Raw genomic sequence first — 57,671 nt, 5'->3', positions numbered from 1 at the left:
GTGCTGCACTACTTCATCGACTCTGGCAATTCTACAGGCTTCCTTGACTTGCTCCAAAGTCGCATTCGTTCTACCATAGGTGAGGTTGTCCAATATAGTACCGTTGAAAACGTCTACTTCTTGGTGAACGATCGCTAGCCTTCGTCTATATTTACCCACATTCAAAGTGCGAATATCTTGACCATCAATCAGAATTTGACCTGCTTGAGGTTCAAAATATCGCAATAGCAATTTCACTAAAGTAGACTTACCAGAACCGGAACGCCCCACTAATGCCACTGTTTGGTATGGCTCAATCAACAAGTTGATATCTTGTAAAACTTGACGGTTGGCATCATATCCAAAACTAACGTGCGATAACTCAACTTTTCCAGTAAATTTATAAGGTGATTCTGTCTGGTTGCTCTCTTCTAAAAGACTAGCTGAATCAGGTGCAGTTGGCTCTTGGAGAAATTCGTGAAACCGCAACATTGAAGAATAACGACGGGCAAAAAGTTCTGCCAAATTGCTAATAGGTTCTAATTCGGCATAAGCCATGCTAGAAAGCGTTAAGGTCATGACAAAATGACCGAGAGAAATTCTACCGTTTACTGTTGCTGCTAGAGTCAAACCCAGGATGGTAAATACGCAGAACTGAATGACAGTTCTTTGCCAAGTAGCCAGTTTCGTATAACCTTTGTGGACACGATACTCAACCACCATTAGTTCACGATCCAAACGTTGCTTTTGCCGTTTTAGTTCATTAGCTTCTGTAGCAAATGCCTTCACCGTTTTGATGTTGGTAATCAGTTCTGAATTGCGGCTTTCTGTATCCTCTCCATATTTATCCAGAATAGTTTCGTGCCAAATTAGCTGCTTTAAATCCTTCAAGGTAAAGCTAAGAATAACCGTAAAGGAAATCAGATATAAAATCGCAATTCGCCACTCAATCACTAAGATAAATACGAAAATTCCCAGCACACGAACTAGTTTAGGAATCAATTGTCCTGCGATCTCAGGGTATGTAAAAGTGTGGTTAGAAATACCTCTAGCTATTCTTCCCGCAATACGTCCAGGGTTATTTTCATCATAAAATTCTAGTGGGAGAGTGAGAATTTTTTCGATGGCTGTTTGGGCTTTCTGCCGACGCAACCTTAAGGTTATATCCCAATGAAACCAATGGGTTAGCCAAGGTTGTGTTGGCGCTCTCAGTACAGTGACAACGAAAACTAAACCCAGTAATATACTTAAAGATAGAGTTTTAGTGACTGGGTAATTGGTGATATCAGAAAAAGTTGCGATCGCACTTTGAAGTGGTTTATCCAATGGTTGAGCAGACAAAATGTTTAAAATCTGCCCGATTGCATAAGGGACAACCAAATCAATAATTTCGTAAACGCCGGATGCTGCAATACTAAAAACACTTAGTTTCCAGTCAGAGCGAAAGTAATTGACAATATCTTGAAATTTGGCCATGATGCACACCGTCCAAGAGCGCGATCGTAAACTTGGAATTTATATACTACAGACGTATTACAAAGTAGTCAAGAGCTAGATGACAAATCACCCTTTAGGAGTAGTTGGCAGTTCTTGAGGGAAAAATTCAAGGCGATAGCGGTAGAGGGCAACTGGTCGAGAACCCGCTTTAAAGTAATCTGGATCTTGGGGTGAAAGATAAACAGCAGTAACTTGATCTGCTTCAATCACTGGATTAGATGTTGAAAGTTTATGATAAGCCGTAGTGGATTCTACAGAGTTTAAATAGGGGCGTGAACCGCCTTTAAATAGTTGTTGAAACACTTCTGTGGTGATGAATTTGCCATCAAGGGTAGTTTCTGTGGCTCGTGCAGTCACAATGGAAACTAGTTGTCGACTGCTACGCAAGAATGTAATTTGACGATTAGGTGAATCTGGATCTACTTTGACTAATAACACTGCTTTATCCCCTAAATAAGCCCTTGCCAAATTCAAGCTATTAAACGCTCTATCTGCTACTAAAATTGGGGATTTGTAATCTATCTGGGGAAATATTTTTAGTCCAGGAATAGATGGTTGTTCTTTTACAAATCTTACTACAAAACTCACAGGCTGATTTAATTGTCGCCGATTACCTTCAAACCCTGGTGTTACAATCTCTGGTGCTAAAGGCGCAGCTAAATCTACTAAAGTACTTGTAACTTTCCAAGTACCAGCCATCCATTCAGGGTAAACTAAATCTCCCGAAGCCGGTTGCACTGAAGTTAATTTTTCCCACTGGGGAAAGTTGGTTAACCGTTCAGATAACTCTCCGGCAAGAGCTTCACCACCCCACAGAAAGAATAAAAGCAGCAGGAAAAAACTCCAAATTCCCTTCATTACAAGCATTAGTAGTTTTGTATTTAACGTTTATTATTTTTCGATTAAAAATTAATTATTTTTGTGTTAAAAATTAAAATTTTATAGTAGATTAATTAACCTTACAATCCCAAATTTATCGTGACAGCATGACATTAGCATTAGGCATGATTGAAGTTTATGGCGTTCCGACAGCAGTGGAAGTGGGAGATGCGATGTGTAAAGCTGCCCGTGTAACCCTTGTTGGTTATGAAAATACTGATTTGGGACGAATTACCGTGTTAATTCGAGGGGCTATTGGCGAGGTAAATGTGGCGGTGACAGCAGGACTAAAGGCGGTGCTGCGAGTTAACGGTGGCGAGGTGCTTTCTGAGCATATTATTCCCCGCCCACACGAAAATTTAGAATATGTTTTACCAATTCATCGCAGTGTTAATGTAGAGGATTTCAGTGCAGATATCAGATTTCCTCCACCCCTATCAGTTTAGCTGTATTAAATTTCTGCTGGTAATGGTTCCCAAATTTCCCCATACTTCTCTTTTAGAGTTTCCCAAGCTTCCACCTGTCCTGGTTCATATTCTCCCGGTTTACCCCATTGCAAAAAGAGGCTTAAAGCAGATTCTTGTTTCTCATCTAAAAAGCGAATTGCATAAGTAGTAAAGTTACCTCTTTTTGCCTCACCAGTTTCAAATTTCACTCGAATAATTTTATCCATATTCAAGTGAAACTCAAAGCCTTCGGTGTGCATATTTGCATATTTACCTTTGGGCAATTCTGCATAAAATAGCTTTTCAATTTTGCCCCGTGCTTCTAATACAGCAGCGCTGCTAGTAACAATTAAACGCAAAGTTCCCAAAGTCTCACAAGCTGCTAAAAATTCTTTCAAAGTAGTACTCATAAATTATTATACTTTCTGAGTTTTTTACTAATGACCAATGACCCATGCCCAATCCCTACTTTTCATATTGTTCATAAGCAGCCACAATACGCTGAACTAAAGGGTGGCGCACGACATCTTTTTGAGAAAATTCACAAAAGGCAATGCCTTCAACGTGTTTTAAAATTTGTAAAGCCACCCCTAAACCCGATTGTTGATGAAGTGGTAAATCAGTTTGTGTCATATCGCCTGTAATCACCATCCGCGAACGGAAACCCAGACGAGTCAAAACCATTTTCATCTGAGCGGGTGTAGTATTTTGGGCTTCATCGACAATTATAAAGGCGTTATTAAGGGTACGTCCGCGCATATAGGCGAGTGGTGCAACCTCAATCACACCGCGTTCCATTAAACTGGGTACTTTTTCTGGGTCGATGAATTCATAAATAGCATCGTAAAGTGGGCGAAGATAGGGATTAACTTTCTGCTGTAAGTCTCCAGGCAAAAAACCGAGTTTTTCACCAGCTTCGACGGCAGGGCGAGTTAAAATTAGCTTTTCAACTTGGTTAGCAAGGAGTGCTTGCACCGCGACAACAACAGCAAGATAAGTCTTGCCGGTACCAGCAGGGCCAACGCCGAAGGTGAGATCGCGTTTACGGAGTGCGTCGATATATTGACGCTGGCGAAAGGTTTTAGCACGGACTTCTTCACCCCGACGACTTTTGGCGAGGACATCTCGCTGTAAATCTTGCAGTTCTCCTTGGCGATCGCTATCTATGGCTTGACGGGCTGTTAAAATATCGGCACTGGAAATAGTATTGCCTTTAATCCAGAGGTTTTCAAGCGATCGCACTAATCGAGAAGCCAGATCAATTTGCCCTTCAGTACCAGAAATCACTAATTCCTGTCCGCGTAACACTAAAGTGGCTCCTGTTTGCCGAGATAGGATTTTGAGATTTTCTTCTCTATCTCCGGCTAGAGCGATCGCACTGGGAATATTCGGCAGCTGAATTGTTAAAGCACCTGCCATAGGATTTTTTAATTGGTGAGGATCTGTTTTTGACAAAGGTTAATATTTTCTCGCTAACGGCAAAATTATGCTTTTATTACTTAACATTTTGTTTGAAAAATTTTTTCACCAAATTAATCGGTTGTACGACCCTACAATCTAGCAGTATGCTACTGGTGAATCAATTTGGATTTTGGATTTTGAATTAATCCAAAATCCAAAATTTAAAATCTAAAATTCAGTGAAGAGTTCAAAAAAAGATCCAAAAATCTTTTTGCTACTTTCCATCTTTGCAAAAATTCTGAGCGGTTGTTGTTAACTCCGCTCAGATTTACTATCTAGTTTCAACCTAGCGGAGGCGCGGTTTAACAATGGGTTTAGGCCCATCATTTGCACGCGGTTCTCTCTTAGTCGGCGGTGGCGATCGCTCTTCTGTGTCTTCATCAAAAGACATACCCTCGCGGCCCGGAGTGGTGCTGCCATAGATATCCAGGTATGTTGATTGCCCAGCTGCGGCTGCGGCTGCGGCAATTACTGTACGAATCGCCTGAATATTGCGTCCCCCTCGACCAAACACTTTCCCTTTATCTGTGCTTTCAAAGGCGATGCGAACCCAAACCCGTTTGAGGGCCTGAGAAATTTCGCAATCGACGCTTAAAGTCTCTGGAGATTCCAAAAACGGCTGCACCAAAAAGCGAACCAGCTCAACATAGTTTGGGCTAGCTGTTGGGAGTTTTGTTCCGAAATTATGATGCGGCTGTTGCACTGACCTGTTCAAAAACATTAGCTTTTACTAGAATGCGACGTACCGTGTCAGTGGGTTGAGCGCCTTGTTGTAGTCGCTTGACGATACCGGGAACGTCTAGTCGCACTTCATCAGTTCTGGGGTTATAAAAACCCAATTCTTCTAAGGGACGGCCATCGCGGCGAGCGAGGTTGTTAATGGCGACAATGCGGTAACTTGCTTCCCGCTTTTTACCGAATCGCTTCAGGCGCAGTTTGATCATGGTTGAAGAATCATTCTCCTATTGTTTTAGATAAAGGAAGTAACCTAAATCTGGCTGTTGCCGAGAAATAGAGGGTCAGTTTCCTCTGCTGATAAATTCTGAGGTCGAAATGCTAATTTTAGCACTGCCTAGCATTTGCTGCTATTAGTCCTTTGTCCTTTGTTATTGGTTAATGACCAATGACTAATGACTCTTGACTAAAGATTGCCGAAGCCTTTTTTCTTTTTATCTTTGGGTTTTTTCTTTTTCGTGGCTGAGGCACCATCATAACCCCGCCATCCGGGGGCAGGAGGACGATTCCCAGCGCCCGCAAAGGCGTTACCCATACCGCCACCACCGAACATTCCCGGCATTCCAGGAAAGCCACCTTGACCCATTTGCTGCATGAGCGATCGCATTTTTTGGAAATCACCCACCAGTTTAGTCACATCTGACTCTCTATAGCCTGAGCCAGCAGCAATCCGCCGCCGCCGACTGGGAGAACTGGCTAATAAATCGGGGTCATGGCGTTCTTGGCGAGTCATGGAGTTAATCATCGCCTCACAGCGCTTTAACTGGGTTTCTCCTTGCTTGAGTTGATCGTCTGAAAGCTTGTTCATCCCTGGGATCATCTTGATCAAGCCTCCCAGAGAACCCATGTTCTTTAGCATTCGCAACTGCTTGAGAAAGTCAGTAAAGTCAAACTTTGCTGACAAAATTTTCTCCTGCATTTTCTCAGCGTCGGCTAAGTCAAACTCTTCTTGGGCTTTTTCTACCAGGGTTAGCACATCGCCCATACCCAAAATCCGCGATGCCATGCGATCGGGATAAAACGGTTGCAGTGCCTCGACTTTTTCACCCACGCCCACAAATTTAATCGGCGCTCCCGAAATCTTCCGCACAGAAAGCGCTGCACCGCCACGGCTATCACCATCTAATTTGGTGAGAATCGCCCCAGTAATGCCAATCTGATCGTGGAAGGTGCGGGTAAGATTAGCGGCTTCTTGACCAGTCATCGCATCCACCACCAACAGAGTTTCATGGGGTTGGACGGTTGCTTTGATGCGGGCTAATTCCGCCATCATATCTTCGTCAATTTGCAGACGACCAGCAGTATCAATAATTACTGTGTTTACACCTTCTGCCCTGGCGCGTTCTACACCTTGCCTTGCGATTTCTACGGGATCGGCATCGCTTCCTAGTTCAAATACTGGTACGTCAATTTGCTTACCCAAGGTTAGCAATTGATCGATCGCTGCTGGGCGATATACGTCTGTCGCCACCAACAAACAGCTACGATCTAATTTTCTCAGATGTAAGGCTAATTTAGCGGTAGCTGTGGTTTTACCAGTACCTTGCAACCCAGCCATCAGAATAATAGTAGGCTGTTCCTGGGCTTCTACGATGGGAACATTTTCTTCTCCCATTACCTGCACCAGTTCATCGTGAACAATTTTGATAAACTGTTGGTCAGGTCGCACGCCAGTAATTACCTCGGCTCCCTGGGCCTTGGCTTCGACTTCGCTAATAAAATCTTTGACTACCTGGAGGTTAACATCTGCTTCCAACAAGGCGCGGCGCACTTCGCGCAATGCATCTTGAATGTTGGATTGAGAAATTTTGTCCTGTCCCCGCAGTTTTTTCCAGGCGGATTCTAAACGGTCAGATAATGCATCAAACATAATGTAATTACAGGTAGTTCGCCAATGGAGAATTCTAAACCGCCGATGAATGCGATCGCGAATTTCCGCTAAAGTTTTAACGTGCTATCTACCAGCTTAGTATTTTTCACCCCGACTGTAGCAACTAGATACGAATTGGCGACTTTGATTTGAATCGTTGCTATTGCTGCGATCGCCATTTTCTGCCATTGATGAGATTTACCTACCTCGACTCTAGACAGTTTAGATATGTACAAGTTTGCCCCAGCTTGGGAGAAAGAGCAAATAGTCTTTGGTGCTGCGCGACCTGGATACACTGACAAGAACGTTCAAGATTGGGTAGAATTCATGAAGCGCCAAGATATTAAGCGTGTTTGCTGCCTTCTTGCTGAACAACAGCTAGCTTCTTACTCCGATCTTTTGGGCATATACAAACAAGAATTTGGTAATCAGCTAGTTTGCTCTGCACCAATTGCAGATTTTCATTTATCTGATTTAGAAAACCTCACCCAGAAAATACTTCCTTTCTTAATAGAAGCCGATAAACAAAATGAGAAAGTTGTTGTACATTGCGCTGGTGGAATTGGACGTACTGGACATGTGTTAGCGGCTTGGTTAGTTAGTGTCCGAGGATTATCAAATCAAGCTGCAATAGATGCTGTCAAAAGAACAGGTAGAAATCCTTATGAAGCTGCGATCGCTGCTGTATTTAGAGCTAGAAATCCCTTCAAGGTTGTCAAAGAACTTGATGTGCTTCTGAATGATTGCCGTCTAGCAGTACATCAAAGATTTTGAGTTTGCTATCTAAGATAAAAACAATAAATAGCTTTGATGTAGTCTTGAAGTATGCCAACAATTTTAAGAATTGGTGCCTACCGCTTCTACTTTTACAGCCATGAACCGAATGAGCCACCCCACATTCATATTGATCGGGATGACTCAACAGCTAAGTTTTGGCTTGAGCAGGTCAGTTTATCAAGTAGCATTGGCTTTAGCCCCAAAGAACTGCGAAAATTAGAAGAGTTGGTACAAGAAAATCAAGCAAAATTTTTGGAGGCTTGGGATGGGTATTTTGGCAGTTCGGGCGGATGAGAGAGTTAAAGATGTACGTTTTACTGAAGAGACTATCAGTGTTGACTTGATGGATGGGCGAACAATCACAGTTCCATTAGTTTGGTATCCCAGGCTGCTCAATACTACCCTTGAACAACGATTAAAATGGGAAACCTGCGGGGGTGGCTACGGCATTCATTGGGAAGAAATTGATGAAGACCTTAGCACAGAAGGAATGCTGCGTGGCGCACCTGCACCAAGAACCAAAGTGGTAAGTTAAACGATCGCTCTCAAAATTACCAGATGCGATCGCTTTGCTGGTATCGCTTAGGCTGTCACCATTTCCGGGACTGAATCAGGGGATGCTGGCTCAAAATGTAACACCATAATTTGCTCTGGGCGTAAACCGACAGATTCATAAGTGCGGCCATTGCGATCGCTAAATTCAACTTCAAATGCAGCGCCACCAGCTAATAATCCTACTACTGTGCCAACTTGACCACGGTACAGGTTGTATTCAGGCAGATCAACTGTCAGTGCTAATACATCCAGCAACTTTATTGTACTTTTAGTCATCTTGTATAACTTCCAGATATTACAGAGGATAGCAGGTTGTTAATCTTGGGGTATTAGAACCATTTTCGATAATCCAAGCGCGGCGAATCGTTACACTTTTTACTTAATCACTTTTTGGGTCATAAATTCCAAGTGTAATGCGAATTTTTTTAGCTCTCTCTAAATTAGTATTTACCAAATCAATTGGCGACTTGAAAACACCATTTGAAAGACCAATTAGTTCACTGGTAGCTTCTACCAGATTAGTTTTTGAAGGTAATTTAAATAGTTTTGAAATAGTTCTGTAACCTGGTATCAAATAGATTTGAGCATTTAGACGTGATGAGAGTTTCCTCAACTCTTGTGAGGCTTTATTTTCAAGCTCATTGCCAGCATATCCTGGATTTGAATAAATATTTGCATATTCGATTAAAGCAAAAGCAATATCGGCTACAGTTTTTCTAAATTCTTGAATAGGCTCGATAATAAACTTGAGTACTAATTGTCCTAAAATGAATACAAATACCCCTGAAATAATAGTCATAAATATCTCCATCACTAAAATAAATTTATTCATGAAAAATCTTTCATTTTAAACAAAATAGGGTTTTGATGAGAATAATCGCTGTAGACAATCTGCCAACTATTACTCGCTAACTCCTGCTGAGAAACTGATAAATCGATAGTTACACCAATCTTATTGGCACAAAATCGATATGCGTCTATAAAACATCTATCAAACTCGTTATAGTTGACTTTTGCTAAGACTCTGATTCGATTCTTTTCTTGTGCCTCAAGAATACTATTGATAAATCCTCCAAAGAACCTTGCACACAAAAATGCTACTAAGCCTTGCCATCCTACTGAGTACCATCCAAACACAGTAAGTCCTATCGAAATTATTCCAAATGTCCCAATAGAGTTGAATATCACACCTAAATTCACGACATAATCAATATATTTACTCCTAATATGCATTACCCGCATAATTGCTGGGAAAATGAGAACATTTATAAAAATTATAATGGGTGAAATTTGCACTGCAAATAATATAAATCCCAAAAGATATGCAATAGCTTCAGGCGCTTTATCCATACCTTCAGCTATCTTTAAAACCTTATGTGGACGATACTTCGGATAAAGTCTTGCGAGTAAGCTAAAAGCATAGCTCATCGGGAAGCTGATTGGCATTCCTCCAGGTGTGTAAATTGTCATACTTAATTATTAATACTGCTATATTAAAGGTTTAAGTTATTACATATCGCGCTTCTTGGAATTTCCCAGTAAAAAAATTATCATTCATCCTCATCACCTAGAAAAATAAAGCATAGTTAACCTTTACAGCCATCAGCCACAGTACAATCACTATGAATACACAACCAATAAACCAACCTATCCGCGTCGGAGTCCTGAGTTTTGGCGGACTCGGCTTGCAGGTATGAATCGCATAGCATTTCAGCATCTACTCGCAAGTCGGCAAATTTCAGTGCATTACGGGGTTGAGGATTTTGAACAAGATATCAATAACTTGCGGGCAATGGATAGACTGCGATCGCTGTCAGTGAGACTTCACCCATTAATAACCTCGCTGCCATTAACCATCTTCATTTACTACAACAGCTTTACGGAACAGTCCTAATTCTTGAAGCTGTCTACCAAGAACTGCCTGATCCCAACTTTCCAGTTGCAGGTACAACTGAAGTCCAAACTTTAGACGCAAATAAATCTCACAGACTAATCTTGGTCTTGCGGCTCCAATGCTGTGTTAGATGGCTGGTTGCTAACATTTCTTGCAGCTTCTAACTTTTGACGAATAGCTACCTGAACCTTTTCATCAAAATCAGGGTCGTTGAGAGATGCAATAATTCTGAGTGGACGTTGGTTAATTCTGTTTAAGTACGCCTGAAATGCAGCTTCATCTTTACGATGTTTGAGAAAATACTCTCTCAACTCGGCATTAGACATTGCATCGTAGTTAACGCGGCTCATCAGCAAACTCCCCGTTGGGTAGAATTTGAAACTCCAGTTCTTCGCTATAACCAGCTAATAAATACAGATTCCGAGTGCGATTATCAACACAAACAAGATGTATCGGCTGAAGCATAACATAAGTCAGTTGATAGGCGATGCGGTATAGACTCTCTAGCTGGGCAGCAGTAGGCATTCTGAACATTTCTTCACCTATTGGCTATCTTAGCAAGTGTTTGGGGTTAATTTGTCAGTAATACTTCGCCCATCAATAACCTCGCCGCCACTCTACTGAGTTCCTTTTTACTCTGATTCAGATTTTTGTAACAAGTCTATTGACTTCAGACAGATATATTGAGAAGCTAATAGTTAGTTTAACTAATTAATGGAAGTGCATCAAACTTGTGACAATACTGACGGGAAAAATAAATCGGTCAGAACCTCCTAGCGAACCAAAACCACTGATTTTGGAAACTCAGGGACTCACGCGCCGTTTTGGTAAGTTAACAGCTGTTAATAACCTCAGCATATCTGTGGAACAGGGCGAAGTATTTGGCCTGCTTGGCCCCAATGGAGCCGGGAAAAGTACAGTTATTAAGATGTTGACAACATTACTGCCTCCCAGCGCAGGAACAGCAACTCTAGCTGGCTATGATGTGACTCGTCAATCTAATCCTGTAAGAAGGGCTATCGGCTATGTACCCCAGGCGCTCTCTGCTGATGGTAGCCTCACGGGTTACGAAAATCTGTTAATCTTTGCCAAGCTGTATGGCATACCTGCCAAAGGACGCGATCGCCGCATCTATGAAATTCTAGAATACATGGGTTTGCAAGATGCAGCAAAACGCTTGGTAAGAAACTACTCTGGTGGGATGATCCGCAAGCTGGAAATCGCCGTCTCAGTTTTACATCAACCTCAAATTCTGTTTCTTGATGAGCCGACTGTCGGCTTAGATCCCATCGCTAGAACTCAAGTATGGCAACTTGTGCAGCAACTCTGTGTTGATTACGGCACAACTATATTTTTAACAACCCACTTTTTAGAAGAAGCAGATAGCCTGTGTAACCGAGTGGCGATTATGCAGCAAGGTGAAGTCGTTATCACAGGTACACCAAGCGACTTAAAAGCTTCTTTAGATAAACCAAACGCAACTTTGGATGATGTCTTTATTTACTATACAGGCGACCAGTTAACATCAGGAGTGAACTACCGTGACACAGCAAGAACCAGACGTACTGCTCAACGGTTGGGTTAAATCACCACCCACTCACCGAGCCAATGTGATCTCTGCAATTAAAGAGCTAGTTACAAAAACCCTGGCGATCGCGGAATTGGAAGTGCGTAAACTCCGCCACGATCCCACTGATTTAATAGTCAGATCGGTACAACCGTCATTATGGTTGCTGATTTTTGGGCAAGTTTTCTCCAAGATTCGGGAAATTCCCACAGGAAACTTACCATATTTAGACTTCATGGCTGCTGGCATTCTCGCTCAAAGCGTGTTGTATGTGGCCATTTTTACCGGAGGAATGACACTAATTTGGGAACGAGATTTAGGGATTGTACATAAATTTCTTGCTAGTCCTACCCCCCGTGTAGCAATGGTCTTGGGTAAAGCTCTAGCGTGTGGAGTCCGGTGCTTATCACAGGTAGCAGTAATTTATGTGTTGTCTTTTATCTTAGGTGTAAAATTAAATTTCCATCCTCTAGCTTTTCTGCAAGTGCTAGTAATCGTGATGCTGGGGGCAGCTTGCTTTTGTCTTTTTTCCTTAATTATTGGCTGTTTGGCAAAAACCAGAGAGCGGATGACTGGAATTGGACAAATGTTAACTATGCCGTTATTTTTTGCCAGCAATGCTATTTATCCGATTTCAATGATGCCTGACTGGTTAAAGTTTATTTCCCACTTGAATCCTTTAACTTATCAGGTTGATGCCTTACGTAGCGCCATGCTAGTGGATGGAGTCAGCGTTTATGGTTTTGGTTGGGATTTGGCAATTCTCTTACTAACATTAGTCATCTTAGCTACTATCGGTGGACGACTTTATCCACGGGTAGCAATGTAATCCCCAATGGAAATAGCGGCTATCGCTTTGGTCTGGATTGTACAATTCTCTTATTAACGCTAATAATTTTAGCCATCATTGGTAGACGACTCAATCCAGTGATGGCGATGTAATCAGGAGAACAACAAGCCCATGACCTTGGATAAACCTACTCAAGGTGCAACTTCCGAAGAATGTGCCGCTAGAGTAATGGAAACAGTTCCATTAATGATGCGGTTTATCCGAGCGGATATGCGTGCCCACAGCGCTGCTTTTTTATCTATACCTCAGTTGCGATCGCTAGCATTTATCAACCGCAATCCTGGCGCTTCCTTATCTGACCTGGCAGAGCATTTAGGTGTCACCTCTGCTACCGCATCAGCAACCATAGAACGCTTGGTACAACGCGACTTTGTAAAACGCTGCGATCATCCTCAAGAGCGGCGGCGGGTGCTGCTCAGTTTAACTGAAGATGGAAAACATCATTTGAAGCAATCCCAAGACCAAACGCGCGCTCATATTACCGATTTGCTAAAAGGTCTGACAGAAGAGCAAATTTCCAATATTGAAGAAGGCTTAACTCTACTAAAAAATGTCTTCGAGAAAACAGAACTCAAAGCCCCATAACTCTGAGGTTGCACAGCACGATCCCTTTGCAGCCTTTAAGTTTCGAGACTATCGGCTATTTACCATTGGACGGCTGGTGCTGTTCGTGGGGTCGCAAATGCAAACTGTAGCCATCGGCTGGGAACTCTATGAGCGGACTAACTCAGCGATCGCTTTAGGTGGTGTCGGGCTGGCGCAAGTCTTGCCGATGATTGCTCTCACCTTAATTGTCGGCCATGTGGCCGATCGCCGCGATCGCAAACTCATTATGTTACTGTCGGTAATGTTGCTAGCTCTCTGCTCGCTAGCTTTGGCAGTACTTTCCTATACAAAAGGTGCAATTTTTCTAACTTACGCCTGTTTGCTATTAACAGGTGTCGCTAGGGCATTTCTCAAACCGGCTAGTGATGCTTTGATGTGGCAATTAATACCTGTCAGTGCCTTTACCAATGCAGCGACTTGGAACAGTAGTAGCTTTCAGTTAGCTGCTGTTATTGGCCCAGCCTTCGGGGGATTCGGGATTGCGCTGTTGGGAAGTGCTACAGGAGTGTATGTATTAGCAGCGATCGCTGCGTTGCTGTGTTTTATTTTAACACTGGGGATCAAAGAGCAAAAAGGTACTCGCTCAACGGAGCCAATCTCATTCAAAGCGCTTGCGGCTGGTGCTAAATTTGTTTGGCAGAATCAGCTAATTTTAGCAGCGATTACATTGGATATGTTTGCTGTCTTGTTGGGTGGTGCGATCGCCTTGCTACCCATCTTTGCTAAAGATATTTTACATGTGGGGCCAATGGAGTTGGGATATCTACAGGCAGCCCATTCCATTGGTGCTTTGACTATGGCTATTACTCTGGCGTATTTACCACCATTACGCAAAGCAGGGCCAGCCTTATTGTGGTCAGTGGTTGGCTTTGGAGTTGTCACAATTATCTTTGGACTTTCTCATTCCTTTTGGTTGTCTATGTTGATGCTAATCCTTGGTGGCGCACTAGATAGTATTAGCGTTGTAATTCGCCATACATTAGTTCAAATCAGAACACCAGATTATTTACGTGGTCGGGTTGCTGCGATTAATAGCGTATTTATTAGTGCCTCCAATGAATTGGGAGGCTTTGAGTCAGGCTTAACTGCGGCTTTATTTGGCCCGGTGATTTCCGTTGTAGGTGGTGGAATTGGGACAATCTTGGTAGTAATTGCGACAGCTGCGATTTGGCCGGGAATTCGCAGATTAGGGGCTTTGCAGGAGTACAAGTAGAAGTACGTATCAATTATTTTAATTCGTTCAAATCACAAGACTCAGATCCCCGACTTCTCTAAGAAGTCGGGGATCTCGTTGTTAACTGTTGCAGTCCTTGATCGGAAAATTTATTCTTTTAGGATGTTAGAGATTTTTTAACTTGCACTTATATACAAAGGTTCTCAATTAAGTTATTATTCTCATGATGAATTGATAGTAATTATAGTTAATAAGGTTATCCATGCTTTTTCCCTTCTTGATCATGTTCAGAGAGGGCGTTGAAGCTGCACTTGTCGTGGGGATAATTGCCAGTTATCTAAAGCAAACTGGACGTACCCATTTGATGAAGTCAGTCTGGATTGGCATTGCACTAGCGACTTTCTTCTGTCTAGTTGCTGCAATTATCTTGCAAATAACCAGCCAGGATTTCCCCCAACAAGAACAGGAATTATTTGCAGCATTAATTTCTATTGTTGCAGTTGGGGTTCTCACCTGGATGGTTTTCTGGATGCGCCGCGCAGCTCGTTCTCTTAAAGGTGAATTACAATCTCAAATTGAAACTGCCATTCAATCGGGCGATAAATGGGGACTAGCACTGGTGGGGATGGCATTTTTTGCTGTGCTGCGGGAAGGTTTGGAAACAGTAGTGTTTCTACTGGCAACATTCCAGCAAAATTTGGGAATTAAAGCTCCCGTGGGGGCATTGTTTGGATATGCAGCCGCAGTAGCCGTTGGTGTAGGCATCTATCAGGGTGGTATCCGCATCAACTTAAAGCGATTTTTTAAATGGACAGGAGCGTTTATTATCCTGGTTGCTGCGGGACTCTTAGCAAGTGGGGTGAGAGCTTTCCATGAAGCGGGAGTGTGGAATTTACTGCAAACAGTGGTATTTGATGCTAGCGGGGTACTTCCCAATAATGGATTTTTAGGTTCACTTTTGGCGGGATTTTTTGGATATAACGATGCCCCTACTGTCAGCGAGGCGATCGCCTATTTTGGCTATCTAATTCCTACCATGTTGCTGTTCTTCTTGGGAGAGAAGGCTGGACAGAAGAATACAACAAGGCATTCCTAGCTACTTCCATAATTTTTAGGAAAATATAACAATGAAAAAATTTTTAAAGCAGTCAACAATTATCTGTCTAATTGCCTTGACAGTAGCGGCTTGTGAATCTAACAAATCAAGCGATACTTTAGGGAGTAATTCTCCAGAAGCTAAAGTAGCCAGTGATACTTCCAGCAGCAATTCTGCCGAAACGGCTTTGACTGTCACAGATAAAGGTTGCGAACCCAATCAGCTGACACTGACATCTGGACAAAACAGCTTTGTAATTACCAATAAAAGCAGCCAACCTTTGGAATGGGAAATTTTGTCTGGGGTAAAAGTTATCGAAGAACGGGAAAATATTGCTCCTGAATTCGTTCAGAAACTTAAAACTAATCTAGAACCAGGTGAATATGACATGGCTTGCGGTTTACGCAGCAATCCCAAAGGGAAACTCACAGTAAAAGCGAGAGTGGGAGATTCTCAAGCCAAAGGGACTGTAGATCAGGGTAAATTAGTCGGGGCGATCGCAGAATACAAAGTCTACGTCATCAAAGAAACTGACCAACTAGTGGCAGATAACAAGACTTTCACCGATGCTGTGATTGCTGGCGAACTTACTAAGGCTCAGAAACTCTATGCCTCTACTCATGTTCATTGGGAACGCGCAGAACCGATCGCGGAACTATTCTCCGATCTTGATAAAACGATGGATTCGCGTGCTGATGACTTTGCGAAAAAAGAGGCTGATCCACAATTCACCGGATATCATCGCCTAGAGAAAGCTTTATTTCAGGATAAAACTACAAAAGGGATGAAACCTTTTGCCGAAAAGCTACAGAAAGATGGACTAGAGCTACAAAAGCGTATTGCCACCTTGACTATTGAGCCGAAAAATATGGTAGGCGGTGCTGCTGGCTTGATTGAAGAAGTGGCTGCTACCAAAATTTCTGGAGAAGAAGACCGTTACAGCCATACTGACCTCTGGGACTTCAGTGCTAATGTCGAAGGTTCCCAAAAGATTGTAGAGTTATTGCGCCCCGTCATCCAAAAAGCCAACCCTGATTTACTAGCGCGTGTGGATGCAAATTTCACCAAAGTTAACCAAGGACTTGCTAAATATAAAACCCCTGATGGTGGTTTTTCTACTTACGACAAAGTGAGTGATACAGACAAGAAAGAGATGAAAACTGCGATCGCTGCTCTTTCGGAAGATTTGTCTCAGCTACGTGGCACTCTAGGCGTTAACTAATTTATCGAAACAGAATTCAGGAGTCAGAATGGGCTAAACCTTAGCTATCCGCTAACAGAATCAAGCAAGCTACGCTTTTAGCGTCTGTCTGCGACACGCTGCACGAACGTAGAGAGCGTCACGTCTTTATTCTGACTCCTGAATTCTGAATTCTGACTTCTTCTCCATCAATAATTCCCAGAGGAGTAAACTATGTCTAGTTCAGAGCAACCAAGTTTACGCATTACTCCCCGAATCAGCCGTCGTGACTTGCTCCTTGGTATGGCCGCAGCAGGTGGAGTAGCAGCTTTGACCAGTTTGGGTTATCGCTCTCTTTCAGAAACTACTGAAGACCCATCTGAAGAGGCTGTACCGTTTTTTGGTATTCACCAAGCAGGTATTCTCACCCCTGTCCCGGCTTCTGCTCTGATGGTGGCATTTGATACAACTGCTAAAACCAAAGCGGATTTGGTGCGGTTATTTCAAACTTTGAGCGATCGCATTCAGTTTCTCATGGCAGGGGGAACACCCAAGTCACGCGATCCTAAATTTCCGCCCAATGATTCGGGAATTCTTGGGTCTGTAGTGGTTCCAGATAACCTCACCATCACTCTAGCAGTGGGTGACTCGCTGTTCGATAACCGTTTTGGACTTGGCAAATTAAAACCCAAGCGGTTAAACACTATGCCAGGTTTTCCCAATGACCAACTTGACCCAGATTTGTGTCATGGGGATATACTGCTACAATTTTGTGCCAACACAGAGGAAGCGAACATCCATGCTTTACGGGATATTATCAAGAATCTGCCTGACTTAATAACTCTGCGCTGGCAAATAGAAGGTTTTCTACCGCCGAATACTCATAAAAAGCTCGGCAAAACCACAGTGCGGAACCTACTTGGTTTCAAAGATGGTACAGCAAATCTAGATGCTAGCAATGAAAAGTTGATCAACCGGATTGTCTGGGTACAGCCAAACAGCGACGAACCAGCTTGGACAGTAGGGGGAAGCTATCAAGTGGTGCGGGTGATCCGTAACTTAGTTGAACGCTGGGATCGTACACCACTACAGGAGCAAGAGACAATTATTGGGCGCAGTAAAGACTCTGGCGCACCTTTGGGGATGAAGCACGAAAAAGATATTCCCAATTATGCTCAAGATCCTAAAGGTAAACAAATCCCCCTAGATGCTCATATCCGTCTTGCTAATCCACGCAAATCAGAGTTGGGTTTGATTTTGCGGCGTGGTTTCAACTATTCACGTGGATTTGACAAAGCTGGACAATTAGATATGGGTTTGTTGTTTGTCTGTTTTCAAGCTGATTTAGAAAAGGGCTTTGTGACAGTGCAAAATCGTTTGACTGGCGAACCTTTGGAGGAGTATATTCGCCCCATTGGTGGTGGATATTTCTTTGCTTTGCCTGGCGTTAAAGATAAAGGCAGTTATTTAGGTCAATCATTACTAGGAAGCATAAGCATCATCGCATCCCAAAGCTTGTAGAAGGGGCTAATTTACTTGTTATTACCAATAACTAAAGTTCTGGACGGGATGTCTTGTCTCGCTTTCACCTCGTCAGGTTAATTATCCTCTTGGTGTCGATGGTTAACAGCTTGCAATCACAGGGATTCAGCAAATGCGATCGCGTCATTTACAGATTTACCACCAATGCTTGAGATTGGCTGAAAGTAATCTTAGTTATGATTATTGGTACAAGCCCAGTTTGTAAGCCACAATATTAAATACCAAGATCGTTTTTATAGGTGAGCATTATGAGCGATAACTTTTCATTAGACGCTGTAGAAGGTTTCAACTTAGGAGACTTCGATGAATAAAGAGTCGCCTTTTGTAGAAACCAACGGATTGCTCTTGTATAAACAAGAATGCAAAACTCCAGAATTTTTAAACTCATCTTTTTGCATACATCTATTTGGGGAACTAGTTGTCGTAGATCATTATGTACTGTTGTTCCCTGATTCAGAAACTCTTACAGACTACGCTAAAACTCTGGTCAACTATGATGCCAAAATCACGGAAGGGCCAGGAAAGTGGCCTGATGATTTTTGTCCAGAGCAAAACCTATTGCCCGAAGATGCTAGCATGTACTTTCTCTCAGCGTTAATGCCGTCAGGCATGATTTTGGTACTGCTTGCACCTAACACACCAGATGAACAGATCGCTAGCTTATTCCAGCAGCAAGGTTTTAATACTGTCCATCATGTTGCCATTATTGTTGATGATATCTATGTAGCAGCACAGGTATGGCAGAACAAAGGCTTTATTCCTTTGTCTATGACTCCTCAAGAAGATGGCTCTTTATGCCAATGGTTTTTCCGCAACTGGGCAGGCCAAATTATAGAGCTAATCTGCCGCAAATGGACGGGTAAAGAAACTTTTTCCTGCGAGAATATCACTGGTTTACGCCTTTCAGAATTGGCAGCGTGAAGGGGCAGGGGACTGCTTTCAAGGGTAGGTTTTTTAGAATCTCGAAAATAGTTGAGAAAATTCTCAAGTGTTTAACGTAGTTTGGTCATTTCAAGATTTAAGCGGCGGCTGAAATAGATAAAAAATCTAATTTTTAAGCAGATTCTTTCCCCAATCCCCAGATTAAGATGGAATTTTAAGGCTTAATGACAAAAGGCGATCGCTCATGACTACTGAAAATAATCCAGCAGCGATATTGCAACCTACAGCCGTTGTGGATTGGGAACCCTCCATGCCACCTACAGATTTAATATTTGATGATGGTGAACCCTTGGAATCTAATCGCCACCGGATTGCTATGAATGTCCTCATTCGGTCATTGCAGCAGGCTTGGACTGATCGCAATGATTATTTTACTGGGGGAAATATGTTTATTTACTACAGCAGTACCCAAGTTCGTAATCGTGACTTTCGGGGGCCAGATTTTTTTGCTGTGCTGAATGTTGACGGTAATAACTCCAGACAAGGTTGGGTAGTGTGGGAAGAAAATGGGCGTTATCCTGACGTAATTGTGGAATTAATGTCACCATCAACCGCAACAATAGATAAAAGCATTAAGAAAAATCTTTACGAACAAACTTTTCATACCTCAGATTATTTTGTCTATGACCCCTTTGATCCTAATTCTTTGCAGGGATGGCATTTAGATGATAATCAACAATATCAGCCTTTAACTTCAAATGAGCGCAATTGGCTATGGTGTAGACGTTTAAATTTCTGGTTGGGAACTTGGGAAGGAACCATAGACAGAGAAACGGCGATTTGGTTGCGATTTTATGATGTAGCAGGCAATTTAGTTTTGTTACCAGAAGAAGCTGCAAAAGTACGAGAGGAAGAAGCGAAAGCAAGAGCCGAACGTTTAGCGGCTAAATTAAGAGAATTGGGTGAGAATCCAGATTTGTTGTGAGTAATTTTGTAATTCCGATGAAAAGTGTTGTAATCCTTAGCCGGAAGCGACCTAACTAATCTTCATGTCTGGTTTTTTCTTGGCAACTTGATCTGAAATCAAAGCCTTGACATTCTGTAGCTTTTAGGAATTGTCTAACTGCACCACCAGGTTGACAACTCACTAAAGTTGAACCCACCACAGCCAGTGTAACTACAGTGGCTAGTCCCAGCACAGTCGTTTGTTTTCTCGGTTTGATTGTACTGACTAAAGTATCTATCTCAGTGGCAGTACCAACAACTTCAATTGCCTGAAGTGTTTTTAAAGCAACAGATGCATTAGCATAGCGACGTTTTCGGTTGCGTTCTACCATTCTCATTAACCACGACCGAAAATGTGGACTGATTTGAGGAACTAATTTTTGGAAATTAAAGCGATAGTTATCATCAATTAATTTCCCAATGTCAACAGAACGGGTATTGGTAAGTAAGCAAATTAGTGTTGCTCCTAAACTATATAAATCTGATGCCTCAGTCAGGGTATGACCAAACTGTTCCTCTGGTGGCATAAAACCTGGGGTTCCAGCTACAAAGCTGCTCAGGGCTATTTTTGCACCCTGCATTCTCGCTAGACCAAAATCAACTAGGTAAGCATTTAGTTGTTCATCAACCAAAATATTCTCTGGCTTAATATCCCGATGAATAATTGGAGGAACTTGCTTTTGTAAATCAACTAAAATTTCTAAAATTGACAGAGCAATTTGCTTAATTTCTTGAGGATGAAAGCTGCGTTTTAAACCCAGAGATGGCGCATTTTTATATTCCTGTACCAGATAAAAAAAACCTGGGATTTCAAAGGAATCTATATAGCGAGGGATGCGGGAATGATTCAGTTGTTGCAAGATTTCAATTTCGCGCTGATATGCTTTCACTCCTGATAAATCAGCACTTGCACGAGTAAAACAAAACTCTTTAATCACCACCTGTTGATTAGAGTTGAGGACATTAGCTAGGTAAGTAATGCGTCCACCTTCACTATTGCGTCCTAGTTCGGTGATGACTTGATAGCCTTGTTGAGAAAAATCTGGATGGTGATTTAAGGGAATTACCCTTTTATGTCCATTTTGCACACCAAGCTCCATTATAAACACCAGATGAGTTTGATTTTGTCAAGGTGTAATTAAAAAACTTAGATCCGTTCACCCAGATTGTTAGCCCCATGTTTCTCCTATTTGGGCTAAGGCACATTAGCAGAAAGGCGAAATTATCACCTTTGCGCTAGCCAATCAACAATCTGGGAATTGACAACATCTGGAACCTCATCGTGGGGACAATGACCGGCATTGGGAATGGGAACAATTTTAATTTCTTTGCCATTCTCACGCGCCTTTTCGTAAATCTTTGCCCCGGTAATTGGTGTCCAGGGATCGTCAGCACCCCAAATTACTAGTAAGGGACGTTCTACTTTGGGCAAAAGTTCCTCTGGACTTGGCCCAGGCGGGGCTGTGAGAATGGAGGCGAAGACTTGTTGCGCTCCTGGGTCACAAGAGGGAGTATAAAGTAAATCAACTAATTCATCGGTGACGGCTTGGCGATCGCGGTAAACTTGGTAGAGGGTGCGGCGAATTTGGGCTTTTTGACGGATGCGGTTATAGACAAATTTACCTGTAATTGGCGATCGCACAAACCGATTAAAAGCTGCCATCACCATCCGTAGCGGCGGGTTCAATTCGTGGGAACGATGACTCAACCCACCCGCAGAGTTAATTAAAATACCACCAGCAGCAATTTCTGGATGTTCTACCAGTACAATTAAGCTCAAAAGTGCGCCGATGGAGTTACCAATAAATACAGCCGGTTCGTGTATGTGTGCTGTGCAAAAATCTTTCAGCAGTTCCACCCAAACTTCTACACTGTAATCAATGGGTGCTTTATCAGAACCACCAAAACCTAAAAGGTCTATAGCAAACACCTGGTAGCCAGCATCAGCTAAAACTGGGATATTTTTGCGCCAGTGTCCAATAGAAGCACCAAAGCCGTGAACCAGTACCAAAGGTTGTCCTGTACCCATAACAGTATACTGAATTTTGTAACCCTTCCAAGTCCAAATGAATTTTTCAAAGGCGTCTTGAGTTGCAAGCTGCTGTGTCGTTACAGTCATTATGAAGATTAGTAAAGTGTTTCTTTAATATAGTAATATTCTCTACCAACTCATCAACGCTTAGACCTCAGCACTAAATAAATGTAGGTACTAGCCTCGACACTCGCAAAAAAGCTGACACGATTGATAATGAAGAGAGGCGTTATCTTCACAAAACTTATGTTTTTAACTTGGTTAGACAGTAACTCTTGGCTGCTGGAAATTGGCAGTAAACGAATATTAATTGACCCTTGGCTGGTTGGTTCGTTAATTTTCAGTAATTTGGATTGGTTATTTAAAGGTTCGCGATCGCAAAACCGCCCAATTCCAGATAATATTGATTTGATCTTGCTGTCTCAGGGTTTAGAAGACCATGCACACCCACCAACCCTTAAGCTACTCGACCACAGCATCAAGGTTGTAGCTTCTCCCAATGCTGCCAAGGTAGTACAGCAGTTAGGTTACACCCAAGTTACAGTCTTGGCTCACGGTGAAACTTTCACTTTAGATAATCAAGTTGAAATCAAGGCTTTCCCCGGCTCTCCCATTGGTCCGACTCTGGTAGAAAATAGTTATATCCTGAAAGATTTTGAGAGTGGTTTAACTGTATACTACGAACCTCACGGGTATCATTCTCCACAACTTCAGCAAGCTGCACCTATCGATGTCGTGATTACACCGTTTGTTGACATGACGCTTCCTTTGCTTGGGCCGATTATTAAAGGACAAAATAGTGCTTTAGAAGTAGTAAAATCATTACAGCCTCAAGTAATAATACCGACAGCAGCAGGTGGGGATGTGGACTTTGAAGGATTGCTGATGAAATTTATTCAGACTAAAGGAAATGCTGAGGAATTTCGCTCGTTACTAGAGAAAAACAATCTGGCGACGCAGGTACTTGAAGCGAAACCAGGCGATCGCTTTGAACTACCATTAGAAAAACGAGCATTAGCAATCTAAGTTGTACCTAGCGCTGGCGATTAGAAATCGCGGCTATACAAACTAAGTCCACCTCCGTGGACTAAGAGAAAATCAAGGGTTTTTAACCCACACAGGTGGGTTTTGCCTGTGTAGCTGCGACTTCTAGTCGCCAGGATCTTTATGAATTATCTTGCATATATACTTCTCTAATGGGAAAAGGAATTTGAATTCCTGCTTGCTGATAGCGTTTGTGTAATTTTTTGACAAATAGATGTTTACCAATCCGCTGATCAAAGTATTCACTGACCCGCATATAAAGCGTAAAATCTATACTAAAATCATTAAAAGTATGAAATCTGATATATGGTTCACTTTCTTTTAATTCCGGTGCAATTTCTTGCATGACTTCTTTGGCAACTTCTACAGTAACTTTTTCAACTTCTTCCAAATCGCTATCATAACTGACACCCACATCCATTGTTAAAGTAATTTCCTTGGCGGGTAAATGATAATTTGTGAAAATCGCCGAAGACAACTTAGAATTAGGAACAATGACGACATTATTTGAAATTTCTTTAATAGTCGTATTTCGCCAAGAAATATCTATAACATATCCTTCATGTCCAGCATCTAATTTTACATAGTCTCCAGTTCTAACTTGTTTAGAAATAATTAAGTAAAAACCAGAAAACAAATTTGCGAGTGTGTCTTGAAGTGCCAAACCAACAGCTAAACCACCAATACCTAAAGTTGTGACTATCGGTGTAATTTGAACACCTACTGTTTGCAAAATGATTAATGTTCCTAAAATCAAAACAGTAGTTTTAGCAAAGTTAGAAATTAGTGAAGTGGGAACTCCTTCGGCTCTGCGAATAAATAAATTAACAAAACCAGCAGCCAATCTGGCTAAGACTAGGGTTACTGAATACAGCAGTGCGATCGTTAAAAGTTTTTGCAGTACGATCACAATATCTGGTTTCAAGGGTGCGCTCAGAATTGCCCAAAAAAAGCCGCCAATGACAAACCAAATAAAAGTCATACGGTGCAGAGAGTGAAATATAATATTCCCCCCAGCAATTCGTTTATTATTAACGAATGTTTCTAGTTTTTTGAAAATAACTTTTTCACCAATTATTCCAGCCAGTAAGCCAGCTAGAATAAATACAATCGGCAGAATCCATTCCATCATATCAATTTTAAATTTGTAATTTTAGATTTTATGAGAGCAGCATTTTTGCTGTGATTATGGCTAAATTTTAGCTTGTAGTTGTCGGATTAGCTGCTTGAGATTTTCTTTCCTTATGGACTTGCCAATTATTTACCACCCAGATTACATTGCCCCGCTACCAGAAGGGCATCGCTTTCCGATGTCTAAGTTCCGACAACTCTACGAATTACTGTTAGCTGATGGTGTCGCGAATCAAGAACAATTTCACACTCCCGAACGTCCGCCACCAGAATTGATAGAGTTAGTCCATACCCCAAGCTATGTTCAAGCTTATTGTGAAGGAACCCTAGATGCCAAAGCACAGCGCCGTATTGGTTTGCCTTGGAGTCCGGCGTTAGCAAATCGGACTTGTGTAGCGGTGGGTGGTACAATACTCACTGCGAAACTGGCACTAAGTCAGGGTTTAGCTTGTAATACGGCTGGTAGAACTCATCATGCCTTTCCTAGTTATGGATCTGGTTTTTGTATTTTCAACGATTTAGCGATCGCCTGTCGCGTTTTACAAAAATTTAGACTCGTCCAAAAAATTCTGATTGTAGATTTGGATGTCCATCAAGGAGACGGCACAGCTTTTATTTTCCAAGACGACGACAGCGTTTTTACTTTTTCCATGCACTGCGAAGTCAATTTCCCCGGTACAAAACAAAATAGCGATTTGGATGTTCCTTTGCCGATAGGAATGGAGGATGACGCCTATTTACAAACTTTGGCGAATTACCTATCAGATTTATTGTCTAAAGTCAAGCCAGACTTAGTATTTTATGATGCTGGTGTTGATCCTCATATAGGCGATCGCTTGGGAAAATTAGCCTTAACCGATGCTGGCATTTTTCGCCGGGAAATGCAGGTTTTGAGTACCTGTATGAGTAGCGGTTATCCTGTTGCCTGTGTCATTGGCGGCGGTTATGCTGACGATATGAAGTCCCTCGTTTGGCGACACTCCCTGCTGCATCGCGCCGCTAGCGAAGTTTATCAGCAGTACAAACTATAGTTATTTAATGTGAAATACTACACAAAATCCTAAAGTTTTTAAACGCAAAGGAACTACTGGATGAACAACGGCAAACTCAGAATCTACGAACTAGCAAAAGAATTAAATTTGGATAGCAAGAAGCTATTATTAATTTGCGAAAAACTCAAAATTGTAGTTAAAAGTCATACCAGCGCCATTTCAGAATCCGATGCAGAACGTATACGTTCAGTAGCAAATAAACTAACAGCAAAATCCTCAAAAACTAAAACCAACTCTGAAGATTGGGGCTATATGTTTATAGCTTCAGCAATTGATAGCTTTATCCGCCATCTGGAAGGTGAAACCGCCCTGAAATCATATCCCGAATTTCGGGAGCGGCGCGATCGCGCCAATGAGTTAATGTCTGAATGTGTCGGAAAAAAGCCTTCTCTATTTTATGTACGTCGCAAAGGTGCGGGGAAAGAGGCAAGAGAGGAAATTTGGGATTTGACAATAGCAACAGACTCCGATGATTTTCCATTATCCGCAAGACTTGAAAAGCTCAGAAAAACATTAGGATTTAGAGCAGCTGTACCAAAAGATGGACGCGGCGGTTTAAAAATACTTTCGGTTCAATTATTACAACCCTCACGGGGACACGCCGATAGCTATGCTATACCTTGTCGCTTGCGTTTGCTGCCTAATCATCAGCATCATCTTGACATTCCGCCGGCAACGTTGAAACGCATTGCAAATGCACCAGTTTGTGGCGATCATGTACCCACAGAAGATCAGCTTAAAGCTTGGAAAGCGTTTTTGCAAATTGAAGAAAAAATCGCGAAAGCGCGTCAGTTTTGCGTGCGTTACGTCAGCCATAACTATAACTTCAAAAGACGAATCAGTTTTGAAATTGATGTAGCTTCAGCCACCCTTGACGGCTTTTATCAAAATTCCCTCGACGTGGGCAATTTTTGGGAACGAGCAAGACATACAAAAAACGAAGATTTGAAGCTTTTTGAAACTGCTCCCGTCGGCAAAAATTGGATTAGCGGTCGTCAATTAGGTACTGTTGAGGAAGTTGACCCCAACCGTTGTATTATCAGCCTTAGATTAGAACGCGATTTAGCTGAATTCATGGCAACAGAGCGTTATAAGTTGCCAGATACAGGATTTTTATGTTTCGAGGCAGTTGGTGATATTCAGCAGATTCAGCGTAAGAAAAAAGCTTTAGATGATTTGAATAATGGCTACACTCAAAATACGTATTTAGGTAACTTTTTATTCGATGCTTCTCAGGCGAGACAAATCAAAACAACTGTTGAACTTCAACCACAAGATTTATTGTTATCTTCTGCTAATCCTGGTCAGAAAGCAGCAGTAGAAAAGGTGCTTGCGGCTAAGGATCTTGTTCTCATTCAAGGGCCACCGGGGACTGGTAAAACTACCGTAATTGCTGAGATTTGTTATCAAATTGCCCTTCGTGGTGGACGCACTCTAATTGCTTCTCAAGCCAATTTAGCAGTAGATAATGCCCTAAGTCGATTAGTTCATAACCCTGTAATTCGCGCTGTACGCAAAGGAAGAGCCGAGAAAGTTGGGGAAGAAGGACAGCCATTTTTAGAAGACCAAGTGATTGGTAGATGGCTAGAAAATACAGCTTATGACTGTGAAAATAATATTACACAACGACTCACAAATATTCAAACTTTCAGTCAATTACTGGCATCATCAGAAAGATTCGCGGCTTACTTACAAGCAGAAGAAGAATTTAATCAACAACAAAATAAATTCCATAGAAATAAGATAAAAATAGAGACTAACTTTAAAAATCAAGAGAAATCTTATAATGAAACTGAAGAAAAGCAGAACGAAGTTGAATCACTAATCTCAAGACTGGAGAATATACTAAAGACTGCACCAAATATCAATTGGGAAGCTCCAGAAATTACAGATTTTTTGCCACTTCTTAAACCCTATACAGAAGGTAACAATTTAGTAGAAAAATTCTTAGCAAATGTTCGTCAAACCATCAAATATACTGATGAGCTTGGCTTTGTGCGTCCGACGCTTGGTGCTTTTGGTTTAGCGGCTTGGTTACGTGAAACAGTAGCCACAGAAATTTCTAAATTTAAAACTGCTTTGACTGATGCTCAAAATGCAGGTAAAGCTATATCAGAGGTTGCGGTTTCAGTTCAGATTGTCAAACAAAATTTCGCATCGTTAAATCAACTTCAACCAGATTATCAGCAATATCTTACTAAGCTACAAAACCTACAGCAAACAATCCAGATATGGGAAAATCGCAAACGGGAAATCGATTATATTATCTCAGCCGTTAAGGAATGGAAATCTACAGCGCCTTCTCATCTGTATCAAACTTTAAAAGATTGTCATCAATCAGGTTTACCACTAACAGAGAATTTAGTAGATTTGCCTTTAGGTTTGTTGATGTTTGCTAATACATTAAAATTGCCAATAGTACCCAAAATATACAAAATTAACCTCCCCGAATGGGAACTATTAGCAAAAGCGATCGCTTATGAAATAGACGGAGGTTTTACTGATAGAAAAGGTAAACAGCATAATTTTAGTTATTTTTTACAACAAAATTTTAGTCAGATTCCAATGGTGCTATCAAAGAGCGACCGCACCCAATGGCAAGAAACCTATCAGCAGTTTAATAATTATCAGCTACTTAACCCCAAACAGCGAAAATTATTAGTTGAAAATACTCAAGCTTTTTTAATTAGAATTCAAAAAACTTATGGCGCATCGTGGGAATGGAATAACATTGACTCTACTCTCACCCGAATTACCCAAGAATTGCTAGATGTTATTCTTGCAAATGCGCGTCAATGCGTTTTAAAAGTTAAAACTGAAACCGATCAACAGCTTCAGCATCTACAACGACTATTAAATGAACTTCAGAAAAATGAAGTTAGCCAACAGCAAATATCTATTACTCAAGCTGAGGTAGAAAAATCACAACAGGATGCTAATTTGCAACTTGGACGAGTAATAAATATCTTGCAAGAACTTAGTCAACAAAATATACCCGCTCAATTACGCATTCTCGTTGAAAAATATCTCGCGACACAATCAAATATTTGGGAGCAACCACAAGAATTTTCAAATCAAGTGAATTATTGGGAAACTTCCATTATTCAGCTTGAAACCTTAATTTCATCATTAGAACCCTTTGCTGTGCTGGAGATAATTAAACATTCTCTAAATGAGCATTTATCAAAGCTGCAAGAAGAAACTCAAACTTCTCTACAGCAACTTCAAAAATTACAAATTAATCTACGCGAAGTAGAAGATAAATCACTACCACAGCCAGCAGAGAGCTTGATAGAAAAACGAAGTTGGTGGTTGATAGAATGGCAAAAAATACCTGATAAATTTAAACCAGAAAACTCTCAAACAGACTTATTTAATATAGAGTTCTTACGCAATATCAATATTCAGTTTGAATCTTGGCAAGAGCAACTCAAAAAAGATGAAAGTTATCTCAATAAATATCAGAATTTTGTACAAGATTGGATTGGGAAATTAAGACAGCCAAATGAGCGCGATCGCGACGATTTAAGGCGTATATATCTAGACAATGCTAACGTCGTCGGTATCACCTGTGTGCAAGCTGCAAATAGAGGCTTTTCTGAAGAATTCAAATCCTTTGATGTCGTCATCATTGATGAAGTTAGCAAGTGTACTCCACCAGAGTTACTAATCCCTGCATTGAAAGGTAAAAAATTAGTCATGGTAGGCGATCATCGGCAATTACCACCCATGCTTGATACTAGCACTCTAGAAGAAGTTGCCCAAACAATTGGCAATACACGAGACGAACTCCAATTCTTAGAAGAATCACTGTTTAAAAGTCAGTTTGAATCTGCTGATGAAAGCATCAAACAAATGCTAACGACACAGTATCGAATGCACCCCTTTATTATGGGAGCAATCAATCAGTTTTATGACGGTAAATTAGAATCTGGTATTTTGGAGCCAGATACAAAACGCGCACATCATCTAGCAGGCGAAATTGTCCAAGAATCTCAGCATCTTATCTGGGTAAAAACGCCTATGGAAAACCAGTTTTTAGAGCAACGAAACGGAACTTCTTACTTTAATACTCCAGAAATTGATGCAATTGAATGTCTGTGTCAACAGTTTGAGAATACTTGGGCTTCTAAAGTTGCTAATGGTGAACCAAAAAAAGAAATCGCCGTAATTACATTTTATGGCGCTCAATTAAGAAAAATTGATGAACGTCTGCAATCTGAACTTTTCCCTTCATTAGAGATTCGTACAGGGACAGTAGACAGATTTCAAGGGATGGAAAGACCTGTTGTGATTGTGAGTATGGTTCGCAACAATAGCAAAGGAGATGTCGGATTTGCGAAGAAACCAGAGCGGGTAAATGTTGCATTTTCTCGTGCCCAAGAACTCTTGATAATTGTCGGTTGTCATAATTTATTTACCCATCAAGCAGGTAAAGTTGGAAGTATGTATTCTGAAGTTTCAAATATTGTCAGTCTTCATGAAGGTTTGGTTGATGTTTCTCGTCTCTTCAGTTAAACCTATTGATGACAACCTCAAGAATTTTCTAGAAGAAATTGAGGTGAACTGCTAGGTAAGTACAGCTTTGCATAAGTTCATAACTCTTTTAAACGCAGAGGAACACAGAGGTAAACGCAGAGGAGCGCAAAGTTTATTTTAGTCCTATTCGCTATGAATTAATGAAATGTTGTACTAAGTTAGCCTGTATAAGTAGATAGTTTCTATTTCTATGTACTATCTATTACACTTATATTGATGAGATGCAGTCCCTTGTCTGGCGTTACTTCTTGCTAAGATTCAATTTTCTGTTACCCTCGCCAGCAATTCCATTTCCCCTTAACCGAGAAATATTTAGATCCGATCTTTTCTGGAAAAGAGATTGTGGCATGTGTAGTAACAAAGCACATATCACTTGATGCTTAATTTAGCTCAAGGGGGTCTAATGATTGATCGCTTTGTAAATCTAATTTTTATCGATTCTTTCGCCTTAGCAATTAACCTGACTTTTGGTACATTGCTTCACACTAAAATCTGCAACTATTCATGGGATGGAATGGTAAGTGATGAGCTTTCAACCCCAGAAAGCGGCGTTAGTTCTTCGGTATCCTTGGAGGAAGATATCACCACTCATATTTCATAAAGCCTGCTTAGAGACTATTTATAAAGTAAATCCTAAGTAAGGTGTATTACGGCTTTGCTATTACGCACCGTGTTACATAGCGGTGCGTTAGCACTTTGATGAAATTTTTGTGACAAATCATCTAGGAATATACGCCTAATAGGCCGTACAATAATTTTGTTTTTACTTTATAAATAACCTCTTACTATTGGTGTCGAATTACTTGAGTTAACGTTTTGCATGACTTATAAAGATATTAAAACTTAATCCTTGCTACATCAAAAAAGCCTGAGAATTGCATCACCTGAAGGTTCCTCAAGAAGCTTGGAAGGCTTTCAGGAATTATCTGTGGATATTTGCTCGTTTCTTTTTTTCTCTACACCTAGTTAAAAATTTTTCTTATGACAGAACCTAACAATACCTTCAACGAAGCAACAGTTGTTCCCGACATTTATCTGGAACAGAACTTCTATACCAGTGATTCAGTTAGTCCGGGCGATTTGGATGATTACTACAAGTTTTTTACCCTCTATGGGCCGTCAACGCTCTACGCCCCTCTCAACGGCTTGTCAGCCGACGCCGACATCTACCTCTACGACCAAAACCAGAACCTAGTTGCCAGTAGTACCCTTGGCGGCAACCTGAGCGAGACGCTCAAAGCTTCACTACAGGGTAATCAGTACTATTACGTTAAAGTACACAACTACAACTCGTCTAATACGACAAACTATAACCTCTACCTATATAACGACTATTCTGGCTCAACCTTAGCAACAGCAAGAGATATCGGCACTAGTTGGGGTCAAAGCAGCAGTAAATATTTGGCTTATAACAAGATTAACTGGCAAGACTATCTCGACTATCGTGATAACGTTGATGTCATGAAGTTTACAATGGAAGCTCCTGGCACTATCAGCCTGCGGATGAAAGACTTCACCTATACTGGTGGGCTACAGGCCAGGATGCAGCTACTTGACTCCAACGGCAACGTACTACAGACTGTTTCTGGTACAGTGGGCGATGGTCTCAATGTCGATCGCTACTCTGCCCCTGCTGGTGTCTACTACGTCAAGTACACCCAGATTTCCGGCTCCGACCCTTACACGCTCCGCATCGTCACTGATTACGCGGGTGATGTTACTGGCACAGCACGAGACTTAGGAAATGTCAGTGGCAGCAGTCGTCGCTTATACGACATGGTAGGAGGCCCATTTGGACTGCCAACCTATGAAGATGCTAACGATCTCTACAAATTCACCCTAGATAAAACCTCACCAATCGATTTACGGTTGGACATCGATACCTCTTTCTTTCAACCTCCAACCTTTGATGCCAATTTACGCCTCGCCCAGGACACAAACAACGACGGGTTTATTTCAGCAGGAGAAGTCATTCTCTCATCGTCGAACCCAGGAGACGATCAACTCTCAACCACTTTAGGGGCGGGTACTTATTACGTTCAAGTGGTGCAAAACGGAGCTTATACTAACTATCAACTCGACCTCGATTCCGATTTTGATGCTGTTAAGAGCGATCCACAGGCGTATAACAATCTGTCACAAGCGCGATCGCTCGGTGCTTTAATTGGGGAGACACCCTTTAATTTGGGTGATGGGTTTGGCATCAGTGCGGGTGATTTCTCTGATTACTTCAAGTTCACCATGACCACTGCGGGTCAACTCTCGGCTTCAGCATTTAATAACCCCTACTACTCTAGAGCTACCCAGAATCCCACCCTGTCAATTGTCCGAGACTCGAACAATAACCAGCGACTCGACCCTGGTGAAACGATTACGCCCTTTAGTGTTGGTTCGCTGACCGCCAACCTGGCAGCAGGAACGTACTTTTTGCATACCAATGGTACCGGTGAACAGGCTGCCTACAACGTGCGATTAGTCTCAGATTACGCCGGAAATACCTTAAGTACAGCCCGCCCACTAGCTGCGATCGCTGGGGCGACACCGCCCAACCAAACTTTCCAGGACTATATTGAACAATCCTTCGATGCCTCCAGTGATGTTAATGACTTTTATCGCTTTGATTTGTCAAATACCTACGAAGTTACGCTGAACACAACAGGCGTTGCTGGTGAAGACCTATCGCTTTCACTGATCAAGGATGTCAATAATAATAATGCGATCGATGCAGGTGATATCTTAGCGACATCAAACGTCTTGAACTCACCGACAGAAAGTCTCTCGCGGGTACTGGGGGCTGGGCGGTATTTTGTCCGCGTCCAAGGGGTTAATGGTTCCACAAACTACACCCTGACCTCAAAGTTCGTCAGCGCTAATGAAGATCCTGATGACACGATCGCTAAAGTTCAAAATCGTGCAGGGAATATCAAGACACTAGGTCAGTTCGCTGACTTTTCCTTGAGTCCACAAACTGATGTCGATCTGGTCAAGTTTACCGTTTCTGCTGGGCAGCAAGTTGGGTTCGATGTGGATTCTCGCAATGGGTCAAACCTCAACACCTACCTAAGGGTCTTCAACTCTAGCGGCACACAACTCGCGGCCAACAATGATGGAGCCGCGCCAGGTGAAACCTCTAGCCAGTTTTCTTACTTGGCTTATACATTTACTCAGGCGGGTACATACTACGTCGGCGTGTCGTCCAACCCAAATTCTAATTACAACGCAGTGACAGGTCTTGGTGATGTAGCTGGCTCAGGGGCTACGGGAGATTACCGTTTAACACTGAACGATCTCGGAATAGTATTGATCGGCGATGGTGGGAACAATGCGATCGCTGGCGGTAATGGCAACGATAACCTCAATGGGGCTGGGGGCAATGACACGCTCACTGGCGGTGCTGGTAATGACATACTAATCGGTGGTACTGGTAATGACCTACTGGTTGGTGGGGCTGGTAATGATGTGTTAACCGGAGGTGATGGGGCAGATACCTATCGATTTACAGCTGCTAGCGATCGCCTAGATACAATTAATGGCTTCAGTGGCTCTGGTGGCGACAAGATTCAGATATCCGCCGCAGGCTTTGGTGGCGGATTGGTCGCAGGTACTTTAAGCACAAACCGTTTTCGTTCCGGTGCGGGCATTACGACAGCAAACACGACAACTCAGCGGTTCATTTACAATACGACAAATGGAGCTTTGTTCTTTGATGCCGATGGCAGCTTAGGCGGATCTGCACCATTACAGATTGCCACCTTATCCGGCAATCCTGCCCTGAACAACACCAATATCGCGGTTATCTAAACTTCAAGTAGCCATTACCAAGTGAAATTTCAGTTTTGAGTCACTGTGTACTATTGACAGTACAGACCTATTTTATTAGTGAAAATTAAAAGGCTTAAATTCCCGACATTTTAAAGATGTCGGGAAATTTATTTTTACTGGGCAATAGTACCCCAAATAAGTAAAGCAGCAGAATTTTAAGATGTTTTTCCTTCTCAGTATTTGGGAATACTAGACTTGGAAAACTTTCTCAACAAAGGCAAGCGGTGCATGAACAACGCCCAAGTCAGAATCTATGAGCTATCAAAAGAATTGAATTTGGATAATAAAGAGTTACTAGCAATTTGCGATAAACTCAAGATTTTAGTCAAAAGCGATAGTAGCAATATTTCAGAATTTGATGTAGGACGAATCCGTTTGGCTGCTAAAAAAGCTGCCCTCCATAAACAACAAACTTTGGAAATTCATCAACCACAAATATTAACAAATCGTCCTTCTCAAACGCCAGAACTATCCGTTACTATATCTTCGCAAGCAAGTTGCTTAGATATTAAAACAGAGTCGGATAAATGGGGCTATGTGTTCTTAGGTTCTTCGGCAATTAATAGTTTAATCAGCAATTTTGAAAGTCAAATATCCCTTGAATCGTATCGTGAACCTTGGCAGCGACGAGAACATGCTAACGAGTTAATATTTGATTTACTAGGTCAACAGCCTCACCTAGTCTATGTACGCCGCAAGGGCGCGGGGCAAAATCCTGGAGAAGAAATTTGGGATTTAACCATAGCAACAGATCAGGATGATTTTCAATTACCTGCAAGACTTGAGAAGCTAGGAAAAACACTAGGATTTAGAGCAGTTGTACAACAAGATGGAAGGGGCGGTTTAAAGATACTATCTGCTAGGTTGCTACAACTTTCAGAGGGAAATACTGATAGTTATGCTGTACCTTATCGTTTACGGCTGCTGCCTAATAATCATCAGTCTCGTATCGATATTGCGCCAACGGCATTGGCACGGATGGCAGCTATGCCTATATGCGGCGACCATTTGCCTACAGAAGATCATCTGCGAATTTGGGAAATATTTTTACAGATTGAGGAAAAAATCGCTCAAGCACGCCAATTTTGCGTGCCTTTTTTCAGCCACAATGGCTTCGGAAAACGGATTACTTTTGAGATTGATGTAACCTCAGCTACTCTTGACGGTTCTGATGAAAATTCCTTGGCTGTGGAAAACTTCTGGGAACGGGTAAAACGAGCAAAGAATGAAGAGGTTAAGCTGTTCGAGACTACTCCCACAGGACAAAACTGGCGCAACAGCCGCCTATTAGGAACTATTGAAGAAGTTGTCCCAAACAGTGGCATTATTCGTGTGAGGCTAGAACGCGATTTAGCTGACTATATGGCAGCAGGGCGTTATCAGCTACCAGCTACCGGATTTTTGTTTTTCGAGGCAGTTGGTGACATCCAACAGATCCGGCGCAAAAAAGCAGCCTTGATACAATTAAAACAGGGACGCACCCAAAATCCCTATTTGGGAAACTTTTTATTCGACGCTTCCCAAGCAAGACCTATCCAAAAAACTGTCGAATTGCGACCAGAGGATTTGTTATTATCCTCAGCTAATCCTAGTCAGAAAGCAGCAGTAGAAACAGTGCTTGCATCTGAGGATTTAGTCCTCATTCAAGGGCCGCCGGGTACTGGTAAAACTACTGTAATTGCCGAGATTTGCTATCAAGTTGCTCTACGAGGTGGACGAACTCTAATTACTTCTCAAGCCAATTTAGCAGTAGATAACGCACTGAGTCGATTAGTCCATAACCCAGTGATTCGCACTGTGCGAAAGGGAAACGCCGAAAGAGTTGGGGAAGAAGGACAGCCATTTCTAGAAGATCGAGTGATTGGTAGATGGTTAGACAATACTGCTACTGACTGCGAAAAAAATCTTGCCCAACGCCTCGATAATGTAAGAGTTTTACAGCAATTGTTGGCAGCATCACAACGATTTATAGCATACCTGAAAGTAGAAGAGGTATTTAAGGAAGAGCAGAATTTATTACAGACGCGTAAAGCAAATTTAGAGTCTGCTTGTATAATCCAAAGAAATGAATACAATCAAGCTGCATCTCAACTGAGCGAGGTTGAATCTCTGAAAACTGCTTTAGAGGAATTGCTGAATCAAGCACCTTCAGTAGACTGGCAAGATCCAGCACTTCTTAATTTGTGGGGGGGTCTAAAGAAATACACATCTACAGACGCTTCTTTGCGAAACTTTGCTGCAAATCTTCGGTTAGCAATTGATTTGGCTTCTGAACTTGGTATGGTTCAACCAAATCACGGCTTATTTGGTTTAGCTGGTTGGTTACAGAACACTGTAGCTTCTTGGATTGCTGAAGTTCGCACAGCATTAGCCTACGCCAGTGATATAGCTATGGCAATGAGCGAAGCGGAGTTAGCTGCACAGACTTACACACAAAATTCAGAATCTCTTGGTCGCCTAAAGTCAAATCATCAACAATTGCTTGCCAAGCAGCAAAGCTTACAATCAAGAATTAGAAATCTACACAACCGTGAATCTGAGGTCAATTTAGCAATAAATGACGTTGATATATGGCTGTCTACAGCTAATTTAAATATTGTCAATCTATTGACAAAGTGCTTACAAAATCGTCAAACCTTTACAGTTGAATTAATCTCATTACCTTGGGGATTACAAAGTATGACGATTGCAAATCAGCCTCTACCCTGGCAACAGAGTATTGATCAGTGTCAGTTGAAAGTCAATGAATTAATTCAAAAATATCGCCAATGGGATAGGGTATGCAGTCGGGTTACTGAAATCAGAGATTTACTAGTGCGGGGGCGAAATTTATTAGGTAATCGCTCAATCAATGAAGCTGCTATTTCTCAGGTGAGTGTTAGTAACGCGCTAGACCCTGTGGAATCCCTCATAAATCTGAAGCAACTAGCACAAAATATCATCAATGAGATTGAAAAACCACTAGGAGTTTGGGGTCGGATTATTGAATGGGTGCTTGCGGTTGCTGTTAAGCAGAAACATTTAGATTCCATAGCTCAAAAGTTACGTCCATATAGCCGCCGTTATGGTGCGGCCATAACGCTTGAGGCTATTAGGAGACAAGCCCAGATTATACGTAAAAGAGTTCAACCTGTTGAGAGTGAATCGGCTATCTCCCAAATTGCCGCAGAAATGGTCAATGGTATAGTTACGAGTGCAAGTACAAGGCTGAAGCAACTACAGATTGAAACAGAAAAAGAGCAAAAACAGCTTGAGCAACAATTAAATGAAGAGATGAGATTGGTGGCTAATGATCAGCAAAAAATATCTGCTAATCAAGAGCAGCTAGAAACTGATAGTAGGGAAGCTAATTTCACATTTAAAAGAGCGATCGCACTCTTACAAGAACTTTTTTCTTTCCCACACTTACCAAAAGAATTAAGACTTTTAGTGCAACAATACCTCGATAATAATTCAAATATTCTGACTAATACACCACAATTTAGAGCAAAAATACGGGACTGGGAAAATCGTACCAAACAACTTGATACTTTAATTTCCTTAATCGATCCTTTTGCTACACTTTCCACTAGCAAAGACCTGCTCATAGTTCGCATTACTAGCTTGCAGAAAACAACGGAAACCTACAAAAGCCAATTTATAGAAACTCAAAGTCAAATACAGGAAATTGTTGAGCGTTTACAGCAGAAGTTAAAATATATATCAAATGAACGAACTTGGTGGCAGTCAACTTGGGAAGCAATTCCTGGTAAATTCAAGCCTGAAGTTGATTCGACAGACTTGTTTTATCTGGACTTTTTACACAAGATAAAGATTCAGTTTCAATATTGGCAACAGCAACTCAAAAATGAAGAAGCTTATCTCAATCGATATCAACACTTTGTCCAAGATTGGATAGGAAAATTAAGAGAGCCAACGGAAGGCGATCGCAACGATTTAAAGCGCATTTATCTAGATAATGCTAATGTCGTTGGCATCACTTGCGTTCAATCTGCAAATTACAAATTTTCACAAGAATTTAAATACTTTGATGTCGTCATTATTGATGAAGTTAGTAAATGTACTCCTCCAGAGTTATTAATTCCTGCATTGAAAGGTAAAAAGCTGGTCATGGTAGGCGATCATCGACAATTGCCACCCATGATCGACATGAAGACTTTAGAGGAAGTTTCTCAAGAGATTGGCAGCAACAATACAGAACTACAATTATTGCAAGAATCATTGTTTAAAATTCAGTTTGAAAGTGCTAATGATAGCATAAAACAAATGTTAAATATTCAATATCGAATGCACCCGGTAATTATGGGGGCAATCAATCAATTTTATGATGGTAAACTAGAATGTGGTATCTTAGAGCCTGACACTAAACGCACACATAATCTAGGATGCAAAATCATCAAAGAACATCACCATCTTATCTGGGTAAAAACGCCTGGACGAGATGAGTTTCAAGAGGAAACGACAGGAACTTCATTCTTTAATACTCCAGAAATTAATGCGATTGAGCGTCTATGTCAGCAATTTGAAGCTACTTGGGCTTCTAGAGTTGCTAATGGTGAACAAAAAAAAGAAATCGCCGTGATTACTTTTTATGGCGCTCAACTCAGAAAAATTGATGAACGCCTGCAATCTAAACATTTCCCATCGCTGCAAATCACCACTGGCACAGTAGACCGATTTCAAGGTATGGAAAGACCTGTTGTAATTGTGAGTATGGTTCGCAATAATAATAGAGGAGACGTAGGATTTGCCAAAAAAGCAGAACGGGTTAACGTTGCTTTTTCTCGCGCTCAAGAATTACTAGTAATTGTGGGTTGTCATTCGCTATTCACTCAGCAGCGTGGGCAAATCGGAAGTATGTACTCCGAAGTTTCAAACATCGTGCGTCTACATGGAGGTTTCATTGATGTTTCTCGCCTCTTCTGCTAAACCGATTGATGATAATCTCAAAAATTTTGTAGACGAAATAGAAGCCCAAAGTCCTAGTTTATCAGTTTTAGCCGCGCGTGAATTCCGTTATAGTTTGCGTCAAACTCCTATAGAAGTAAATATCAAGGAACCCCGGCAATTTAACGTACTTGAAGAATTTATTATCCGCGCTGCTATTGAATTTCAGCCTCCGCCAACCGAGGATGAATTAGCCTCTGTACTTGGACTGGATTTTGTATTTATCAAAACTACTACTGCAACTCTTCGGTCATTGCAAACTCTATCAGCAACATCGCCACTAACAGTTACTCCTGAAGGGCGTTCATTTTATGAAAAAGGGTTTGTACCACAGCCGCCATATCCTATACAAATTAATGCTATTACAGACCCTTTAAGCGACAAAATAACCTTTCAATCTGAATCCTTAAATGAGACAGTGATAAAATTGCCTGACTTAGCAGACTTTATCACTATTGATCGTACAATTGCTGATATTACTTCCTTACCGCTTGAGGAAATCCAAAAAAGTATTCAAGCTTCAGGTTTAGCCCTTCATGTACCAGAAGAGGGAAAAATCGTCACTTCCTGTAAGGTACTAGCTTCAACTCAAAAAATTTGGAGAAAGATATCGCTTTTCGTTATATTTGATGCTCTGGAAGATAAATTGAGGATTCAAATAAGAAATGGAAAGCAAATTTTAGAGTCAGCATCAAATTGGTTAGAAGTTCTACATAATGAAGGCAAAATATCCTTGCAAACATTATGCAAATTGTCAACAGAAACCATCGATTTTGAACGTGAAGCTATCCTCAAGCAGAAAAATACTGAAATAGAAGCTAGACTCGAAAATATTCGCCAAAAGTCCTTAAAAGCTGGCGATAAAGTAGATAATTCTAAAGTGTTGGGTGAAGCCGTACAGATACGCGATGGGCAAATTTCTCAAGCTTTTCTAGAAGTTTTAAATTCGGCTAAAAGTCAGGTTTTAATTTATTCTCCGTGGGTGAATCAGGCAGTTGTCAATGAAAAATTTTTAACCCTGTTACAGAAATTAGCTAATCGTGGAGTTTGGATTTTAATTGGACATGGAATTGCGCGACAACTAGAAAATGAAGATAAACCAATTCCACCAGAAATAGAGAAAAAACTTCGAGCAATCAAAACACTTGATGGTTTACCATCTGTACAAGTTTTCTGGTTAGGAGATTCCCATGTCAAAGAAGTAATAGTTGATCGCAAAATACATCTTTGTGGCTCTCATAACTGGCTATCTTATCGCGGCGATTACCTACCAAGAGGTGAGTCAGTTTATAAAGTTACAATTCCCCATCAAGTCCAGGAAGCTTATGAATTTCTGGCTAATCGCTTCCAAAATCATGCTCAAATTTTATGGCAAAATGCTCTAGAAAATCGTGATTCTAAACTACCTATAGAGTCTTTGTGCATTTGGGGTGCGCTAGGTATGGAAGATATTGCACTCAAAGAAATACAGCAAAATAATTGGTTAGAACTTCTGCCTGTGTGGTTAAATATAGCACTTCAGGGTTTAAAATCCCAGAATATACAATCTGATTCGGAAATTTTTAAAATGGCACTTTCATTGCTAAATCAGGTTTCTATTGAAGAGGCTTTTATTGAGTTATTACAACAAGGATGGCGTAAAGTTATCGGCGCGATCGCAAGTCACAATCCTCAAACTGCTTTAAACTTACTTAATGATGAAGTCTGGGTGCAGTTTTTACGTCTCAATATTGTTCAAGAGAGTGATTCACCTGCTAATTTTATATCCAAAAATACTTGAAGGAGGCAGAAGGCAGGAGGTTTTTTTCACTTATAGGATTCAAACCCCTTCTGAAAAAGAGCCACCAAATTGAAAATACTATTATCAGCATCATATCTGCTGCTTTATGTAATATTACCACCCTAATAGTACACAGGCAAAATGAATATATCTTGAGATATAGATATTTCTCTTTTCAACAAGTAGCATGAAGTATCTAACAAAAACCTATAGAAGAATGTGTGTTTGCTTGACCCCAACTGTCTGAAAAACTGATTATTCTAGGATCATATATATGTCTATTTGTACAGCGTACAAATTATGATTAAGATATTTTTCATACTTAAGTAATAATAATTTTACTGAAAATAGACCAGAAATCTATAATTCCGATTTCCGATGAGTTTGCAATTAAATGATTCTTAACCTTTGATTAACTAAAAAATAGATCCAGATATGCGTCTAATTCGATACAATTTATAGGCAGAGAGAGCCGAGGAGAACAAAGTGGTCTTATTAAAAGGCTTTGAGATTGAGATGTACACTGGCACGCCTCAAGGTGAAATCGTCGGTCTCTCCGACAAAATTGTTGCCGCGTTGGGTGAATTTATGCGGGAGCCAGATAGCCGCAACGTCGAATACATAACCCAACCATCCCATAATTACGATAATTTATTGTGTGCTTTGCTGCGTCCCCGGCGAGTGTTACGAAACTACCTCAGTCGCTTGGGCGATTACACCCTGATACCGGGGAGTACTTTATCTTTGGGTGGGAGCGATCGCTTTCTCCGCTCCGATCCAGCAAACCCCTATCATGACTACATCGAGAACACCTACGGCACGAAAGTAGTCACCGCTAGCGTCCACATAAATATAGGCATCAGCGATCCAGAAGTATTAATGCGGGCGTGTCGGGTGATCCGCATGGAAGCACCTCTATTTCTCGCCCTCAGCGCCTCATCTCCCTTCCTGGATGGCAAAACTACAGGCTATCACTCCACCCGTTGGGGATTATTCCCGCAAACGCCTAGCCATGTGCCGTTATTTGCCAGCCATGCCGATCATATCCAGTGGGTGGAAAATCAACTCGTTGCCGGAACTATGCAAAACGTGCGGCATTTGTGGGCATCAGTTCGACCAAATGGCGATCGCCGTCCATACAACTTGAATCGCCTAGAACTGCGAATTTGCGATTTAGTCACAGATCCCATTGCCTTGCTAGCCATTACTGCCTTATTAGAAGCGCGTTTATTGCAAGTAATCGAAAATCCCAGCATCGATCCTTTAACTCAAAGTACCTTCTCTCCTGAAGAACTCGTCACCCTGACTACTGAGAACGAAGCGGCGGCGGCGGCTGGTAGTCTCGATGCTCATTTGAGGCATTGGCAAGATGGCAGAAGCATTGTAGCGAGAGATTGGATTGCTCAAATGTACCAAGAGGTTTGGGCGATCGCTAAACAACAAGGCTTTAGCTGTTTCCTTTCCCCTCTGCACAAAATCCTCCGCGAAGGCAATGAAGCTCAACAGTGGTTGCAATTACACACAGTCGGTTTTGACAGTCAACGCGTCATCACACAGGCGATTATCGCCACCCAACAGCGTGAAATCGAACTCGAAAACAAATTGTGTTCGTCCTTGCTTGCTTAACTCAAAAGGTGTTGGGCATGGGGCATTGGGCAAAACAGTTCCGAGTTCCGATTTCCCAGTCCTGAGTAAAGAAATGAGATTCCCCACTCAGCACTCTTGAGGGGCATGGGGCATTGAGCATTAGGGAATTCCAGAAAATAAATTATCCCATTTTTATAGTGGCAGATTCTTTCTCCTCTGCTTCCTCTGCCTCCTCCGCACACACAACGATGGAATATTTTTTTAGTTGGAAATCCCTTAGTTATTCTTTCTTCCTCTGCTTCCTCATTTCCCCTACTCCCTACTCCCCTCTTCAAACAAAAAGACACAAGCACTTAGTTTTTCTACACAAAACTTAATATTTACCGATTTCAGGCAAATATCCTCTCAGGCATTGCTCTGGAAGGATTTACGATTCGTTTTAAAAATCTAATCGATGGAGGATACTTGATTATTATTAACAAAACCTATGAATCACCTCTACCTTTTGGTAGATTTAACATTGACAGTAGATTGTTTTATACAATACGTAAATTATACGGACAATGCCCCAGGTAGTTTTAGTTAACCCACAAATTCCTCCTAATACAGGTAATATTGCCCGTACTTGTGCAGCTACAGGTACAGAGTTACATTTGGTGGGGCCTTTGGGGTTTGAAATTAGCGATCGCTACCTCAAAAGAGCAGGCTTAGATTACTGGCCTTATGTCAAACTGCACTATCACGAATCGCTAGAAGCCTTTAAAAACATACATCAGGAGCGTGGAGGCAGATGGTTAGGTTATACGGTTGGTGGAAATTGTAATTATGTAAGCTTTCAATTTCAAGCTGATGATTGGTTGCTATTTGGTAGTGAAACCACAGGCTTACCACCAGCAATTCTGTCAGATTGTGATGCTACTCTCTATATTCCCATGAGCCAACCGGGGGTTCGCAGTTTGAATCTGTCAGTCAGTGTGGCAATTGGATTATTTGAAACCCGGCGTCAGTTAGGCTATTTACAATAGTTGTTTACCTTTATACTTCTAAGTGTATTTACTTAGGAAATGTCCAAGAATCTATTAGGCGATTTATTTGTGGCGGCAAAAATTTTCTTGGTGACAGCAACAATATGTAAAACAATATACCGAAAATTGGATTTATCCCCGAAATGTAGTGGAAGATACTTACAAGCATAGGAAGGTTATTATAAGAAATTTGTATATAAAACTTGGGATATTGCCAAATTTGAATGATAGATTTTGATGAATTTGAAACATCCTAAACAAAGAACAAAATCCCTAGAACCTATTCATGTACTAGATTTGAGCTATTATTGCTCAATAAGGTACAGAAAACAGTCCAAAACTAGCCGATAGTTAATACGGTTGTTTTTTAGGGAATAATCAACGTAAAGTCTCGTGTTGAGAAGACGGATGGCGTAGAAATATCTTGAAGATATCTACAGCAGGGGGCATGACTTTTCCAGAAGTCGCCGCAACTGAATTCTCCGCAGCGACTATGGACTTGGCAAATGGTTTGTCCAGTCCCCGCGATTGACGCAAGACAAGCGCGGACAATGGTCAAGAGTAAAATGTCCTAAGTGGTGTTAGGAGTGGTTCGGACAAGTAAACACAGCAAATCTTAAGTTTTGCTAACAAATGTGAACTTGTCTAAATCAGAGAAGCAGGTTAATCTTGCGTAAGCATCTCTGGTGAATGTGATCTCGATCTATCGTTTGTTGTGATCTAAATCATTGACTAGTATCCAACTGAAAAATCGAGGTCAGTTAAGCGCTAGTGATCATAGGAGGTCGTCTTTGAAACGAGCATTAAAAAAGAGAGTAAAAGCTGTGTTGAACAATAACCCCAACAGCGATGATGCCCCGGTAGAACTGCTAAATGTGATGAATCCAAAAGTTAACCGCCGGGTGCGGACAAAAGCCGCCATGATTGGCTTGGCAATCTCTATGGGAGCAACCAGCCTTTTGGTGACTCGACAAAGCGATCAAGCCCAAGCAGCGGTGCCAGTAGGCAGCCAAAAGGCAACCTCAACGATTCCTGCTGTTCCTGACACTGAGGTGAAATTCGCCTCCACAAAGCTGGAGTCCCAAGCAGTCTCATCAGCGAGCGTGCCGGAAAATCCTGTTATCGTGGAACCAACGGCAGTTTCACAAGTGCCCGGGCTTGAAGCTAAATGGCAAGTCGCGGCGAGTGGAATGTCTTTGCAAGTTCCGGCGTCAAACACGTTTTCTCAAACAACAGCAGTTTATAAAAATTCCACCTACCTGAAGCCCCAAATGGCCCAGGGATTGAACAATACCTTAGCCGAGACTAGTTTCCCAACAGTCAATAATCTGTCTGACTATAGTGCTGATGATGTTGGTGGTACAAACGCATCACTAACTGCCCAGCCCCAAACAGTGGCAACGTCAACCGCAGCCAACAGTGAAATAAATGCACAACTTAAGGCGCAACAAGAGTTCGCACTAAATCGCTTACAAGAAAAATCAAACCGTTTAAGAAAGAGTCTGGCACAGTTGCAGTCTGGGGAAACCAAAAAATTATCACAAACTGATATAGAATTGGCACAGCCGACAACTGTGATTGAGAATAGTGTATTAGCCCAGCCGAACACTTCTGACGATGCCAGCCAAGCGAACCTGATATCGAAATTAAAACAGAAGACACAGGCAAGTGCATTTGTACCAGTACCAGCTACACCAACAGTTATTGCCTCTGCGACCCATACAGCCTACGAAGTTAAGCCTGGAGATACACTAGCAGCGATCGCCAGCAGACACAATACTTCAGTATCAGAACTAGTTAAGGCAAATAACCTCAATAATCCAAATGAACTGCAAATTAGTCAAAAACTAGTTATTCCTGCTGTTCAAGTTGAGACAACTGTAGCGAATAAGCCGATTTTTGTAGAGTCCAGTCAAACTCCAAAAGCAGCCAGCTACCCTTTGAATATTGGTAGTGCTAACTCATATCTACCTAGTTCACCATCACCAACTATTACCAACAACACTCGCATTGCCGTCCCTACACCGGTAACTGTTCAGGTTCAGGCAAATAGTGCGACCGACTTAGAAACAGCTTCCCCCACAGCTAGGTCTTATGGCGTTGGTGGTGACACTCCAGTGCCAACAGCTTTTGCCGAAATGCAACAGCCGAAAACACCAGCAAATAGAGTAGCAAGGGCAAACAATAACAATAATGACCGTTTGCGGGGCTTACAAGCGGAAATTCAGAGGTTACAGCAGAAATATCGCGCTCAACAGTCTGGGAACTTAGTTGTGCCAGAAGTAGCAACTGAAGCTAATAATACTGCGATGCTTACTCCTGTTGCTACGCCTAATAATTTCCCCGTACCCAACCCTGTATCTAGACCAAATAGTGTAGCGATACCAATTCCAGTTCCTACACCTATTAGTAGATCCAACTATAGCGTTCAGCCAATTAAGCCCCAATTCCGTACTAGTGTTCGTCCTAGCGAACCAGTAAACCCAGAGTTCCTGCCTAATCTAGGGTCTGCTAGTCAATGGACTCCCTCTCGCACTCAATCTGCCACAAGGATTGCAACACCTTCGGTAAGAGTCAATGCCTCTGACTCCTTAGGAAAGATGCGGGGAACAACAGTTTCTCCACAGACAATGCCGCCTTTGGCAGCAGTGGATCAATATCTGCCCAGACCCATTGACGAACTTACACCTCCTCCATCTACTTCAACCTTGGCTTATATTTGGCCAACGAAGGGCACTCTCACCTCTGGCTTTGGTATGCGCTGGGGAAGACCTCACAAGGGGATTGATATTGCTAACTCCACTGGCACGCCAGTTGTTGCCTCTGCTGACGGTACGATAGAAAAAGCTGGCTGGAACAATGGTGGCTATGGCAACCTCGTCGAAATCCACCATCCTGATGGCAGTTCGACCCGCTATGCTCATAACAGCAAGATTCTGGTGCAACCGGGTCAGCAGGTACATCAAGGAGAAATAATTGCTTTAATGGGTACTACTGGTCACAGCACTGGTACACACTGCCACTTTGAAGTCCATCCACCAGGTAAGGGCGCTGTTAACCCAATAGCTTTCCTACCGCAACGCCTGTAATTCTTAGCTGTCTGTAACTAAATTATTGCCTTGTTCGTTGAGGGAGTTTACCTCCCTCTTTTGCTTTTCATGTCTTCAATAGGGATGAATATTCTAATAAAATTGTAAAAGGATCTAGTATTGAGCAAATTTATATGCTATATTAGTAGGTGATTTGGAAAAACATGGCTCAGTAGCTCAGTTGGTTAGAGCACGGGACTCATAAGCCTGGGGTCGTTGGTTCAACTCCGACCTGAGCCACTTTAAAATAACGATAATATAATAGCGATCGCTTTCAATACTTTTTGATTAAGACAAAAGAAGCGATGAATCCTCGTACTTACAATAAGAAGTCTTTTGTAGAGACGGCAATTTATCGCATCTTTGAGATCTATAATTTTAATCAAAAAACCTTAACCGAACCATATTGCGATCGCTTCTATGCGAACTAATGAGTCTGTCAACTCGCTCAACACGAGAAGGGTCATTCTATAAACCAGGAGACTTAACAATTCAAAATTCAAAATGACGCTCGATGACTCGCTCTAAGCGAAGCCATGCCGTTGGCGGAGCCTCTCGTAGAGAAGGCTTTACGCTGCGCTAACAAAATTCAAAATTAAAGACATTTCAGACGGGGACTTAGCGAGAAACGCGGTCTTGGGATGCATCCCAAGTGGAGCGATTTCTCAAGACAAACCCCGACTAAAATGGGTACTACATCTAGATGTAGGGGTCTTAAACCCATTAATTTACGATAAACCCATAATCACTATTAGAACTCATACTTCTCCGCCACCATCAGGTAAATCAATTTTTGGCTCAACTTTTTCTCGTCCGTAATTTGCCAAAGTTATCCCTTCTTCTAAAGATACAGCAGAGTATTTACTCAACCCAATACGCTGTGCCGAGTAAATTCCAGAATGTCCTGAAAATAAATAGCTGACTACACAGCCAATAGCAATAAATATTCCCGATTCCAGACCAAATAGTTCAATTCCCATTAAAGTAGATGCCAAAGGTGTATTTGCTGCACCCGCAAATACACCCACAAATCCCATTCCTGCTAACAGCGGTGCAGGTAATGCTAAAAGCAGCGATAAAGCATTACCTAAAGTTGCACCAATAAAAAACAAAGGTGTCACTTCTCCACCCTTAAAACCTGATCCTAGAGTTAAAGCAGTCAGACCTAATTTTGCTGCAAAATCCCAAGGAGGTAGCTGATTGTAGAAGGAATCAACAATAGTTGGAATACCAAGCCCAATATACTTGGTTGTTCCACTCAATCCAACAATTATTGCGATGATCGCACCGCCTATCAAAGGACGCATTGGAGGATAAGATATCTTTGCTTTAAACAAGTGACTGATTTGGTGAGTTACTTTCGCAAAAAATCTTGCAACTATTCCAAAGATTACACCTGCAATAATTGCAGAAATCAGTCCCCAAATTGTGAGCGGTGGTATTAACGGAGCGTGTCGGTATGCTGTATGGTGCAAACCTAATAGTAAAGTTACTTGATTCCCTACGATCGCAGCAATCAAAGAAGGAAAAAGAGCATCGTAATGAATTTTCCCAATGGCTAAAACCTCTAAACCAAATACTGTTCCAGCTAAGGGAGTACCGAAAACGGAAGCGAATCCTCCACTGATACCTGCTGTTAACAAAATTCGCCGATTAGCGCCTTTAAAATACAATATTTTAGTTAACTGATCTGCCAAAGAAGCACCCATTTGTAATGCTGTACCTTCACGACCGGCTGAACCTCCAAAAAAATGGGTGAGGTCTGTTCCTAGTAAAACAAGAGGAGCCATACGGAAGGGAATAATATTTTTGGGGTTATGAATTTCTTCTAGTAAAAGGTTATTTCCAGCTTCTACAGTCCGACCGAATTGATGATAAATCCAACCACTCAAGAAGCCGCCAAGAGGAAGCAAGGCGATAATCCACCGATGCGATTCTCGCCAATCAGTTGCCCATTCCAATGATGCTAAAAGAACCGCCGAAGCAGTTCCAGCAAAAATACCAACCACAAAGGAAATAGGCAGCCACTTGATTAAGTGGGGTAAGGCAATAAATGGTTCAAACTGACGAAAGTGTTTCATCCCATGACTCCTTGAAGTGCGATTTGTAGACAAATACTTTCTACAGGAGAGTCAGGTAATGCATTTAGCCAAGCCCTACTCTCCCGCAGTTAGCAAGGAAAGTAGGAGCCATCAGCCTTCCAGAAGAGAGTTTATCGCGCTGGAAAGGCGGTTTTGGCGAGCTCCATCGCCATTAATTATCTAAATTAATAGTACCATTTTTGCTGCAAGGCTTTTAAATCCTCAAGTTCGCTTGGTTGTACGTTCTGACAAACAAAATCTCAATCAACTTTTAAGTCAAACTCTTGGTAATTTTATTGCCTTTGAGCCAAATCAAATTTCTGCTTCTGGCTTTGCTATCGCAGCCCTTGGAGATGATAATCTTGGATATTTCCAACTGGATGAACGCCAATTTCGGGTAGTAAAGCGTCAAGTTAAAATGAGTGATAACTGGGTCAATAAATGGCGTATACATGAACTAAGTACCTTATATCGTCGTGTATTAAATAACGCTAATGATTCATCTTATTTACCTAAATAATTTCAAATGAAATAAGTATAATATCGGGATGCAATATCGGCGTAGCTAGAGAGTTTATGCATAATTTGCCTGGACAGTTACCAGTAGTATTATATAAACAACAAGCTATGTTACTGGTGCGAAGACTTAGTAAATTACGAGTTACAGCCCGGTTGAAACCATTTGTTCAAGATATAGATTAAAGCCTTATATTTGCAAATATTTTTTTCTATTAATTACCAGCAATAAGACAGCAGCGATCGCAAACAAGCTTCCAGTTATAAATGTTGCCTCTGCTCCAAGTGTTTGCCACAAGCCACCAGCTAGCAGGCTGGCGGGTAAAAGCGCTAATCCTACAGCCAAGTTAAGGAAGCCAAAAGCAGTGCCGCGCAGATTTGCAGGTATACTATTTGCCACTAGTGCCAACAACAATCCTTGACTCATACCCAAATGCAAACCATAAAGGGCAAACAATCCCCAGGCTTGCCAAGGTGTCTGCACGAAAGCGAAGCCTAGATACACTAGGGCGTATAGGAGAAATCCGCTTACCAGTAGCCCAAATTTACCTACGCGATCGGAAAGTATTCCTATTGGGTAGGCGCTGAATGAATAGGCGATGTTCATCACCACTAATGTTAATGGGATGAGTGAAGCAGAAATACCTGTTTGTTCAGCTCGCAGCAATAAAAAAGCATCGCTGGAGTTGCCTAAATTGAATAGCAACGCCACTACTACAAGCACCCAGTATCCTTTACCCAAACTGCGTAAAGCTTGCCATTGCAGAGGATTGCTTCGGTTTCCTTGAGTTTTACTTGTTCTTGGTTCGCGCACTCCCACTGTTAATAAAGCCACTGCGAAGAATCCAGGGATGAGTGCTAGCCAAAAAACCAGGCGGAAGTTGTTTTGGGAAGCAGCCATCAGGATGAACGCTGCCAAAGGCCCTAAAAATGCTCCGATAGTATCGAGGGATTGACGCAATCCATAAGCTGCACCGCGTACCTCTGCGTTAGTTGAATCGGCAACCAAAGCATCGCGGGGCGCTACCCGGATACCTTTACCAATGCGATCGCCAAATCGAGCTATTAACACCCCAGTTGGACTAATAGCTACAGCAAATAGAGGTTTTACAAAGGTTGATAATCCATACCCAAACACCGCTAATCCTTTACGATGTCCTAAATAATCACTCAATACTCCCGAAAAGACTTTTAAAATTGAAGCCGTTGCTTCTGCAATACCTTCAATGATGCCCACAGTCCAGATATTCGCCCCTAAAACTGACACTAGAAATAAGGGCAACACAGAATGAATCATCTCAGAACTAATATCTGTCAGCAGACTGACAAACCCCAAAACCCAAACAGTCCGAGGAATTTTCTGGACAAGTTTATTTTGTAGCTGCATATTGCCTATTTCTGCTACATCTTATAGTGATAGATATGTACACCCTTACAGCTGATTTATTTGCTGCAAAGATTTTGGAAAATAGTATTACTAAATCAGTTCTATAATTCTTGAGAACCAATAGGTGATTTCTGCATCACTGAAGGTAGTCAATCGGGCAATTTCTCTCGCCATCTGATAGGCTTTCTCGCCTTGAGGATGTTGAGCTAAACCAGCATGGTTCAGTAAAACAGTTTTCAAATCCCCTGGATATGCGGGTAAGTGACAATTCCCCTGAGGTTCCATCCTTTGGATAATGGGACTCCAGTCAATGCTGCCAACTTGATAGTTTACATTCATAATTTTTTAAATGCAACAGATGTTTCATCAATCAACCTAACAATAAATTAAATCGAATGCAACACTTGTTACAATACCTCTATGGATAGAGAATCTTGGAACCTATTAGTCTACAAAGTACCCGCACAGCCTTCAACGCAGCGGGTGTATGTTTGGCGTAAACTTAAGGGATTGGGCGCACTTTATCTACAGCAGTCGGTATGCTTGCTACCACAGCGAAAAGACTTGCAGAGCCATTTGGAAGAATTGAAAGCAGACATTATAGCAGGTGGCGGTGAAGCAGATTTGTTAACTATTTGGATTGACGAACCTCAGCAAAATGCTATGTTAATAGAGCGTTTTCAACAGCAGGCAGACCAAGAATATCAAGAGTTTTTGGGGCAATGTCGAGATTTCCATAGCGAATTGAGCGAGGAACGGAAAATAAGTAACCTCACTTTTGCAGAACTGGAAGAGAATGAAGCGGAACTAACTAAACTGCGTTCTTGGTTGCCAAAAATCCGCGATCGCGATTTGTTTGATGCCCCAAAATCCTCACAAGCCACTGAAGCTTTGAAGACGTGCGAATTAGATTTTCAGCTATTTTCCCAACAAATATATCAAGCACAAGGAATAGACTCAGAATCTCTATAAGTAACTGAATCTTAACTAATGGTGTATGCATTGCACTTAATCATTTCTGCCGATATCAAAAATTTATTTCTATAGATAGATGTGTTTTTCATATCTATCTTATGGAAATTAGATACGTATCAAAAACAACTAAATTAGTATTCTTAAAAGTTAAGTAGGAAAACCGTACTTATCTGATAGGTTTTCTCTACCATATATCTAAATTGAGCTAGATAAAATCAAAATGTAGCTGAAGTAATGCTGTTTTCTTAAAAATTTACACAGCATTAGCAGGAGAGCAAAAATATGACAAATCAATTGAAAACGGCTGCTTTGCTTGCTGCGTTAAGTGGTCTTTTGATAGCAATTAGTTACTGGGTAATTGGCGGTTCTAGTGGTTTGATTATCGGCATTGGCTTGGCAGCAGTAACAAATCTGTTTTCTTGGTATCAATCAGATAAAATTGCTCTAGCAGTATACCAGGCACAGCCGGTAAGTGAAAGGGAAGCACCAGGACTTTATCGGATGGTGCAGAGATTGAGCGATCGCGCTAACATTCCCATGCCTAGAGTTTATATTGTTCCAAGCCAAGGTGCTAACGCCTTCGCAACAGGGCGCGATCCCGAACACGCTGCTGTAGCTGTCACTGAAGGTATTTTAAATCTATTGCCAGAGGATGAACTCGAAGGCGTTATCGCCCACGAACTGACTCATATTATTAATCGTGATACCCTCACACAAGCCGTTGCTGCTACTGTGGCTGGTGCTATCTCATTTCTAGCCCAAATGGTTAGTTACAGCCTATGGTTTGGCGGTGGTTCACGAGATGACAACAGAGGTGGAAATCCAATAGGAGTTTTATTAACAGTATTACTTGCGCCGGTGGCTGCGACAATCATTCAGCTAGCAATTTCGCGCACACGAGAATTCTCTGCTGATGCGGGTTCTGCGAGATTAACTGGTAATCCCCGCGCCTTAGCTAGAGCATTGCAACGCTTAGAAGCTTCAGCAAAGCAAGTACCTTTAAATGCCAATCCAGCTTATGAGCCGTTATTAATTATCAATTCCATCTCTGGGCAATTTTTGGGTAACTTATTCTCCAGTCACCCTGCTACAGAAATGCGAGTTGCAGCATTGCTGAAATTAGCTAGTTTTTCAGTCTCCTCCAGTAAAAATGATTAATAAACAGTAGGAATAGGAATAGGAGGATATTTTATACCCCGACTGCAAAAAGCAGTACTGCCCTGAAAATGGGGAGAGAGTGAAAAGTTACTTAAAAATACGGCTCTTGCGTACCTGTTATGCCAAAAATGTCTGCAAATAAGTTTGAACCCCTTTCTCAATCCCCAGTACCCAGTCACTTACTGTAGCCGCCAATCCTTAATATTCCAGGTACGATCATCCCAAGGTGTTGCATCTATACCAATGAGTCTGTTACTTACTCCATTAACATTAGCGCGAGAAATTAGAGGAATCACAGCTTGCTCCTTAATTAACAAATCGTTCATTTGAATAAATAATTGCCGGCGTTTTTGTGGGTCTAACTCTGTATTAGACTGTTGCCAAAGCTTATCGTATTCAGGGTTACAGTAACGAGAACTATTCGGTTTCGACCAATTATTTTTCTTCTGGGGAATCTCATTACAAGTCCACGCCTTTAGATAAGTACCTGGGTCTGGATTACTATTTCCACCACTAAACATTTGCAAATCAGCGTTAAAGTGAGCAAGAGTATCTGGATTAGCAGGGTCACTAGAAAAGAAAATACTTGAATCGATACTCTTGAGTTCTACCCCCACGCCAATAGAGGTTAGCGATTGTTTAATGATTTCCTGCGTTTTCTGGCGGACTGGGTTGACAGAAGTCTGAAACAAAACCTTTAGTTCTACACCATTTTTATCCCGAATGCCGTTGCCATTGGTATCTTTCCATCCAGCTTCATCGAGCAAATCAGCAGCTTTTTTCAGATTAAATTCATACTTGGTATTAGGCGAATTATAGGTATCTGGTGCTACTAAGATATTTGTCACAGCACGACCAGTTTGACCATATAACTGTTGGTTAATGGTGTTACGGTCAATGGCATAATTAAAAGCCTGACGCACTTTCAAGTCTTTAAAAAAGGGATGGGGAAACTCTAAGCTAGAACGTTCACCATCTTTTGTTTGCTTGTTAGGATCAGTCTGATTAATCGCAATCCGCTCTAAAAAAGAGCCGAAGCTGATATCTAATCTACCTTTTCCTGCTGCCTCCAGCTGCTTAAGGATTGGAGCTTCTACTTGGAGATTCCAAGCAAAATCTACATCTCCAGTCTGCAATACGGCTCTGGCAGCAGAGACAGCATCCCCACCACCTTTAAGTTCTACTCGCTTAAAAAAAGGCTTATTGGCTTCCCGAAAAAAGGAATTAGCTTCATAGATAACAATGTCACCAGGTTTGAAGTCCACTACTTTATAAGGGCCAGTACCAACAGGAATTAAATTAGCTGGAGCTTCCCTAGCTTTGCTACCGCTGTATGGCTCAAAAATATGACGAGGTAGGATTGGCCCATTGGAACCAATAAACGGCAGCGACCAAGCCGGGTTAGGATTTTGGAAATTGATTTTAACGGTGTAGTCGTCAATAGCTTCGACGTTTTTGATAGCTTGATAATTTGCAGCGGTAGTTGCACCTACTGCTGGATTACTAACAAATTGGTAAGTAAACACCACATCCGCAGCAGTGAAAGGTTTACCATCAGACCATTTGACTCCTTGTTTGAGTTTCCAAGTTACTGATTTACCATCTTTGGCGACTCCACCATTCTCTAAAGATGGGATTTCTGCTGCTAGAAAGGGAACTAGCTTACCATCTTTATCAAAGCTGGCTAGAGGTTCATAAGTAATTCGACTTGCTTCAAAGTCTTTGCTACCTTGAGCTAAATGGGGATTGAGAATAGTTGGTGCTTGCCAATAAAGAAGTCGTAAGGTATCGCTAGCAGCACTACTTGTCGCTGCTGGAGTAGAGGTAGTTGGAGATTCAGCCTTTGGGGTAGAACAAGCACTTAGCAACAAGATACTAAGCAACGACCCAGCAAAAATCTGACCCCTACTGAATTTATGATTCATAATTTTAGGGAGCTAAAATAGTAAAACTATTGCTTGAAGAAGAATTCAGAATTCAGAAGTCAGAATCAAGATGCGACTCGAAAATAATCGCTATCGCGGACTCGCTAACACTACGTTATTCGCCAGTCGCATAACATTCATTCTGAATTCTGTTTTGATAAATTTTTTAATCGTAGAGACGCGAAGTTTTCCCAAAGGAATTTCGCATCTCTACAACCTAATTAATTACTCAACAAAGGTGAACTATTTCCCCACTGTCCAGTAAAGACAAATTCCTTTAAAGGTTTGCGGACACGGGCTGCTAGTTCCCGTTCGCGTAGTCCATCAGAAAGAGTCTCTGGATCGCCAGGATAGCCAACCGTGACGACAGTAGCAGGTTCGTAGTCATCTGGAATTTGGTATAGTTCCCTGGCGCTGTCTGCATTAAATCCGGCTATTTGATGGGCAAACAAACCGAAAGAGGTTGCTTGAAGAATGAGGTTTTCTAATGCTAGACCGACATCGTGAAACGCGTGTCGATTGGTTTTGCCATCCTCAGAGCGGACTTTAGCAACAGCCAGGATTAGGACAGGAGCATTTTTCGCCCACCCTTGATTAAACTCAACCAGAGTACTGAGTAGACGGTTATATTCCGTCGGGTCGTTTTTGGTAGCAACGATAAAACTCCAAGGCTGATAATTGTAGGAAGAAGGGGCCCAACGAGCTGCTTCTAGCAGAGATAGAAGCTTCTCTTGCTCTACGGGACGGTCGGCAAAGGCTCTAGGACTCCAGCGACTACGGATGAAGTCATGAACAGGATATTGCGTTTGTGCAAGTTTCTCAGTCATGTTAATGGATTTCCTCGTTTTTACTCGTAATGCACTACTGATTGCTCATAATTAGCCTTCAACGGCTGGCAACCGTCAAAAAAAGCTTTTTTCAGATAATGAAATTTATACTACGACAAATCGATAGAAAATTAGTAGTTTGTTTATATAAAAATTACGGTGCGTAAAATCAATAAAATAAACAAGCGCCGCCAATCCGGTAGTTTTTACTTGAATCAGGCAGAATTAATGGATAAGCTAATCGGCATTCAAGTTGCATAGGGCGGGCAAGATGCCCACCCCACAAGATTGGATAATTTATTTGTCGGAAGTTCTTAAGGGTGTTATGAAACCCAAGAATTAGCTGCAATGGCTGACCAGCAAGAAACTTTAGCCTCAGCGCTGGAACCGATTCAACAATAGCCGATCAATTCACTATCATTCCATTCCAAGGTGTCACCAATTTTTTCGCCGTCGTGATAGGCGGCAAGTAAAATTTCGCTAGTTTTACCCCAAGCGATCGCTCCACTAGCATCTAAGGCGATCGCTCCTAAATCCCGTTTGTTCTGGTGCGCTTCTGCAAGCGATCGCTGCATGGCATCCTTCAGAGACATCCCATCAGTGACACGCACTACAATCCGTGCGGCTAAACACTCATCAATAATATCTTCGCCAATGCCAGTACAACTTACACCAGCATTACTAGTCGCATAATTACCTGCGGGCATCGCAGAATCACTTACCCGTCCAATTCGCTCAAAGCCCTTACCACCAGTGGAAGTGCCAGAAGCTAGCTTACCATAAGTATCTAAAGCTACTACACCGATAGTGCCGCGTCCGGCATTGCTGGTTTCTAAAAGTTCGGGTTCTGCTACCACGCCAGCCATTGTACTTTTAAAATTATCTTGGCGCTCTTGTATCCACTCTTGTAACCGCAAATCGGTTAAAGCGTTATAGCTGGGAATTTGCATTTCCCGCGCCAACTCAGCCGATCCGAAATCTGATAGCACTCGATCTGGTGAACTTTGTAAAAACTGCGCTAAATCAATGGGATTTTTCACCCGTGAGATATTAATCACACCACTAAACCGCCCTGATGCACCATCCATCAGGGAAGCACTCATGCGAATTTGACCATCAGATTGCAATACTGAACCAGTACCAGCATTAAAGCGGGGGTTGTCTTCAAGCATTTGGCAACCATGCACCACTGCTTCAGAGGCAGTCGATCCTGACAATAGTAGAGAATAGACTTCTTCTATTACTGTATAGAGCGATCGGCGCACTGCCTCCAATCCTCCTTTACCGTGGAGAGAACTACCAGCCCCGCCATGAATAATTAATTTAGGTTGCACCTGTAACTCCATTAATCTCTTGCGCTATTTGCGTCTGTATTGCGGTTGGTTTCATTAGTGACTGGGGATTAGGGATTGGGGATTGGGTATTGGGAAGAATTCATTCCCCATTCCCTAGTTCCCAGTCCCCAGTCCCCAGTCCCTTTAAGTTTTCGCTTCAGAACGGCGACGACGACAACGTTCTGAGCAGTATTTCACATCGTCCCAGCAATCCTGCCACTTTTTCCGCCATGTAAAAGGACGTTGACATACCGGACAGATTTTTGTCGGTAGGTCAGATTTAGAACGAACACGTCCCATATAAATACTGTCTATACGATAATTTGATTTCTGATAGAGATGGAAAGTAATTATAACCAGTTTCCTACGAAGGGGGGATAATTTGAGCAAATAAATATATTGTCAATCTATCTTAAGACTTATTTTTAAATTTTCAGAAAATCATAAGGGAGCGATCGTCGTGTCTAACTGTTACTCAAATGTCACCTTCAGAAGGTTAACAGCCGTTGATCGGCATTGCTAAAAACCGATGAAACTCCCATTGGCAATTTAGCCGACAAAACGCCAGCCGTTACGATTAAAGCATCCTCAGAAATTTTTCAGCAACCCCTAGTTACCATGAGGCGTTGACTAAAGTAACTCTTGGGTAAGAAACAGCGATCGGGTAAAAAAGGATTGTTGATATTTTGACATAAAAAAGTACCTGGCTTATCTCGATGACAGAATGGCGGTACGATTCCCCAATGTTCTGCCAGCCAAATCCAGTATCCTATTTCAATACTGCCGTAGCTTGAAACCGTGAGAATCTCTCCAACGCTGTTGTTAATAGATACTAAATCCGAAGATGATTTGATTTCAATTAACAGCCAAGCTAACTCATCTACAGAAAAGTAATAGCCGTTTTCGGCAGCGATATCAACAAACTGCTGTGGATCTTTAGCTATTAGCAATTCTTCTTTGAGAGATGGCGTTTTTTGTGCAAAATCAAAAAGATCCCAAATCTGTCTTCTCGTAACTAGAAACCAGGCAAGTTCTTCTGCTGTTAAATTGTAACCATTTTCTGTTGCTAGCTTGAGAAATGGCTCAAGGCTATCGGTTTCTGCTAGCTGCCTTTTTAACTGGAAAGTTTGCTCTACTAGTGACAAAAAATCAATAATTTTTTGCCATGTAACTTTGTCAAAGTTTTTGTTAACTTTTATTTTATCTTTCCAATAAATGTATTTATCTTCTTTAAGAAAGAAATTCCAAATTTGATAATACATGGGTCATTTGCCTAAGCTTTAAACTTGGTAGATGTTTGCGATCAATGAATACCAGTGTAGTAAGTATAATGTGTTTCTTCGACAGTACTAAATCCACTATCTCATGTAAATGAAGCTACATAGTGGATCAGTATAAATTTTTTGTAAAGTTTGTCACTCTAAA

At 41.7% G+C, this 57,671-nt stretch carries 53 protein-coding genes, 1 tRNA gene and 1 riboswitch (1 of these 55 cut by a window edge); of the genes, 29 read left to right on the top strand and 25 right to left on the bottom strand.

Annotated elements, in window-relative coordinates:
• Positions 1–1,455: the 5' portion of an ABC transporter ATP-binding protein gene (locus V7L07_RS11220; protein ID WP_335057735.1), read on the bottom strand. The gene continues 366 nt to the left of window position 1, outside the view; only the first 1,455 of its 1,821 coding nucleotides appear in the window; the start codon lies at positions 1,453–1,455; its stop codon lies off the left edge, out of view.
• An 87-nt stretch (positions 1,456–1,542) separates the two neighbouring features.
• The gene (locus tag V7L07_RS11215) at positions 1,543–2,343 is read right to left on the bottom strand and encodes a DUF6816 family protein (RefSeq protein ID WP_335057733.1); all 801 of its coding nucleotides are present in this window, start codon (positions 2,341–2,343) and stop codon (positions 1,543–1,545) included.
• 119 nt (positions 2,344–2,462) lie between these two features.
• On the opposite strand from V7L07_RS11215, the gene V7L07_RS11210 reads away from it, so the two are divergent.
• On the top strand, positions 2,463–2,801 hold the full coding sequence (locus V7L07_RS11210; protein WP_335057731.1) for a carbon dioxide-concentrating mechanism protein CcmK: 339 nt from the start codon (positions 2,463–2,465) through the stop codon (positions 2,799–2,801).
• A 5-nt stretch (positions 2,802–2,806) separates the two neighbouring features.
• Here V7L07_RS11210 and V7L07_RS11205 read toward each other — a convergent pair whose 3' ends face one another.
• The 6 genes from V7L07_RS11205 to V7L07_RS11180 all read right to left on the bottom strand — a co-directional run bounded on the left by V7L07_RS11205 (position 2,807) and on the right by V7L07_RS11180 (position 7,103).
• On the bottom strand, positions 2,807–3,211 hold the full coding sequence (locus V7L07_RS11205) for a ChuX/HutX family heme-like substrate-binding protein (protein ID WP_335057729.1): 405 nt from the start codon (positions 3,209–3,211) through the stop codon (positions 2,807–2,809).
• A gap of 55 nt (positions 3,212–3,266) precedes the next feature.
• A complete protein-coding gene (locus V7L07_RS11200) occupies positions 3,267–4,220 on the bottom strand; it encodes a PhoH family protein (protein ID WP_335057727.1) in 954 nt (317 codons plus the stop codon).
• Between the two features lie 328 nt (positions 4,221–4,548).
• Positions 4,549–4,983 (bottom strand): KH domain-containing protein, encoded by a 435-nt coding sequence (locus V7L07_RS11195; RefSeq protein WP_335057725.1) that lies wholly within the window; start codon positions 4,981–4,983, stop codon positions 4,549–4,551.
• The gene (gene rpsP / locus V7L07_RS11190; protein ID WP_012409382.1) at positions 4,946–5,206 is read right to left on the bottom strand and encodes a 30S ribosomal protein S16; all 261 of its coding nucleotides are present in this window, start codon (positions 5,204–5,206) and stop codon (positions 4,946–4,948) included. The genes V7L07_RS11195 and rpsP overlap by 38 nt, the downstream gene beginning before the upstream one ends.
• A 197-nt stretch (positions 5,207–5,403) precedes the next feature.
• Positions 5,404–6,867 (bottom strand): signal recognition particle protein, encoded by a 1,464-nt coding sequence (ffh, locus tag V7L07_RS11185; RefSeq protein ID WP_335057723.1) that lies wholly within the window; start codon positions 6,865–6,867, stop codon positions 5,404–5,406.
• 68 nt (positions 6,868–6,935) lie between these two features.
• Positions 6,936–7,103 carry a hypothetical protein gene (locus V7L07_RS11180; RefSeq protein ID WP_335057721.1) on the bottom strand — a complete coding sequence of 56 codons (168 nt, stop codon included), beginning with the start codon at positions 7,101–7,103 and terminating at the stop codon, positions 6,936–6,938.
• On the opposite strand from V7L07_RS11180, the gene V7L07_RS11175 reads away from it, so the two are divergent.
• From V7L07_RS11175 to V7L07_RS11165, 3 genes are read left to right on the top strand one after another with little or no spacing between them, the layout of a single operon-like run.
• Positions 7,096–7,641: a protein-tyrosine phosphatase family protein gene (locus V7L07_RS11175; RefSeq protein ID WP_335057719.1), complete on the top strand. Its 546-nt coding sequence runs from the start codon at positions 7,096–7,098 to the stop codon at positions 7,639–7,641. The two genes, V7L07_RS11180 and V7L07_RS11175, sit on opposite strands and share 8 nt — an antisense overlap.
• 51 nt (positions 7,642–7,692) lie before the next feature.
• On the top strand, positions 7,693–7,938 hold the full coding sequence (locus V7L07_RS11170) for a DUF4160 domain-containing protein (RefSeq protein ID WP_335057717.1): 246 nt from the start codon (positions 7,693–7,695) through the stop codon (positions 7,936–7,938).
• Positions 7,910–8,179, top strand: coding sequence for a DUF2442 domain-containing protein (locus tag V7L07_RS11165; protein WP_335057715.1), 270 nt, complete (start codon positions 7,910–7,912; stop codon positions 8,177–8,179). The genes V7L07_RS11170 and V7L07_RS11165 overlap by 29 nt, the downstream gene beginning before the upstream one ends.
• A gap of 47 nt (positions 8,180–8,226) precedes the next feature.
• Here the strand turns inward: V7L07_RS11165 and V7L07_RS11160 are convergent, their stop codons facing one another.
• The 3 genes from V7L07_RS11160 to V7L07_RS11150 all read right to left on the bottom strand — a co-directional run bounded on the left by V7L07_RS11160 (position 8,227) and on the right by V7L07_RS11150 (position 9,669).
• Positions 8,227–8,475, bottom strand: a complete 249-nt coding sequence (locus tag V7L07_RS11160) for a DUF4926 domain-containing protein (protein WP_335057713.1) — start codon at positions 8,473–8,475, stop codon at positions 8,227–8,229.
• A gap of 103 nt (positions 8,476–8,578) precedes the next feature.
• Positions 8,579–8,998: a hypothetical protein gene (locus tag V7L07_RS11155; protein ID WP_335057711.1), complete on the bottom strand. Its 420-nt coding sequence runs from the start codon at positions 8,996–8,998 to the stop codon at positions 8,579–8,581.
• A 29-nt stretch (positions 8,999–9,027) separates the two neighbouring features.
• Positions 9,028–9,669 (bottom strand): hypothetical protein, encoded by a 642-nt coding sequence (locus tag V7L07_RS11150; protein WP_335057709.1) that lies wholly within the window; start codon positions 9,667–9,669, stop codon positions 9,028–9,030.
• Positions 9,670–9,892: 223 nt separating this feature from the next.
• On the opposite strand from V7L07_RS11150, the gene V7L07_RS11145 reads away from it, so the two are divergent.
• Positions 9,893–10,093, top strand: coding sequence for a UPF0175 family protein (locus V7L07_RS11145; protein ID WP_335057707.1), 201 nt, complete (start codon positions 9,893–9,895; stop codon positions 10,091–10,093).
• Between the two features lie 95 nt (positions 10,094–10,188).
• Here V7L07_RS11145 and V7L07_RS11140 read toward each other — a convergent pair whose 3' ends face one another.
• Positions 10,189–10,443 carry a DUF6887 family protein gene (locus V7L07_RS11140; protein WP_334776063.1) on the bottom strand — a complete coding sequence of 85 codons (255 nt, stop codon included), beginning with the start codon at positions 10,441–10,443 and terminating at the stop codon, positions 10,189–10,191.
• Positions 10,430–10,618, bottom strand: a complete 189-nt coding sequence (locus V7L07_RS11135; protein ID WP_334776064.1) for a DUF6888 family protein — start codon at positions 10,616–10,618, stop codon at positions 10,430–10,432. Before V7L07_RS11135 ends, V7L07_RS11140 begins: the two co-directional genes overlap by 14 nt.
• Before the next feature lie 208 nt (positions 10,619–10,826).
• Here V7L07_RS11135 and V7L07_RS11130 point away from each other — a divergent pair, with 208 nt between their 5' ends.
• The 9 genes from V7L07_RS11130 to V7L07_RS11090 all read left to right on the top strand — a co-directional run bounded on the left by V7L07_RS11130 (position 10,827) and on the right by V7L07_RS11090 (position 19,975).
• Positions 10,827–11,678, top strand: coding sequence for an ABC transporter ATP-binding protein (locus V7L07_RS11130; RefSeq protein ID WP_334697133.1), 852 nt, complete (start codon positions 10,827–10,829; stop codon positions 11,676–11,678).
• On the top strand, positions 11,635–12,489 hold the full coding sequence (locus V7L07_RS11125; RefSeq protein WP_335057705.1) for an ABC transporter permease: 855 nt from the start codon (positions 11,635–11,637) through the stop codon (positions 12,487–12,489). The genes V7L07_RS11130 and V7L07_RS11125 overlap by 44 nt, the downstream gene beginning before the upstream one ends.
• 132 nt (positions 12,490–12,621) lie before the next feature.
• Positions 12,622–13,095 (top strand): MarR family winged helix-turn-helix transcriptional regulator, encoded by a 474-nt coding sequence (locus V7L07_RS11120; protein ID WP_179066503.1) that lies wholly within the window; start codon positions 12,622–12,624, stop codon positions 13,093–13,095.
• Positions 13,061–14,329 carry an MFS transporter gene (locus V7L07_RS11115; protein WP_335057703.1) on the top strand — a complete coding sequence of 423 codons (1,269 nt, stop codon included), beginning with the start codon at positions 13,061–13,063 and terminating at the stop codon, positions 14,327–14,329. Before V7L07_RS11120 ends, V7L07_RS11115 begins: the two co-directional genes overlap by 35 nt.
• Positions 14,330–14,552: 223 nt before the next feature.
• A complete protein-coding gene (efeU, locus tag V7L07_RS11110; protein ID WP_335057701.1) occupies positions 14,553–15,386 on the top strand; it encodes an iron uptake transporter permease EfeU in 834 nt (277 codons plus the stop codon).
• A gap of 31 nt (positions 15,387–15,417) precedes the next feature.
• Entirely contained in the window at positions 15,418–16,608 is a 1,191-nt protein-coding gene (gene efeO / locus V7L07_RS11105) for an iron uptake system protein EfeO (protein ID WP_335057700.1), read from the top strand.
• A 192-nt stretch (positions 16,609–16,800) separates the two neighbouring features.
• A complete protein-coding gene (gene efeB, locus V7L07_RS11100) occupies positions 16,801–18,087 on the top strand; it encodes an iron uptake transporter deferrochelatase/peroxidase subunit (RefSeq protein ID WP_335057697.1) in 1,287 nt (428 codons plus the stop codon).
• Between the two features lie 324 nt (positions 18,088–18,411).
• Complete coding sequence (locus tag V7L07_RS11095; RefSeq protein WP_335057695.1) at positions 18,412–19,029, top strand: hypothetical protein; 618 nt, start codon at positions 18,412–18,414, stop codon at positions 19,027–19,029.
• A gap of 205 nt (positions 19,030–19,234) precedes the next feature.
• Positions 19,235–19,975, top strand: a complete 741-nt coding sequence (locus V7L07_RS11090; RefSeq protein ID WP_335057693.1) for a Uma2 family endonuclease — start codon at positions 19,235–19,237, stop codon at positions 19,973–19,975.
• Positions 19,976–20,030: 55 nt separating this feature from the next.
• On the opposite strand, the gene V7L07_RS11085 is transcribed toward V7L07_RS11090, so the two are convergent.
• On the bottom strand, positions 20,031–21,095 hold the full coding sequence (locus V7L07_RS11085; RefSeq protein WP_335057691.1) for a serine/threonine protein kinase: 1,065 nt from the start codon (positions 21,093–21,095) through the stop codon (positions 20,031–20,033).
• A gap of 125 nt (positions 21,096–21,220) precedes the next feature.
• Entirely contained in the window at positions 21,221–22,114 is an 894-nt protein-coding gene (locus V7L07_RS11080; RefSeq protein ID WP_335057689.1) for an alpha/beta fold hydrolase, read from the bottom strand.
• Positions 22,115–22,273: 159 nt separating this feature from the next.
• On the opposite strand from V7L07_RS11080, the gene V7L07_RS11075 reads away from it, so the two are divergent.
• A complete protein-coding gene (locus V7L07_RS11075) occupies positions 22,274–23,053 on the top strand; it encodes an MBL fold metallo-hydrolase (protein WP_335057687.1) in 780 nt (259 codons plus the stop codon).
• 139 nt (positions 23,054–23,192) lie between these two features.
• On the opposite strand, the gene V7L07_RS11070 is transcribed toward V7L07_RS11075, so the two are convergent.
• Positions 23,193–24,203 (bottom strand): mechanosensitive ion channel family protein, encoded by a 1,011-nt coding sequence (locus V7L07_RS11070; protein WP_335057685.1) that lies wholly within the window; start codon positions 24,201–24,203, stop codon positions 23,193–23,195.
• A gap of 112 nt (positions 24,204–24,315) precedes the next feature.
• Between V7L07_RS11070 and V7L07_RS11065 the strand changes: the two genes are divergently transcribed.
• From V7L07_RS11065 to V7L07_RS11030, 8 genes are all read left to right on the top strand, one after another.
• Positions 24,316–25,233 carry a histone deacetylase family protein gene (locus tag V7L07_RS11065; protein ID WP_335057683.1) on the top strand — a complete coding sequence of 306 codons (918 nt, stop codon included), beginning with the start codon at positions 24,316–24,318 and terminating at the stop codon, positions 25,231–25,233.
• 60 nt (positions 25,234–25,293) lie between these two features.
• Positions 25,294–29,772: a translation initiation factor IF-2 N-terminal domain-containing protein gene (locus V7L07_RS11060; RefSeq protein ID WP_335057680.1), complete on the top strand. Its 4,479-nt coding sequence runs from the start codon at positions 25,294–25,296 to the stop codon at positions 29,770–29,772.
• Between the two features lie 424 nt (positions 29,773–30,196).
• Positions 30,197–30,394, top strand: a complete 198-nt coding sequence (locus V7L07_RS11055; protein WP_334776080.1) for a hypothetical protein — start codon at positions 30,197–30,199, stop codon at positions 30,392–30,394.
• 380 nt (positions 30,395–30,774) lie between these two features.
• Complete coding sequence (locus V7L07_RS11050; protein WP_335057678.1) at positions 30,775–33,594, top strand: calcium-binding protein; 2,820 nt, start codon at positions 30,775–30,777, stop codon at positions 33,592–33,594.
• Positions 33,595–33,843: 249 nt separating this feature from the next.
• Entirely contained in the window at positions 33,844–38,544 is a 4,701-nt protein-coding gene (locus V7L07_RS11045; RefSeq protein WP_335057676.1) for an AAA domain-containing protein, read from the top strand.
• Positions 38,522–40,342 (top strand): hypothetical protein, encoded by a 1,821-nt coding sequence (locus V7L07_RS11040; protein WP_335057674.1) that lies wholly within the window; start codon positions 38,522–38,524, stop codon positions 40,340–40,342. The genes V7L07_RS11045 and V7L07_RS11040 overlap by 23 nt, the downstream gene beginning before the upstream one ends.
• Positions 40,343–40,828: 486 nt before the next feature.
• Positions 40,829–41,968 carry a glutamate--cysteine ligase gene (gene gshA, locus V7L07_RS11035; RefSeq protein ID WP_335057672.1) on the top strand — a complete coding sequence of 380 codons (1,140 nt, stop codon included), beginning with the start codon at positions 40,829–40,831 and terminating at the stop codon, positions 41,966–41,968.
• A gap of 524 nt (positions 41,969–42,492) precedes the next feature.
• The gene (locus V7L07_RS11030) at positions 42,493–42,954 is read left to right on the top strand and encodes a tRNA (cytidine(34)-2'-O)-methyltransferase (protein ID WP_335057670.1); all 462 of its coding nucleotides are present in this window, start codon (positions 42,493–42,495) and stop codon (positions 42,952–42,954) included.
• A 378-nt stretch (positions 42,955–43,332) separates the two neighbouring features.
• Here the strand turns inward: V7L07_RS11030 and V7L07_RS11025 are convergent, their stop codons facing one another.
• Positions 43,333–43,506 (bottom strand): hypothetical protein, encoded by a 174-nt coding sequence (locus V7L07_RS11025; RefSeq protein ID WP_179068522.1) that lies wholly within the window; start codon positions 43,504–43,506, stop codon positions 43,333–43,335.
• A gap of 239 nt (positions 43,507–43,745) precedes the next feature.
• Here V7L07_RS11025 and V7L07_RS11020 point away from each other — a divergent pair, with 239 nt between their 5' ends.
• Together V7L07_RS11020 and V7L07_RS11015 are read left to right on the top strand one after the other, a co-directional pair.
• Positions 43,746–46,043 (top strand): peptidoglycan DD-metalloendopeptidase family protein, encoded by a 2,298-nt coding sequence (locus V7L07_RS11020; RefSeq protein ID WP_335057667.1) that lies wholly within the window; start codon positions 43,746–43,748, stop codon positions 46,041–46,043.
• 166 nt (positions 46,044–46,209) lie between these two features.
• A tRNA-Met gene (locus tag V7L07_RS11015) sits at positions 46,210–46,283 on the top strand.
• A gap of 518 nt (positions 46,284–46,801) precedes the next feature.
• Here the strand turns inward: V7L07_RS11015 and V7L07_RS11010 are convergent.
• Positions 46,802–48,124: a voltage-gated chloride channel family protein gene (locus tag V7L07_RS11010; RefSeq protein ID WP_335057665.1), complete on the bottom strand. Its 1,323-nt coding sequence runs from the start codon at positions 48,122–48,124 to the stop codon at positions 46,802–46,804.
• Positions 48,125–48,219: 95 nt separating this feature from the next.
• Positions 48,220–48,304: riboswitch (Fluoride riboswitch) on the bottom strand.
• Between the two features lie 52 nt (positions 48,305–48,356).
• Here V7L07_RS11010 and V7L07_RS11005 point away from each other — a divergent pair.
• Together V7L07_RS11005 and V7L07_RS11000 are read left to right on the top strand one after the other, a co-directional pair.
• A complete protein-coding gene (locus V7L07_RS11005) occupies positions 48,357–48,644 on the top strand; it encodes a hypothetical protein (protein WP_335057662.1) in 288 nt (95 codons plus the stop codon).
• A gap of 56 nt (positions 48,645–48,700) precedes the next feature.
• Positions 48,701–48,826 carry a hypothetical protein gene (locus V7L07_RS11000; protein WP_335057660.1) on the top strand — a complete coding sequence of 42 codons (126 nt, stop codon included), beginning with the start codon at positions 48,701–48,703 and terminating at the stop codon, positions 48,824–48,826.
• Positions 48,827–48,830: 4 nt separating this feature from the next.
• On the opposite strand, the gene V7L07_RS10995 is transcribed toward V7L07_RS11000, so the two are convergent.
• Both V7L07_RS10995 and V7L07_RS10990 read right to left on the bottom strand, forming a co-directional pair.
• The gene (locus tag V7L07_RS10995; protein WP_335057658.1) at positions 48,831–50,027 is read right to left on the bottom strand and encodes an MFS transporter; all 1,197 of its coding nucleotides are present in this window, start codon (positions 50,025–50,027) and stop codon (positions 48,831–48,833) included.
• Between the two features lie 90 nt (positions 50,028–50,117).
• Positions 50,118–50,366 carry a hypothetical protein gene (locus V7L07_RS10990; RefSeq protein WP_334776089.1) on the bottom strand — a complete coding sequence of 83 codons (249 nt, stop codon included), beginning with the start codon at positions 50,364–50,366 and terminating at the stop codon, positions 50,118–50,120.
• A gap of 81 nt (positions 50,367–50,447) precedes the next feature.
• Here V7L07_RS10990 and V7L07_RS10985 point away from each other — a divergent pair, with 81 nt between their 5' ends.
• A complete protein-coding gene (locus V7L07_RS10985; RefSeq protein ID WP_335057656.1) occupies positions 50,448–50,999 on the top strand; it encodes a Chromate resistance protein ChrB in 552 nt (183 codons plus the stop codon).
• 285 nt (positions 51,000–51,284) lie between these two features.
• Positions 51,285–52,160 (top strand): zinc metalloprotease HtpX, encoded by an 876-nt coding sequence (locus tag V7L07_RS10980; protein WP_335057654.1) that lies wholly within the window; start codon positions 51,285–51,287, stop codon positions 52,158–52,160.
• Between the two features lie 179 nt (positions 52,161–52,339).
• On the opposite strand, the gene V7L07_RS10975 is transcribed toward V7L07_RS10980, so the two are convergent.
• The 5 genes from V7L07_RS10975 to V7L07_RS10955 all read right to left on the bottom strand — a co-directional run bounded on the left by V7L07_RS10975 (position 52,340) and on the right by V7L07_RS10955 (position 57,508).
• A complete protein-coding gene (locus V7L07_RS10975) occupies positions 52,340–54,085 on the bottom strand; it encodes a peptide ABC transporter substrate-binding protein (protein ID WP_335057652.1) in 1,746 nt (581 codons plus the stop codon).
• 221 nt (positions 54,086–54,306) lie between these two features.
• Positions 54,307–54,912: a nitroreductase family protein gene (locus V7L07_RS10970; RefSeq protein ID WP_335057650.1), complete on the bottom strand. Its 606-nt coding sequence runs from the start codon at positions 54,910–54,912 to the stop codon at positions 54,307–54,309.
• Between the two features lie 392 nt (positions 54,913–55,304).
• Positions 55,305–56,258: an isoaspartyl peptidase/L-asparaginase gene (locus V7L07_RS10965; protein ID WP_335057648.1), complete on the bottom strand. Its 954-nt coding sequence runs from the start codon at positions 56,256–56,258 to the stop codon at positions 55,305–55,307.
• Between the two features lie 132 nt (positions 56,259–56,390).
• The gene (locus tag V7L07_RS10960; protein WP_094341107.1) at positions 56,391–56,546 is read right to left on the bottom strand and encodes a DUF2256 domain-containing protein; all 156 of its coding nucleotides are present in this window, start codon (positions 56,544–56,546) and stop codon (positions 56,391–56,393) included.
• 299 nt (positions 56,547–56,845) lie between these two features.
• The gene (locus V7L07_RS10955) at positions 56,846–57,508 is read right to left on the bottom strand and encodes a Nif11-like leader peptide family natural product precursor (RefSeq protein WP_335057646.1); all 663 of its coding nucleotides are present in this window, start codon (positions 57,506–57,508) and stop codon (positions 56,846–56,848) included.
• Positions 57,509–57,671: the final 163 nt, after the last annotated feature.

The sequence above is a fragment of the Nostoc sp. genome, assembly GCF_036916985.1.
GTDB lineage: Bacteria > Cyanobacteriota > Cyanobacteriia > Cyanobacteriales > Nostocaceae > Nostoc.
Note: the sequence above shows the minus strand (reverse complement) of the source record. Positions and strands in the feature narration are given on the sequence as shown.

Excerpts from the sequence above, each read along its gene's own strand:
- V7L07_RS11215 (WP_335057733.1), bottom strand. The coding sequence starts at position 2,343 with ATGCTTGTAATGAAGGGAATTTGGAGTTTTTTCCTGCTGCTTTTATTC.
- V7L07_RS11210 (WP_335057731.1), top strand. The coding sequence starts at position 2,463 with ATGACATTAGCATTAGGCATGATTGAAGTTTATGGCGTTCCGACAGCA.
- V7L07_RS11205 (WP_335057729.1), bottom strand. The coding sequence starts at position 3,211 with ATGAGTACTACTTTGAAAGAATTTTTAGCAGCTTGTGAGACTTTGGGA.
- V7L07_RS11200 (WP_335057727.1), bottom strand. The coding sequence starts at position 4,220 with ATGGCAGGTGCTTTAACAATTCAGCTGCCGAATATTCCCAGTGCGATC.
- V7L07_RS11195 (WP_335057725.1), bottom strand. The coding sequence starts at position 4,983 with ATGTTTTTGAACAGGTCAGTGCAACAGCCGCATCATAATTTCGGAACA.
- rpsP (WP_012409382.1), bottom strand. The coding sequence starts at position 5,206 with ATGATCAAACTGCGCCTGAAGCGATTCGGTAAAAAGCGGGAAGCAAGT.
- ffh (WP_335057723.1), bottom strand. The coding sequence starts at position 6,867 with ATGTTTGATGCATTATCTGACCGTTTAGAATCCGCCTGGAAAAAACTG.
- V7L07_RS11175 (WP_335057719.1), top strand. The coding sequence starts at position 7,096 with ATGTACAAGTTTGCCCCAGCTTGGGAGAAAGAGCAAATAGTCTTTGGT.
- V7L07_RS11170 (WP_335057717.1), top strand. The coding sequence starts at position 7,693 with ATGCCAACAATTTTAAGAATTGGTGCCTACCGCTTCTACTTTTACAGC.
- V7L07_RS11165 (WP_335057715.1), top strand. The coding sequence starts at position 7,910 with ATGGGTATTTTGGCAGTTCGGGCGGATGAGAGAGTTAAAGATGTACGT.
- V7L07_RS11160 (WP_335057713.1), bottom strand. The coding sequence starts at position 8,475 with ATGACTAAAAGTACAATAAAGTTGCTGGATGTATTAGCACTGACAGTT.
- V7L07_RS11155 (WP_335057711.1), bottom strand. The coding sequence starts at position 8,998 with ATGACTATTATTTCAGGGGTATTTGTATTCATTTTAGGACAATTAGTA.
- V7L07_RS11150 (WP_335057709.1), bottom strand. The coding sequence starts at position 9,669 with ATGACAATTTACACACCTGGAGGAATGCCAATCAGCTTCCCGATGAGC.
- V7L07_RS11145 (WP_335057707.1), top strand. The coding sequence starts at position 9,893 with ATGAATCGCATAGCATTTCAGCATCTACTCGCAAGTCGGCAAATTTCA.
- V7L07_RS11140 (WP_334776063.1), bottom strand. The coding sequence starts at position 10,443 with ATGAGCCGCGTTAACTACGATGCAATGTCTAATGCCGAGTTGAGAGAG.
- V7L07_RS11135 (WP_334776064.1), bottom strand. The coding sequence starts at position 10,618 with ATGCCTACTGCTGCCCAGCTAGAGAGTCTATACCGCATCGCCTATCAA.
- V7L07_RS11120 (WP_179066503.1), top strand. The coding sequence starts at position 12,622 with ATGACCTTGGATAAACCTACTCAAGGTGCAACTTCCGAAGAATGTGCC.
- V7L07_RS11115 (WP_335057703.1), top strand. The coding sequence starts at position 13,061 with ATGTCTTCGAGAAAACAGAACTCAAAGCCCCATAACTCTGAGGTTGCA.
- efeU (WP_335057701.1), top strand. The coding sequence starts at position 14,553 with ATGCTTTTTCCCTTCTTGATCATGTTCAGAGAGGGCGTTGAAGCTGCA.
- efeO (WP_335057700.1), top strand. The coding sequence starts at position 15,418 with ATGAAAAAATTTTTAAAGCAGTCAACAATTATCTGTCTAATTGCCTTG.
- efeB (WP_335057697.1), top strand. The coding sequence starts at position 16,801 with ATGTCTAGTTCAGAGCAACCAAGTTTACGCATTACTCCCCGAATCAGC.
- V7L07_RS11095 (WP_335057695.1), top strand. The coding sequence starts at position 18,412 with ATGAATAAAGAGTCGCCTTTTGTAGAAACCAACGGATTGCTCTTGTAT.
- V7L07_RS11090 (WP_335057693.1), top strand. The coding sequence starts at position 19,235 with ATGACTACTGAAAATAATCCAGCAGCGATATTGCAACCTACAGCCGTT.
- V7L07_RS11085 (WP_335057691.1), bottom strand. The coding sequence starts at position 21,095 with ATGGAGCTTGGTGTGCAAAATGGACATAAAAGGGTAATTCCCTTAAAT.
- V7L07_RS11080 (WP_335057689.1), bottom strand. The coding sequence starts at position 22,114 with ATGACTGTAACGACACAGCAGCTTGCAACTCAAGACGCCTTTGAAAAA.
- V7L07_RS11075 (WP_335057687.1), top strand. The coding sequence starts at position 22,274 with ATGTTTTTAACTTGGTTAGACAGTAACTCTTGGCTGCTGGAAATTGGC.
- V7L07_RS11070 (WP_335057685.1), bottom strand. The coding sequence starts at position 24,203 with ATGATGGAATGGATTCTGCCGATTGTATTTATTCTAGCTGGCTTACTG.
- V7L07_RS11065 (WP_335057683.1), top strand. The coding sequence starts at position 24,316 with ATGGACTTGCCAATTATTTACCACCCAGATTACATTGCCCCGCTACCA.
- V7L07_RS11060 (WP_335057680.1), top strand. The coding sequence starts at position 25,294 with ATGAACAACGGCAAACTCAGAATCTACGAACTAGCAAAAGAATTAAAT.
- V7L07_RS11055 (WP_334776080.1), top strand. The coding sequence starts at position 30,197 with ATGATTGATCGCTTTGTAAATCTAATTTTTATCGATTCTTTCGCCTTA.
- V7L07_RS11050 (WP_335057678.1), top strand. The coding sequence starts at position 30,775 with ATGACAGAACCTAACAATACCTTCAACGAAGCAACAGTTGTTCCCGAC.
- V7L07_RS11045 (WP_335057676.1), top strand. The coding sequence starts at position 33,844 with ATGAACAACGCCCAAGTCAGAATCTATGAGCTATCAAAAGAATTGAAT.
- V7L07_RS11040 (WP_335057674.1), top strand. The coding sequence starts at position 38,522 with ATGTTTCTCGCCTCTTCTGCTAAACCGATTGATGATAATCTCAAAAAT.
- V7L07_RS11030 (WP_335057670.1), top strand. The coding sequence starts at position 42,493 with ATGCCCCAGGTAGTTTTAGTTAACCCACAAATTCCTCCTAATACAGGT.
- V7L07_RS11010 (WP_335057665.1), bottom strand. The coding sequence starts at position 48,124 with ATGAAACACTTTCGTCAGTTTGAACCATTTATTGCCTTACCCCACTTA.
- V7L07_RS11000 (WP_335057660.1), top strand. The coding sequence starts at position 48,701 with ATGCATAATTTGCCTGGACAGTTACCAGTAGTATTATATAAACAACAA.
- V7L07_RS10995 (WP_335057658.1), bottom strand. The coding sequence starts at position 50,027 with ATGCAGCTACAAAATAAACTTGTCCAGAAAATTCCTCGGACTGTTTGG.
- V7L07_RS10990 (WP_334776089.1), bottom strand. The coding sequence starts at position 50,366 with ATGAATGTAAACTATCAAGTTGGCAGCATTGACTGGAGTCCCATTATC.
- V7L07_RS10985 (WP_335057656.1), top strand. The coding sequence starts at position 50,448 with ATGGATAGAGAATCTTGGAACCTATTAGTCTACAAAGTACCCGCACAG.
- V7L07_RS10980 (WP_335057654.1), top strand. The coding sequence starts at position 51,285 with ATGACAAATCAATTGAAAACGGCTGCTTTGCTTGCTGCGTTAAGTGGT.
- V7L07_RS10975 (WP_335057652.1), bottom strand. The coding sequence starts at position 54,085 with ATGAATCATAAATTCAGTAGGGGTCAGATTTTTGCTGGGTCGTTGCTT.
- V7L07_RS10970 (WP_335057650.1), bottom strand. The coding sequence starts at position 54,912 with ATGACTGAGAAACTTGCACAAACGCAATATCCTGTTCATGACTTCATC.
- V7L07_RS10965 (WP_335057648.1), bottom strand. The coding sequence starts at position 56,258 with ATGGAGTTACAGGTGCAACCTAAATTAATTATTCATGGCGGGGCTGGT.
- V7L07_RS10960 (WP_094341107.1), bottom strand. The coding sequence starts at position 56,546 with ATGGGACGTGTTCGTTCTAAATCTGACCTACCGACAAAAATCTGTCCG.
- V7L07_RS10955 (WP_335057646.1), bottom strand. The coding sequence starts at position 57,508 with ATGTATTATCAAATTTGGAATTTCTTTCTTAAAGAAGATAAATACATT.